This window comes from Actinoplanes cyaneus, from assembly GCF_016862095.1.
GTDB lineage: Bacteria > Actinomycetota > Actinomycetes > Mycobacteriales > Micromonosporaceae > Actinoplanes > Actinoplanes cyaneus.
Genome location: NZ_BOMH01000006.1, coordinates 1 through 57,671 on the forward strand (window position 1 = coordinate 1; position 57,671 = coordinate 57,671).

The 57,671-nt window shown below is 71.3% G+C and carries 43 protein-coding genes (1 of these 43 running past the window's edge); 21 read left to right on the forward strand and 22 right to left on the reverse strand.

Annotated elements, in window-relative coordinates:
* Positions 1-73: 73 nt before the first annotated feature.
* Positions 74-1,525 (reverse strand): FUSC family protein, encoded by a 1,452-nt coding sequence (locus Acy02nite_RS03965; RefSeq protein WP_239174174.1) that lies wholly within the window; start codon positions 1,523-1,525, stop codon positions 74-76.
* 268 nt (positions 1,526-1,793) lie between these two features.
* Positions 1,794-5,198, reverse strand: a complete 3,405-nt coding sequence (gene galT, locus Acy02nite_RS47465; RefSeq protein WP_307872271.1) for a galactose-1-phosphate uridylyltransferase — start codon at positions 5,196-5,198, stop codon at positions 1,794-1,796.
* A gap of 173 nt (positions 5,199-5,371) precedes the next feature.
* On the opposite strand from galT, the gene Acy02nite_RS03975 reads away from it, so the two are divergent.
* The 6 genes from Acy02nite_RS03975 to Acy02nite_RS04000 all read left to right on the forward strand — a co-directional run bounded on the left by Acy02nite_RS03975 (position 5,372) and on the right by Acy02nite_RS04000 (position 11,882).
* Positions 5,372-6,685 carry an ABC transporter substrate-binding protein gene (locus Acy02nite_RS03975; RefSeq protein WP_203738407.1) on the forward strand — a complete coding sequence of 438 codons (1,314 nt, stop codon included), beginning with the start codon at positions 5,372-5,374 and terminating at the stop codon, positions 6,683-6,685.
* 61 nt (positions 6,686-6,746) lie between these two features.
* Positions 6,747-7,718, forward strand: coding sequence for a carbohydrate ABC transporter permease (locus Acy02nite_RS03980; protein ID WP_203738408.1), 972 nt, complete (start codon positions 6,747-6,749; stop codon positions 7,716-7,718).
* Positions 7,715-8,542 (forward strand): carbohydrate ABC transporter permease, encoded by an 828-nt coding sequence (locus tag Acy02nite_RS03985; RefSeq protein ID WP_203738409.1) that lies wholly within the window; start codon positions 7,715-7,717, stop codon positions 8,540-8,542. The genes Acy02nite_RS03980 and Acy02nite_RS03985 overlap by 4 nt, the downstream gene beginning before the upstream one ends.
* 17 nt (positions 8,543-8,559) lie before the next feature.
* Positions 8,560-9,576 carry a LacI family DNA-binding transcriptional regulator gene (locus Acy02nite_RS03990; protein WP_239174176.1) on the forward strand — a complete coding sequence of 339 codons (1,017 nt, stop codon included), beginning with the start codon at positions 8,560-8,562 and terminating at the stop codon, positions 9,574-9,576.
* A 100-nt stretch (positions 9,577-9,676) separates the two neighbouring features.
* Complete coding sequence (locus tag Acy02nite_RS03995; protein WP_203738410.1) at positions 9,677-10,750, forward strand: glycoside hydrolase family 53 protein; 1,074 nt, start codon at positions 9,677-9,679, stop codon at positions 10,748-10,750.
* Between the two features lie 34 nt (positions 10,751-10,784).
* Entirely contained in the window at positions 10,785-11,882 is a 1,098-nt protein-coding gene (locus tag Acy02nite_RS04000; RefSeq protein ID WP_203738411.1) for a glycoside hydrolase family 53 protein, read from the forward strand.
* Positions 11,883-12,458: 576 nt separating this feature from the next.
* On the opposite strand, the gene Acy02nite_RS04005 is transcribed toward Acy02nite_RS04000, so the two are convergent.
* Positions 12,459-14,645, reverse strand: coding sequence for an MMPL family transporter (locus Acy02nite_RS04005; protein ID WP_203738412.1), 2,187 nt, complete (start codon positions 14,643-14,645; stop codon positions 12,459-12,461).
* 16 nt (positions 14,646-14,661) lie between these two features.
* Positions 14,662-15,255, reverse strand: a complete 594-nt coding sequence (locus tag Acy02nite_RS04010) for a TetR/AcrR family transcriptional regulator (protein WP_203738413.1) — start codon at positions 15,253-15,255, stop codon at positions 14,662-14,664.
* A gap of 168 nt (positions 15,256-15,423) precedes the next feature.
* On the opposite strand from Acy02nite_RS04010, the gene Acy02nite_RS04015 reads away from it, so the two are divergent.
* Entirely contained in the window at positions 15,424-16,569 is a 1,146-nt protein-coding gene (locus Acy02nite_RS04015; RefSeq protein WP_203738414.1) for a hypothetical protein, read from the forward strand.
* A gap of 52 nt (positions 16,570-16,621) precedes the next feature.
* Positions 16,622-18,250: an amidohydrolase gene (locus Acy02nite_RS04020; protein ID WP_203738415.1), complete on the forward strand. Its 1,629-nt coding sequence runs from the start codon at positions 16,622-16,624 to the stop codon at positions 18,248-18,250.
* 24 nt (positions 18,251-18,274) lie between these two features.
* On the opposite strand, the gene Acy02nite_RS04025 is transcribed toward Acy02nite_RS04020, so the two are convergent.
* Together Acy02nite_RS04025 and Acy02nite_RS04030 are read right to left on the reverse strand one after the other, a co-directional pair.
* Positions 18,275-19,075 (reverse strand): alpha/beta hydrolase, encoded by an 801-nt coding sequence (locus Acy02nite_RS04025; RefSeq protein WP_203738416.1) that lies wholly within the window; start codon positions 19,073-19,075, stop codon positions 18,275-18,277.
* A complete protein-coding gene (locus Acy02nite_RS04030; RefSeq protein WP_203738417.1) occupies positions 19,072-20,334 on the reverse strand; it encodes an amidohydrolase family protein in 1,263 nt (420 codons plus the stop codon). Before Acy02nite_RS04030 ends, Acy02nite_RS04025 begins: the two co-directional genes overlap by 4 nt.
* A 215-nt stretch (positions 20,335-20,549) precedes the next feature.
* Between Acy02nite_RS04030 and Acy02nite_RS04035 the strand changes: the two genes are divergently transcribed.
* The gene (locus tag Acy02nite_RS04035; protein ID WP_239174203.1) at positions 20,550-21,809 is read left to right on the forward strand and encodes an MFS transporter; all 1,260 of its coding nucleotides are present in this window, start codon (positions 20,550-20,552) and stop codon (positions 21,807-21,809) included.
* Between the two features lie 356 nt (positions 21,810-22,165).
* Here Acy02nite_RS04035 and Acy02nite_RS04040 read toward each other — a convergent pair whose 3' ends face one another.
* Positions 22,166-22,951 carry an SDR family NAD(P)-dependent oxidoreductase gene (locus Acy02nite_RS04040; RefSeq protein WP_239174178.1) on the reverse strand — a complete coding sequence of 262 codons (786 nt, stop codon included), beginning with the start codon at positions 22,949-22,951 and terminating at the stop codon, positions 22,166-22,168.
* An 11-nt stretch (positions 22,952-22,962) separates the two neighbouring features.
* On the reverse strand, positions 22,963-23,727 hold the full coding sequence (locus tag Acy02nite_RS04045; protein WP_239174180.1) for an SDR family NAD(P)-dependent oxidoreductase: 765 nt from the start codon (positions 23,725-23,727) through the stop codon (positions 22,963-22,965).
* Positions 23,728-23,851: 124 nt separating this feature from the next.
* On the opposite strand from Acy02nite_RS04045, the gene Acy02nite_RS04050 reads away from it, so the two are divergent.
* From Acy02nite_RS04050 to Acy02nite_RS04065, 4 genes are all read left to right on the forward strand, one after another.
* Positions 23,852-24,643, forward strand: a complete 792-nt coding sequence (locus tag Acy02nite_RS04050) for an IclR family transcriptional regulator (protein ID WP_203738419.1) — start codon at positions 23,852-23,854, stop codon at positions 24,641-24,643.
* Entirely contained in the window at positions 24,640-25,242 is a 603-nt protein-coding gene (locus Acy02nite_RS04055; protein WP_239174183.1) for a carboxymuconolactone decarboxylase family protein, read from the forward strand. Before Acy02nite_RS04050 ends, Acy02nite_RS04055 begins: the two co-directional genes overlap by 4 nt.
* A 61-nt stretch (positions 25,243-25,303) precedes the next feature.
* Entirely contained in the window at positions 25,304-26,179 is an 876-nt protein-coding gene (locus Acy02nite_RS04060; RefSeq protein WP_203738420.1) for a fumarylacetoacetate hydrolase family protein, read from the forward strand.
* 3 nt (positions 26,180-26,182) lie between these two features.
* Positions 26,183-27,016 carry a fumarylacetoacetate hydrolase family protein gene (locus tag Acy02nite_RS04065; protein ID WP_203738421.1) on the forward strand — a complete coding sequence of 278 codons (834 nt, stop codon included), beginning with the start codon at positions 26,183-26,185 and terminating at the stop codon, positions 27,014-27,016.
* Positions 27,017-27,113: 97 nt separating this feature from the next.
* On the opposite strand, the gene Acy02nite_RS04070 is transcribed toward Acy02nite_RS04065, so the two are convergent.
* Complete coding sequence (locus tag Acy02nite_RS04070) at positions 27,114-27,818, reverse strand: hypothetical protein (protein ID WP_203738422.1); 705 nt, start codon at positions 27,816-27,818, stop codon at positions 27,114-27,116.
* Between the two features lie 216 nt (positions 27,819-28,034).
* Here Acy02nite_RS04070 and Acy02nite_RS04075 point away from each other — a divergent pair, with 216 nt between their 5' ends.
* Both Acy02nite_RS04075 and Acy02nite_RS04080 read left to right on the forward strand, forming a co-directional pair.
* Positions 28,035-28,733: a laminin G domain-containing protein gene (locus tag Acy02nite_RS04075; protein WP_203738423.1), complete on the forward strand. Its 699-nt coding sequence runs from the start codon at positions 28,035-28,037 to the stop codon at positions 28,731-28,733.
* Positions 28,734-28,849: 116 nt separating this feature from the next.
* A complete protein-coding gene (locus Acy02nite_RS04080; protein WP_239174186.1) occupies positions 28,850-30,007 on the forward strand; it encodes an LCP family protein in 1,158 nt (385 codons plus the stop codon).
* Between the two features lie 124 nt (positions 30,008-30,131).
* Here Acy02nite_RS04080 and araA read toward each other — a convergent pair whose 3' ends face one another.
* The 5 genes from araA to Acy02nite_RS04105 all read right to left on the reverse strand — a co-directional run bounded on the left by araA (position 30,132) and on the right by Acy02nite_RS04105 (position 36,252).
* Positions 30,132-31,616, reverse strand: coding sequence for an L-arabinose isomerase (gene araA / locus Acy02nite_RS04085; protein WP_203738424.1), 1,485 nt, complete (start codon positions 31,614-31,616; stop codon positions 30,132-30,134).
* Complete coding sequence (gene yjfF, locus Acy02nite_RS04090) at positions 31,613-32,635, reverse strand: galactofuranose ABC transporter, permease protein YjfF (RefSeq protein WP_203738425.1); 1,023 nt, start codon at positions 32,633-32,635, stop codon at positions 31,613-31,615. Before yjfF ends, araA begins: the two co-directional genes overlap by 4 nt.
* Positions 32,632-33,651 (reverse strand): ABC transporter permease, encoded by a 1,020-nt coding sequence (locus Acy02nite_RS04095; protein ID WP_203738426.1) that lies wholly within the window; start codon positions 33,649-33,651, stop codon positions 32,632-32,634. The genes yjfF and Acy02nite_RS04095 overlap by 4 nt, the downstream gene beginning before the upstream one ends.
* Positions 33,648-35,195, reverse strand: a complete 1,548-nt coding sequence (locus tag Acy02nite_RS04100) for a sugar ABC transporter ATP-binding protein (protein WP_203738427.1) — start codon at positions 35,193-35,195, stop codon at positions 33,648-33,650. Before Acy02nite_RS04100 ends, Acy02nite_RS04095 begins: the two co-directional genes overlap by 4 nt.
* A gap of 67 nt (positions 35,196-35,262) precedes the next feature.
* Complete coding sequence (locus tag Acy02nite_RS04105) at positions 35,263-36,252, reverse strand: ABC transporter substrate-binding protein (RefSeq protein WP_203738428.1); 990 nt, start codon at positions 36,250-36,252, stop codon at positions 35,263-35,265.
* Positions 36,253-36,575: 323 nt separating this feature from the next.
* Here Acy02nite_RS04105 and Acy02nite_RS04110 point away from each other — a divergent pair, with 323 nt between their 5' ends.
* Together Acy02nite_RS04110 and Acy02nite_RS04115 are read left to right on the forward strand one after the other, a co-directional pair.
* Positions 36,576-37,571: a LacI family DNA-binding transcriptional regulator gene (locus Acy02nite_RS04110; protein ID WP_203738429.1), complete on the forward strand. Its 996-nt coding sequence runs from the start codon at positions 36,576-36,578 to the stop codon at positions 37,569-37,571.
* Between the two features lie 248 nt (positions 37,572-37,819).
* On the forward strand, positions 37,820-38,515 hold the full coding sequence (locus tag Acy02nite_RS04115) for a hypothetical protein (protein WP_203738430.1): 696 nt from the start codon (positions 37,820-37,822) through the stop codon (positions 38,513-38,515).
* 10 nt (positions 38,516-38,525) lie between these two features.
* Here the strand turns inward: Acy02nite_RS04115 and Acy02nite_RS04120 are convergent, their stop codons facing one another.
* Positions 38,526-39,485 (reverse strand): hypothetical protein, encoded by a 960-nt coding sequence (locus Acy02nite_RS04120; protein WP_203738431.1) that lies wholly within the window; start codon positions 39,483-39,485, stop codon positions 38,526-38,528.
* A gap of 62 nt (positions 39,486-39,547) precedes the next feature.
* Between Acy02nite_RS04120 and Acy02nite_RS04125 the strand changes: the two genes are divergently transcribed.
* Entirely contained in the window at positions 39,548-40,171 is a 624-nt protein-coding gene (locus Acy02nite_RS04125; protein WP_203738432.1) for a TetR family transcriptional regulator, read from the forward strand.
* Positions 40,172-40,483: 312 nt separating this feature from the next.
* On the opposite strand, the gene araD is transcribed toward Acy02nite_RS04125, so the two are convergent.
* The 7 genes from araD to Acy02nite_RS04160 all read right to left on the reverse strand — a co-directional run bounded on the left by araD (position 40,484) and on the right by Acy02nite_RS04160 (position 55,276).
* Positions 40,484-41,200: an L-ribulose-5-phosphate 4-epimerase AraD gene (araD, locus tag Acy02nite_RS04130; RefSeq protein ID WP_203738433.1), complete on the reverse strand. Its 717-nt coding sequence runs from the start codon at positions 41,198-41,200 to the stop codon at positions 40,484-40,486.
* Positions 41,201-41,323: 123 nt separating this feature from the next.
* Positions 41,324-42,373: a phosphate ABC transporter substrate-binding protein PstS gene (gene pstS, locus Acy02nite_RS04135; protein WP_203738434.1), complete on the reverse strand. Its 1,050-nt coding sequence runs from the start codon at positions 42,371-42,373 to the stop codon at positions 41,324-41,326.
* Positions 42,374-42,383: 10 nt separating this feature from the next.
* The gene (locus Acy02nite_RS04140) at positions 42,384-43,829 is read right to left on the reverse strand and encodes a GlnX family signal transduction membrane protein (RefSeq protein ID WP_203738435.1); all 1,446 of its coding nucleotides are present in this window, start codon (positions 43,827-43,829) and stop codon (positions 42,384-42,386) included.
* A gap of 154 nt (positions 43,830-43,983) precedes the next feature.
* Positions 43,984-44,766 carry an MBL fold metallo-hydrolase gene (locus Acy02nite_RS04145; protein ID WP_203738436.1) on the reverse strand — a complete coding sequence of 261 codons (783 nt, stop codon included), beginning with the start codon at positions 44,764-44,766 and terminating at the stop codon, positions 43,984-43,986.
* A 171-nt stretch (positions 44,767-44,937) separates the two neighbouring features.
* Entirely contained in the window at positions 44,938-51,663 is a 6,726-nt protein-coding gene (locus tag Acy02nite_RS04150; protein WP_239174189.1) for a PDDEXK-like endonuclease domain-containing protein, read from the reverse strand.
* A gap of 411 nt (positions 51,664-52,074) precedes the next feature.
* Entirely contained in the window at positions 52,075-54,126 is a 2,052-nt protein-coding gene (locus Acy02nite_RS04155) for a hypothetical protein (RefSeq protein ID WP_203738438.1), read from the reverse strand.
* 148 nt (positions 54,127-54,274) lie between these two features.
* Positions 54,275-55,276: an NADP-dependent oxidoreductase gene (locus Acy02nite_RS04160; RefSeq protein WP_203738439.1), complete on the reverse strand. Its 1,002-nt coding sequence runs from the start codon at positions 55,274-55,276 to the stop codon at positions 54,275-54,277.
* 101 nt (positions 55,277-55,377) lie between these two features.
* Between Acy02nite_RS04160 and Acy02nite_RS04165 the strand changes: the two genes are divergently transcribed.
* The 3 genes from Acy02nite_RS04165 to Acy02nite_RS04175 all read left to right on the forward strand — a co-directional run.
* Positions 55,378-55,986: a TetR/AcrR family transcriptional regulator gene (locus Acy02nite_RS04165; RefSeq protein ID WP_203738440.1), complete on the forward strand. Its 609-nt coding sequence runs from the start codon at positions 55,378-55,380 to the stop codon at positions 55,984-55,986.
* A gap of 21 nt (positions 55,987-56,007) precedes the next feature.
* On the forward strand, positions 56,008-56,895 hold the full coding sequence (locus tag Acy02nite_RS46310) for an NADPH-dependent F420 reductase (RefSeq protein WP_239174191.1): 888 nt from the start codon (positions 56,008-56,010) through the stop codon (positions 56,893-56,895).
* 622 nt (positions 56,896-57,517) lie between these two features.
* On the forward strand, positions 57,518-57,671 hold the 5' portion of the coding sequence (locus Acy02nite_RS04175) for a molybdenum cofactor biosysynthesis protein (protein WP_203738441.1). 347 nt of this gene lie beyond the right edge of the window; 154 of the gene's 501 nt are visible here — the first part of the coding sequence; the start codon lies at positions 57,518-57,520; the stop codon falls past the right edge of the window.

A 57,671-nucleotide genomic window follows, 5' to 3' on the forward strand; every position in this document is an offset into this window, starting at 1 on the left:
GCTGGGCCCGGCCAGTCAGCGGCGCGGGGGCGGCCCGGCGTGGTGAGCCGGGACGGCGGCTGGGCCCGGCTGGTCAGCGGCGCGGGGCGCGGCCCGGCGTGGTGAGCCGGGGGCGGCGGCGGTGCTCGGCCCGCAGCCGGGTCTTGACCCGGCGGCGTTCCCAGATCTCGCGGACCACCGGCAGGACCTCGGACACCGCCGGGATGACCGGCTCCGGCTTGGGCACCGTCGCCACGCCGATGGCCAGGGCCGGCGCGGAGCGTTCCAGTGAGCCGGCCATCCGGTCGACGTCGGTGATGATCGAGCCGGTCAGCACGAGCACGCCGGTGTCGTCGACCTCGCTGCGCACCGTGCGCATGGTCCGCCGGCGTGTCTCGCGCAGGCGCTCGACGAGGTGGTCGAGGTGGCCGGCGTCGGCTGCGGCGTCCGCGCCGGGGTCGGCGACCAGGGCGGCGTGCGCCGCGAACGCCTCGGCGGCGACGTCCAGGACCTGCCCGATCTGCTCGGGCACGGCTGCCGCGTCCGGCCGGGCGGCGGCGTCGAACATGGACCGGGCCACCGAGTTGACCTGGTGCACCCCGTGTTCCAGGGCGTGCAGGGTCTCTCGCAGCGGGGCCACCTGGCTCACCGAGGTGGTCAGCGACCAGCGGGCCTGCTGGACCAGGTCGCGCACGGCCTCGACCGCGTCGTCGAGGTCCTCGCTGAGCTCCCGGGACCGGGCGAGCCACTGCTCGGCCTGCGCCCTGTCGTAGCCGTCACGGGCGCCGGCGCCGAGGACGGCCAGCAACCCGGCGATCTCGTGGGACAGGTGCTCCAGCACGTGTCGTGCGCGTTCCTGCAGGGTCATCCCGCCGACCAGCGGGGACAGGATCACGCCGACGACGATGCCGAGTCCGGTCGCCTCGACGCGCTGGCCCACGAACGTCTCGGTGACCGTGCCGCCGACGACCAGGATGCCGAGCGAGGTGGCCGGCACCGCGACAGCGCCGTCACCGAGCCGCAGGAGCCGGCCGACGGCCAGCCCGCATCCGGCGATCACCGCGATCGACACGAGACTGAGGCCGAACAACCGCCACACCACCACGGTCAGGGCGATCCCGGCGAGCATGCCGATCAGGCGCTGGGCGCCCTCACGCAGCGAGGCGTGCGAGCTGAGCTGCACCGACAGCACCGCCGAGATCGCGGCGGTGACCGGTGCGGTCAGGCCCAGTGTGCCGGCCGCGGCCCAGCCGATCCCGGCGGCCACCGCGGTCACCAGGGCGGAGCGGGCCGCGCCGGCGTCCAGGCGGTTCGCGGACTGCCGGGCCCGGCGTCGCAGCCAGGGCGGCAGGTGCGGGCCGAGGCGGTCCCGCACGGCCCGGCCGGCCGACCGGGCGATCGGGCGCACCGTGCGCCGCAGCAGGGCGGCGGCCACGGCGCACAGAGCGAGACCGGCGACGACGACGGCGCGCGGGTCGGCGCCCTCGATCGGGGCCATGGCGGTGGCGGCGAGCGACTGCGGCACGATGACGGCTCTCCCCTCCACAGGCGGTCTTCGGGACGTGGCGGGCCCGGGCCGGTCCGGTCCGGGCCGCGCCAGTTGCCGAAGTTAGCCGCGGGCGAGGGCCGATGCGCAGCGTTTCGGGGAACTGTGACAGCAGTCGCCACCGCGACCGGTCACGCGACCTCGCACGGTGACAGCCTCGCCACCAGGACCTCGCACGGTGACAGCGGGCGCCACCACGACCTCGCACGGTGACAGCCGTCGCCACCACGACCTCGCACGGTGACAGCGGGCGCCGACCGTCGCCGCGTCAGGCGACCTCGCGCAGTCGGGCGGCGATCCGCTCCGGGGTGGTGTCGCTGATCCAGGCGGCCATCGCGGATTCGACGCCGGCCAGGTACTTCAGCTTGCCCGGCGCGCGCAGCACGCTGAACACCTGCAGGTGCAGCCGGAACTCGTCGCGGCCCGCGTGCACCGGCGCCTGGTGGACGCCGGCGATGTAGGGCAGCGGTTCCGGCCCCGGGAAGTAGCGGTCGAGACGTCCGAGCACGTCCAGGTAGATCCGGGCCAGGTCGTCACGTTCGGCGCCGGTCACCGCGGGCAGGTCCGGCACGTCGCGGTGCGGGGCCAGGTGCACCTCGACCGGCCAGCGGGCGGCGGCCGGGACGTAGGCGGTCCAGTGCCGCGACGAGGCGACGATCCGCGTCCCGGCGCGGTGCTCGGCGTCGAGGATGTCGCGGAACAGGTTGCCGCCGGTCCGCTCGCGGTGGGCGCGGGCCATCTGAAGCATCCGGGCGGCCTTCGGCGGGACGAACGGGAACGCGTAGATCTGCCCGTGCGGGTGGGGCAGGGTCACCCCGATCTCCTTGCCGCGGTTCTCGAACACGAACACGTGCTCGACGCCGGGCTGCCTGCCCAACTCGGCGGTGCGGTCGGCCCACGCCTCGATCACGGTCCGCGCACGGTGGGCGCCCAGGCTGCCGAACGACCCCTGCGGGGCCGAGGAGAAACACACCACCTCGGTACGGCCGTCGGCGGGCCGCGCCGGCCACAGCGGATCGCCGTCCACGTACGCGGCGGAACCCCCGTTGCGCGGCGAGAACGACGGGAAGCGGTTCTCGAACACCACCACGTCGTACTCGGCCTCGGCGATCTCGGTCGGGAAGCCGCCGGGCACGGTCGGGGCGAGCGGGTCCTGGTCGGCGGGTGGCAGGAACGTCCGGTCGTTGCGGTGCGACGCCATCGCGACCCATTCGCCGGTCAGCGGGTCGTAGCGCACCTGTGCCCCGCCCTTGAGCACCTCCTCGGCGCTGGGCAGCGGCCGGGTGTCCACCGCCTGCCGGGTAGCGGCGCCCGACACGTACGGCTCGGTGTCGTCGAAGTAGATGATCTCCCGCCCGTCCGCCATCCGCCGGGACGTCCTGCGCACCCGGTGCTCGTGCTCCGGCTCGGCGGTGGTGCCGCGCGCGACGACCCGGATCGCGTCGATCGCCAGCAGCTGGGAGCCGGCCGCGACGAGCCGGTCGCGCGCGTCCTCGGGAACCGACACGCGGGAGACCGTGGCCAGTGGCAGCAGGTGCAGGGTCACCTCGGCGCCCGGACGGTACCCGGCGTCGATCAGGCTGACCTGCCAGCGGGAGCCGTCCCAGAACCGGTCGGTGGCGGGGACGCCGTCGACGCGCAGCTCACCGGCGTCCCCGGCCCAGTCGATCAGCAGCAGCGCGTCGTGGCCGGGGTCGGCGGCCCACGCGGGCAGCTCCAGGCGCCACACCGCGGCGTGCTCGTCGAACGCGTCCCGGCCCGGCGCCGACGGCCGGCCGTCGTGCTTGCCGTACTCGGCCGGGACCGCGGTGGCGGCGCGCAGCTCGACGGCGGGCACGTCGGCGGCCGGCGGGAAGGACGCCGGCTCGACCGGCAGGTCGGTGAAGTCACGGGCGGCCGGGTCGTAGACCCGTACGGCAGCAATCGAAGCGGCCTTGACCAGGATGCGACCGGAAGCGTCCCATTGCAGCTCGTCGTCGCTGAGGAGAAGCCGGCGGCCGGCCTCCTCGCAGACCCAGACCGAGGCCGCGGTCTCGGCGGGGAGCACGAGCACGTCGAGCTTGCCGTCGCCGGTTTCCAGGCGGATCGGCTGGAAGCCGGGCACGATCTCCCGGGGCGTCTGATCGGAATCGGCCAGCATCAGCGACGGCGAGACGCCCGCCTCGGCGAGCAGCACCAGCGTGGGGACCGCGCCGGGCAGCAGCGTGAGCGCGGAGGCGGTGGCCCAGGCGAGGCGCACGCCGCCGGCGGTCAGGTTGACCGGCCAGCGGGCGAGGGTGCCGGCCGGGATGTCCACCGGCCGGGCCGGGAACTCCAGCGTCCGGCCGTCGAGCTCCAGCCGGAACCGGGCGCCGCGGTAGGTGTCGAGCGGGAAGTGCGGCTGGTGCCAGGCGACGAAGACGAACCCGCTGGCGCCGTCGCTGCGCAGTGCCCAGCGCAACGTCTCGCTGTCCTCGACGCCGTTCGGCCGTACGTCGGGAAGGCTCGACGGCATCGCGGCGAGCTGGTGACCGAAAGCGGACAGGAACGCGTGCTGGCGGCGCAGCTCGGCGTGACTGGGGGCGAGCGCGCCGGCCTCGCCGATCGGCGCGTGGAAGTCGTAGCCGAGGCGGGGCAGGTCGTTCGGGTACCCGGTGGCGTGCGACTCCTGCAGGTCGCCGGGCGGATTGGTGCCGCCGGTGTACATGTAGTAGCCCTGCCAGGCCGACCCGTTGCCGATCTTGCAGTGCGCGATGGTGGCCACGTCGAGCGCGGACGGGCGCGGACGCCGGTGGTACGCGGTCGCCATCCCCCCGGCGAGCTCGCAGGTCGCGGCGGGGAACTCGTCGGACGGGGTGCGCGGGCCGCCCTTGGCCGCCTCGATGTTCTGCGCGCGCCGCACGTCGGCCCCGATGCCCGGGTCGTCCCAGACGTGCGAGAAGAAGTAGTGGTCGCGGAAGTTCGGCGCCCACGGCGCGTCGGAGTCGACCCAGAAGCCGTCGCCGTACCCGCCGTACAGCGGAAGGACCTCCTGCTCGGGCAGCTCGGCGCTGTCCCACGCGGTGGCGGTCCAGATCGGCGCGTGCATGCCGGCCTCGCGCGCCATCCGCTTGAGGGTGCGCAGGTGCTCCGGCTGGGTGTAGAGCTCGTTCTCGATCTGGATGCCCAGCACCCGGTCGAACCGGTCACCGACCGCGGCGCCGACCGCGGTGAAGAACTCCTCGACCATCGCCAGGTAGCCGGGGTCGTCGGTGCGGTGCCGCACGGGGGCGTGCTGCACCCAGTCGGGGAACCCGCCGTTGCGGCTCTCGGCGTGCACCCAGGGGCCGATCCGCAGCACGATGTCCAGCCCGGTCCCGACCACGAGGTCGACGAAAGCGCCGACGTCGAGGTTGCCGTCGAAGCGGTATTCGCCCTGCTCAGGCGAGTGGTGCAGCCAGAAGACGTAGCTGGCCACGACGGTGACGCCGCCGGCCTTCATCTGGCGCAGGCGCTCGGCCCAGCGGTGCCGCGGGACCCGGCTGTAGTGCATCTCGCCGGAGACCGGGATGACCGGTGTCCCGTTCCTGGTCAGGTACCGGTTCGTCAGGGACAGGCCGGGCCGGGCGTCCTCGTCGTTGCTCATCCGCGGCCGTCGCAGGGGTGTCGCCCAGGGCTGGTGGCGCGCGGAGAGCGGCTCCGTCTGATGGGGCACGAGAACCCTCTTTCCGTTAGGACTGTAACCGGTCACAGCCCGGCACGTCCGAACGATACACAGGATCAAGTGCTGGAAGGCAAGGTCTTGACACATGCTCGTAACAGCAGCACTGTAACCGGTCACAGGCATCGACCGCGGCCCTCACCCGGTGTGCCTATCAAGGAGGATCAATGTCTAAAAAGATCGCCCCTGTGCTGGCGTCCCTTACCGCGGCGGCTCTGTTCCTGACCACCGCGTGCAGCAGCTCCGACGACTCGTCCGACAGCGGCACCACCGGCACCGAGAAGGTCGCGCTGACCTACTGGAGCTGGGCGCCGAACATGGACAAAGTGGTCGAGGGCTGGAACTCGACCCACCCGAACATCCAGGTCACGGTCAACAAGCAGGACGGCGGCGACCCGGCCGTCACCAAGCTGCTCACCGCGATCAAGGCCGGCAGCGGCGCGCCCGACGTGATGCAGGCCGAGTACCAGAAGATCCCCACTCTGGTCTCCGCCGACGCGCTCGCCGACATCTCCAAGCAGGCCGGCTCGCTGAAGGACAAGTTCCCGGCCGCCGTCTGGAACAGCGTCACCCTCGGCGGCGACGCACTCTACGGCGTCCCGCAGGACTCCGGCCCGCTGATGTTCTTCTACCGCTCCGACGTCTTCGAGAAGAACGGGTTGCAGGCGCCGAAGACCTGGGACGACTACGCCGCGGCGGCCGAGAAGATCCACAAGGCGAACCCGAAGCAGTACCTCGGCACGTTCTCGGCCACCGACGCCGGTCTGTTCACCGGGCTCGCGCAGCAGGCCGGCGCGTCCTGGTGGGGCGTGAACGGCGACTCCTGGACCGTGAACGTGAACGACGCGGCGACGCAGAAGGTGGCCGCGTACTGGGGCGGCCTGGTCGAGAAGGGCACCGTCGACAACAAGCCGATGTACACCCCGGAGTGGAACGCCGCGCTCAACGACGGCTCGCAGGTCGGCTGGGTCTCCGCCGTCTGGGCGCCGGGCGTGCTCGAGGGCAGCGCCAAGGACACCAAGGGCAAGTGGAAGGCCGCGCCCATGCCGCAGTGGGACACCGCGGCCCCGGCAACCGGCAACTGGGGCGGCTCGGCGACCAGCGTGACGAGCCAGAGCAAGCACCCGAAAGAGGCCGCCGAGTTCATCACCTGGCTCAACAGCGACCCCGCGGCGCTCAAGCTGCTCGCCGGCACGGCCAACGTCTACCCCGCCGCGAACGACGCGAGCAGCGCGCTGACCACGCCGCCGGCGTTCTTCTCCGACCAGGCCGATTTCTACACGATCGCCGCCGAGGCCGGGAAGCAGGCCAAGTCCTTCACGTACGGGCCGAACGTCAACGTCGCGTACAGCGCGTTCAACGACGCGTTCGGCAAGGCCGCCGAGGCGAAGAAGGCGGCCGCCTTCACCGAGTCGCTCGCGACGATCCAGAAGGCCACCGTCGACGACATGAAGAACAGCGGATTCACCGTCGCCGGATGACGTGCGCCGGGCGGAACACCCCAGAGCGTTCCGCCCGGGCCCTCCCAGGAAGGTTTCGGCGATGTCGCTGACCACCACGCTCCCCCGTTCCACCACCGCGCCGGTCGCCGCCAGGCCCGCCCGCCGGACCCGGCGCGCCGGCGTCCCGTACGCCTTCCTCGCCCCCGGCCTGCTGCTGTTCACGCTCCTGCTGGCCGCCCCGATCGTCTACGCCGGCTATCTGAGCCTGCGCAAGGTGAAGGTCAGCGGCCTCGGCCTGGGCTCGAAGTCCCGCACCGAGGTGTGGGCCGGGCTGAGCAACTACGCCCGTTCGATGACCGACCCGGAGTGGCTGCCCAGCGTCTACCGGATCCTCGGCTACGGCCTGATCGTCGTTCCCGCCATGCTCGGGCTGGCGCTGCTGATGGCCCTGCTGCTCGACGCGAACCGCACCCGGCCGGCGCTGAGCAGCTTCGCCCGGATCTCGATCTTCCTGCCGTACGCGGTGCCGGCCGTGGTCGCCTCGCTGCTCTGGGGCTTCCTCTACCTGCCCCGGGTCAGCCCGTTCGCCTACGCCCTGGAGAAGTTCGGGATCACCGCCCCCGAGCTGCTCTCCTCGTCGTGGGTGCTCTACGCGGTCGCGAACGTCGCGGTCTGGGGCGGCACCGGGTTCAACATGATCGTCATCTACACGGCGCTGAAGGCCGTGCCGACCAGCCTGTACGAGTCGGCCCGCATCGACGGCGCGTCCGAGTTCGCGATCGCCTGGCGCATCAAGATCCCGATCGTGCTGCCGTCGCTGATCATGACGTTCGTCTTCTCGCTGATCGCCACGCTGCAGGTGTTCGCCGAGCCGATGACGCTCAAGCCGCTCAGCAACACGATCTCGTTCACCTGGACCCCGTTGATGAAGGTCTACCGGGACGCGTTCGTGCGCAACGACATCTACGCCGCGGCCGCCACCTCGGTGGTCATCGCGGTGGCGACGTTCCTCCTGTCCTTCGGCTTCCTCAAGCTGGTCGGCCGTCGCGCGTTCAACCAGGAAGACTCATGAAGAACTCCAAGATCGCTACCACGTTGCTGCTGCTGGGGGCGGCGTACTGCCTGCTCCCGGTGATCTGGGTGCTGATCGCGTCGAGCAAGAGCGCCGGCGAGCTGTTCTCCACGTTCACGCTCGCGCCGAGCACCCACCTGTTCGACAACCTGGCCGACCTGAGCGGTTACCGGGACGGTCTGTACTGGCGGTGGATGCTCAACACCGCGCTCTACGCCGGGGTGGGAGCTGCCGTCTCCACGTTCATCTCGGCGATGAGCGGGTACGCCCTGGCCAAGTTCGACTTCCCGGGCAAGGGCTTCGTCTTCAACGTGATCCTGGCCGGCGTGCTGGTGCCGGGCGTCATCCTGGCCATCCCGCAGTACCTGCTGCTGGCCAAGGTCGGGCTGACCAACACCTATTGGGCGGTGCTGCTGCCGAGCTTCATCAGCCCGTACGGCATCTATCTGGCCCGGATCTTCGCGGCCGCCTCGGTGCCGTCGGAGATCCTGGAGGCCTCCCGGATCGACGGCGCCGGCGACTGGCGCACCTTCGTCCGGGTGGTCATGCCGATGATGCGCACCGGCCTCGTGACCGTCTTCCTGTTCCAGTTCGTGGCGATCTGGAACAACTTCATGCTGCCGTACATCATGCTCGGCAACGACAAGCTCTATCCGCTGACCGTGGGGCTGAACGGCCTGCTGAACCAGGGCGCCAGCCAGCCCTCGATGTACACCGCCGTGGTGACCGGCGCGCTGGTGTCGATCGTCCCGCTGATCGCGCTGTTCCTGACGCTCCAGCGGTACTGGCAGGTCGACCTGGCCGCCGGTGGCGTGAAGGCGTGACGACTATGATCCCGAACGTGTCGCGTAAACGCCCAACGATCCGCGATGTCGCTCGCGAGGCCGGGGTGTCCTACGCGACCGTCTCGCGGGTCCTGAACGGGCGGGACTGGGTCAGCCCGGAAGCCGTGCGCGCGGTCCGCGACGCGATCTCCCGGACCGGGTACACGACGAACCAGCACGCCCGGTCCCTGGCGACCGGGCGCTCCGGGTCGATCGCGTTCCTGCTGACCGAGCCGCAGCACCTGCTCTTCGAGGACCCGAACTTCTCGGTGCTGCTGCGCGGCGTGGCGCAGGCCCTCTCCGACCGGCAGCTGACCCTGATCCTGATGATCGCGTCGACGCCCGAGGAGCGCAGCCGGACGATCGCGTTCCTCAACGGCGGCCACGTCGACGGCGTGCTGCTGGTCTCCCCGCACTCCGGCGACCCGCTGCTGGAGCAACTGGTGAAGGCCGAGATGCCGATCGTGGCGTGCGGCCAGGTGCTCGGATTCGAGGACAGCATCAGCTCGGTCTCCGCCGACGACTGGGGCGGCGGGCGGACCGCCGTCGAGCATCTGCTCGCCGCGGGCTGCCGGCGGATCGCCACGATCACCGGGCCGCAGGACACGTTCGGCGGGGTGTTCAGGTTGCGCGGCTACACCGACGCGCTGAACGCGCACGGCCTCGCCGTCGACCCGGCCTGCGTCGTGCACGGCGACTGGAGCCGGGAGAGCGGCGCGGCCGGCATGCGCACGCTGCTCGAACGGGTCCCGGACGTGGACGCGGTCTTCGCCGCCTCGGACGCGATGGCCGCCGCCACCCTGCCGGTCCTGCGGGAGGCCGGCCGGGACGTGCCGGGCGACGTGCGGGTCGTCGGCTTCGACGACTCGGGGCTGGCGGCGACCACCGATCCGCCCCTGACCACCGTGCGGCATCCGCTGGAACGGATCAGCGAGGAGATGGTCCGGCTCCTCGTGGACGTGATCAACGGCCGTACGCCACTCTCCATCACCGTGCCGACCAGCCTCGTCCTGCGCAGCTCCTCCCCCGCCTGATCCTTGCCGGGCCCCCACGGGGGTCGATCTTGATGTCCCCCTTTCATCGAGATCGGCCCTCACCACCAAGTGCGTCCCTTTTGTCCACAAAGGAGCGTCAATGAAGTTAGCCGCAGCCATCGCCGCCGGGCTCCTCCTGGTCCCGGCCGCGCCCGCTCAGGCCCATTCCGGGCTCACCATGCGCGGCGCCGATGTGTCCACCCTCCCCCGCGCGCTCGACCTGGGCGCCACGTTCCGCGACGCCCGCGGCCACCGTGCCGACCCCTACGAGATCCTGAAGAAGGCCGGCGTCAACTACGTCCGGCTGCGCATCTGGAACAACCCCACCAGCGGCTACAACAACAAGGCCGAGGTCGTCGCGCAGGCCCGGGAGGCGCGCAAGCACGGCCTCAAGGTCCTGATCGACTTCCACTACTCGGACACCTGGGCCGACCCGGGCAAGCAGTTCATCCCCGCCGCCTGGGCCGGTCACGACCTCGCACAACTGCAGAAGGACGTCTACGACTGGACGTACGACGTCTGCACGGCGACCCGTCCGGACAGTGTGCAGATCGGCAACGAGATCAACACCGGCATGCTGTGGCCGGTGGGTCAGGTGACCGACAGCGACTTCGGCCCGCTCGCCGCGCTGCTGAAGTCCGGACACGACGCGGCGAAGGCCTGCTCGCCGCGTACCCAGGTCATGATCCACACCGCGGACGCCGGGAGCATCGGCGCGGCGCGCTGGTTCTACGACGGGATCGCCGCGCAGGGCGTGAAGTGGGACGTCACGGCGCTCTCCTACTACTGCATGTGGCACGGCGACCTGACGAACCTGGCGTCCGTCCTCACCGACGTCCAGGACCGTTACGGCAAGCCCGCGGTGATCGCGGAGACCGCGTACCCGTACACCACCGAGAACTACGACCACCTGGAGAACATCATCACCTCGGCCGCGCCGTGCGACGGGATCCCCGCGTCGCCGCGAGGCCAGGCGACCGAGTTCTCGCAGGTGCAGGATGTCGCCCGGGCATCCGGGGCGCTCGGCGTCTTCTACTGGGAGCCGACCTGGACCGCGATCGACGGGAACGGGTGGGACACCGAGGACATCGAGAACTCCGGCAACGCCTGGGAGAACATGGCGACGTTCGACGACCGCGGGCGGATCAACCCGTACATCGTCTGGCGTCGCTGAATTTCCGGCACGTTCCTGTCCCCGAAGGAGCGAAATGCGTAAACCCGTCCTGGCCGTCATCGGAGCCGTCCTTCTGATGCTGGCCCTCACCCCTGCCCCCGCACAGGCCGCCTCCCTCACCATGCTCGGCGCCGATGTCTCATCGCTGCAGCGCACGCTCGATCTGGGCGGCAAGTACTACACCGCGGCCGGTGCCCAGGCCGACCCCTACGACATTCTCAAGGGCGCCGGCGCGAACTACCTGCGGCTGCGCGTGTGGAACAACCCGGCCAGCGGTTACAACAACAAGGCGAAGGTGCTCCAGCAGGCGAAGTCGGTCAAGGCCAAAGGGCTGAAACTGCTCGTCGACTTCCACTACTCGGACACCTGGGCCGACCCCGGTAAGCAGTACCCGCCGGCGGCCTGGAGCTCGCATTCCCTCAGCCAGCTGCAGACCGACGTCTACAACTACACCTACGACGTGTGCACCGCCCTGAAAGCACAGGGCACCACGCCGGACAGCGTGCAGATCGGCAACGAGATCAACGTCGGCATGCTGTGGCCGAAAGGTCAGGTCACCAACAACGATTTCACTCCGCTGGCGTCGCTGCTCAAACAGGGCTACAACGCGACCAAGGCCTGCAACAGCGGCACCCAGGTCATGATCCACACGGCGGACGCGGACAGTGACGCGAACGCGCGCTGGTTCTACGACGGCATCAAGGCGCAGGGCGTCACCTGGGACATCACCGCGCTCTCCTACTACTGCATGTGGCACGGGACGCTCGCGAACCTGTACAACGTGATCGCAGACGTTCGCAGCAGATATGCCAAGCCGGTCGTGGTGGTGGAAACGGCGTACATGTACACCACCGCCAATGCCGACAGCCAGTCGAACTCGATTCCCGGCACCACCACCTGCGACGGGCAACCCGCCACCAAAGCCGGGCAGGGCACCGAGTTCACCTGGATCCAGAACACCGCCCGCAATGCCGGGGCGATCGGCGTCTTCTACTGGGAACCGACCTGGTACGCCATTTCCGGCAACGGCTGGGACCCGGCGAACATCAACGGCACCGGCGACGGCTGGGACAACATGGCCACGTTCGACGCCACCGGCAAGTTCAACTCGTATGTGAAATGGACCGCCTGATCCGTCCCCGGTAACACCCGGCCCGGCGTTTCCCCGAACGCCGGGCCGGTTCCTTTTACCTTCAAGAGATTCATTGCCTATGTCCGCTGTGGTCCTTCTGCGCTGCTCCCGCGGGGACCCTTGCGGGCTTCGCAGGGCCGTGGCCGGCCCAGAACGCGAAACCCTCCAGGGCGATCTCCGTGGATGGGCACGGTCAGAGCAGCAAACAGTCGTCGGGCCGACGCACTCTCGAGCAGTCTCGCGGCTGGCGGACCCGCGAGGTGATCCCGGCCCGAGGCCCAGCCGCGCTCCCGGTTCCGGCTGGTGTTCATGGGCGTTATTCGTTCCTCATAACGCCCATGAACACCAGCCGGAACCTTGCGCCGCGCCACCGGCCCGGTGCGGGCTGGGGGTCGCGGACGTTTCGCGGGGCGGGCGGCGGGGCGGCGTACCGGCGCGAGCACGCGGACTCCCGGCGGGACGACGTAGCGCCGCGAGCACACGAGCCTGCGGCTGGGCGGGCGGCGGGGCGGCGTACCGGCGCAAGCTTGAAGAGGGAGGGCGGAGCCGCCGGAAGCGGCACCGCCCTCGGTGACGTCAGACGGACGCCGGCGCCGTTTCCTGCCCGGTGCGCGCGGTGGTGGCCTTGTGCTCCAGGGCAGCGCCCTCCACGTCGAGCTCCGGCAGCCAGCGCAGCCAGCGCGGCAGCCACCAGGCGGAGCGGCCGAGCAGGGCGAGCGCCGCCGGGACGGCGATCATGCGGATCACGAAGGCATCGAAGGCGATACCGACGGCCAGGGCGAACGCGATCGGCTTGACCGTGTCGTTGCCCTCCGGGACGAACGCGGCGAAGACCGCGAACATGATCGCCGCGGCGGCCAGGACGACCGGGGCCGCCTGGCGGAAACCGGTGACGATCGCGTCGCGCGGCGAGGCGCCGTGGGCGTGAGCCTCGTGCATGCGGGACACCAGGAACACCTGGTAGTCCATGGCGAGGCCGAACAGGATGCCGACGATGATGACCGGCGCGAGGCTGATGATCGGCCCGGTCGAGCCGGCGTTGACCGCGTCGGAGGCCCAACCCCACTGGAACACCGCGACCGTGGCGCCGAACGACGCGCCGATCGTCAGCAGGAAGCCGAGCACGCCGACGACCGGCACCAGCAGCGACCGGAACACGAGCACGAGCAGCACGAACGCCAGCCCGACGACAAGCGCCAGGTAGATCGGCAGCGCGTCGTTCAGTTTCTGCGACACGTCGATGCTGATCGCGGTCTGACCGGTGACGTAGACCTTCGCGCCGTCGGTGTCGGCGACCTGGTCGCGGATGTTGTGGACCAGGTCGACGGTCTTCTGGTCCTCGGCACCGGAGGCCGGGATGACGGTGATCAGCGCGGCGGTCTGCTTCTGGTCGGGCTGCGCCGGGGTGGCCAGGGCGACGTCCGGGAGGGTGGCGATCTGCTTCTGGACCGTCGCCGCGTAGGCGACCGCGTCCGGCCCGTCGACCAGGATCAGCAGCGGGCCGCTGACGCCGGGACCGAACCGGGAGTCGATGATCGCGTCGGCCCTGGCCTGGGTGCTGCCCTCGGGCGAGCGCTGGGCGAGCGTGGTCTGCATCTTGAAGAACGGCAGCGCGATCACGGCGAGCGCGAGGACCGCGAGGAGCAGGCTCACCACGCGCTTCTGGGTGACCGTGTTCGCCCAGCCCTTGATGAAACCACGGCCGTCGGGCAGCGTCTGCAGATCGTCCGGCGGGACGTTGCGCAGCTTGCGGGGCAGCGCGCGCAGACCGATGAAGCCGAGGATCGCCGGCACCAGGGTGATCGCGACGAGCACGGCGACGACGATGGTGGCGGAGGCGGCCAGGCCCATCTCGGTGAGGAACGGGATCCCGACCACGGACAGGCCGGCGAGCGCGATGACGACGGTCAGACCGGCCGTGACGACCGCGGAGCCGGCGGTGCCCACCGCGTACGCCGCGGCGGACTCGACGTCCTTGCCGCTGCGCAGCTCGTGCCGGAAGCGGGTGATGATGAACAGCGCGTAGTCGATGCCGACCGCCAGGCCCAGCATCACCGCCAGGATCGGGGTGGTCGACTGCAGCTGCACGAAGCCGGAGAGCGTGGTGATGCCGGCGACGCCGATGCCGACGCCGGCGATCGCGGTCAGCAGGTTCATGCCGGCCGCGACCAGCGAACCGTAGCTGAGCGCGAGCACGATCAGCGCGACCACGACACCGATGAGCTCGGACGCGCCGCCGATGTCGGCCGCGTTGCTGAGCGCCTCACCACGCGCCTCGACGGTCAGCGGGCCGCTGTGCGCCTGGGTGACCGCGGTGTTGACGGCCGCACGCTGGTCCTCGGTGAGCTCGGAGGCCTGCACGCCGTACGTGATCGTGGTCAGGGCCGTGCTCAGATCGCGCGAGACCGACGGGTTCTGCTTGTCGAACGGGTTGCTGACCTTCACGACGCCGGGCAGCTTGCCGAACGTGGCGACGGACTGCGCGACCTGCCCCGCGAGCGCCTGGTCGGTGATCTTCTGACCGGCCGGAGCCTCGAACACCACCTGCACCGTCGCGCCGGCCGACGCGTCACCGAACCGCTCCTTGAGCAGGTCGAGCGCGATCGTCGACTCCTGCCCGGGGATCCGGAACGTGTTGACGGTCTCGCCGGAGAGCTTGACCGCGCCGAAGGCCACGGCCAGCAGGGCGAGCAACCAGACGACGGTGACGATGATGCGATGCCGGACGGCCCCGAGGCCGAGGCGGTGCAACAGCGTTGCCATGGGAGATTTCCCTTGTTCAGTGAATGGGTGGATGCCCGAGCGCGTCGTAGGCGACATCGACGAGCGTGGTGAGTGCGTCCGGGGTGAAGCAGTCCCGCAGGGCGACGCTGGCGACCGCGAGCGCCCCGAGCGCGCCGACGACCCGCACCGACCGGACCGAGTCGCTCAGCGAGCCCGGGGTGCCGAGGGCCGCGCCGGTGAACGGCTGGTCGCCGAACGCCGCGGCGACCTCCTCACCGATCATCTCCAGCGCCGCGCCGAACTCGCTCTCCCGGTCGGCGAGCAGGCAGGACAGCAGCAACGCGACAGCGCCGGGCTGACCCAGCGCGAGCTGGGCGACCCCGCTGATCACCGTGCGGTCACGCTCCGGCCCGGGCGGCAGCGGCGCGGCGAGCGCCGCCACCTCCCGGATCTGCCGCACGCAGCGCTCGATGACCGATTCCTGCAGCGCTTCCTTGGTCGGGAAGCGGTGCAGCAGCCCGGTCTTCGAGTAACCCACCGCGTCCGCGATCCGCTGGACCGACGTTTCCTTGAAACCGTGCCGGGCAAACAGACCGGCGGCGGCGTCCAGGATCTCGTCGTCGATCTGCTGCTTGGTGGGGCGGGGCATAGGACCACCGTAGACCTTTCTGGACCAGACCGGTCCGTCGGGGACCGTGGCGGTCCCCACATCGCGCGAGGGTTTGATGCCGCATTCTTCCCAAGAGCCCGCCGCGGCGCGCCGGTGTGCACCCGAGCGGCACCTCATCATCGGGCGCGGCTGCCGAACTAACCGGATGTGGACCAGAAACTTCCGCGCTGGGTGGAGCCGGCACTGCGCCTGCGCTGGATCGCCGGGGCCCTCGGCGCCGCCCTGCTCGCGCTGATCGTCACGGACCAGCCGGTCGACCTCGGCGAGTTCGCCGCGTACGGGCAGCGGATCCTCGACGGGCACCTCAGCGGGATCTACGAGGACGGGTGGAACCAGGCCGGCCCGATCCAGCTCCTGATCAGTCGGCTGCTGATGCTCGGCGGGTCGGCCGGGATGCCCGCCGCCGCGGTGCGCGTCGCCGTGAACGCCGGGCTGACGCTGGGCGCGATGGCGTTGTGCCGGCGGTCCGGGACCGGGCGCGGGACGGGCGCGGCGCTGCGGGAGACCGCGACGGGACTGCTGGTGCTGCTGTGGCTCGCCGTTCCGCTCCCCTGGTTCGGGCACCCTGCCGAGCTCGCGATTCCGCTGCTGTGGGCGTACGCGAGTCTGGTCCTGCGCCGGGGGCGGACGGTGACCGCCGCCGCCCTCCTCGGGGTGTCGGTGGCGATCGCCCCCTGGGCGGTCCTGGGTTTTCCCTGTCTGCTGGCAGTGACCGGACTTCGCCGGGCGATCCGCGTGTGGGTGCTCGCCGGGGCCGCCGGCTCCGCGTTCTACCTGCCGTTCGTGCTGGCCGGGAACTTCAACATGCTCGGCCACGTGTGGGCCGTCGAGCGGGGCACGCTGGTGCGGCAACTGTTCCCGGAACTGACCGCGGTGACCTGGGAGCTGCGGCTGGTCCAGGCGGTGCTGGTGGCCGGCGCCTGCGCGGTGGTCGCCCGGGTCTTCCGGCGGCAGCGGATCGTCTGCGCCGCGGCGCCGGCGGCGGCGAGCCTGACGCGGCTGCTCACCGACCCGGTCGCCCTGCGCTACTACTGGACGCCGGTCGCGGTCGCGACGATTCTCGGGTTCGCGCTGCTCGGCGACGGGGAACGGCCGCGGCGGCAGGTGCTCGCGCTGCTGCTGGGATACCTCGCGCTCGTCGCCTGCGTGGCCGCGCATCAGGTGCCCGGGTCCGTCGCGTGCCTGGTGGCGCTGGTCGCGCTGCTGGTCGCCGGCGCGGTCCGGCGGCCCGCCGAGGTGGCGGCGGCCGGCACCGCGGGCGTGAGTCGCCGGCGAGATTCGGCGGTCCGCTGAGGTGGCGGCGGCTGACACCGCGGTGACACCCCGGGCGTGATCAGATGGGCGCATGCCTGCCGATCTGGTTCTCACGAACGGTTCCGTCTTCACCGCCGACCCGCTGCGCGGGCCGGCCACCACCGTGGCCGTCGCGGCGGGGCGGGTCCTCGCCGTGGGCGCCGACGACGTCCGCGAGCTGGCCGGCCCGCGGACCGAGGTGATCGACCTGGCCGGGCGGCTGCTGCTGCCCGGGTTCCAGGACGCGCACGTCCATGCCGTGCTCGGCGGCACCGAGCTGAACCAGTGCGATCTGACCGGCACCACCGATCTCGAGGAGTATCTGCGCCGCGTCCGGGACTACGCCGACGCCCACCCCGGCCTGGAGTGGATCAGCGGCGGCGGCTGGGCGATGGAGGTCTTCCCCGGCGGCGTCCCCGGCCGTGAGCTGCTCGACCGGGTCGTGCCCGACCGCCCGGTCTACCTGATCAACCGCGACCACCACGGCGCCTGGGTGAACAGCCGCGCCCTTCAGCTCGCCGGGATCGACGCCGGGACCCCCGACCCGGCCGACGGGCGGATCGACCGGCGGCTCGACGGCACGCCCGCCGGCGGGCTGCAGGAGGGCGCGATGCAGCTCGTCGCGAGACTGCTGCCCGGCACGACCCCGGCCGAGCGCCTGGCCGGGCTGCTCCGGGCCCAGACGCTGCTGCACTCGCTGGGCGTCACCGCCTGGCAGGACGCGATGCTCTGCGCGGCCAACGGCTATCCCGACGTCGCCGACGCCTACCTGGAGGCGGCCACCACCGGGCAGCTGACCGCGACGGTCGTCGGCGCGCTCTGGTGGGACCGGGACCGTGGCGCCGAGCAGATCCCCGAGCTGCTCGCCAAGCGGGAGCGGCACACCGTCGGGCGGCTGCGCGCCGACAGCGTGAAACTGATGCTCGACGGCGTCGCGGAGAACTTCACGGCCGCGATGACCCAGACCTATCGGGACTCGTGCGGGTGCGCCACGGCGAATGCGGGTCTGTCGTTCATCGACCCGGACGCGCTGCGCGGGTTCGTGACCTCGCTCGACGCGCACGGGTTCCAGGTGCACTTCCACGCGCTCGGGGACCGGGCGGTGCGGGAGGCGCTCGACGCGGTGGCGGCGGCCCGGGCGGCCAACGGCTTCCGGGACACCCGGCCGCACCTGGCTCACCTGCAGGTCGTGCACCCCGACGACATCCCGCGGTTCCGGGCGCTCGGGGCGACGGCGAACCTGCAGGCGTTCTGGGCCTCGCACGAGCCGCAGATGGACGAGCTGACCATTCCGTTCCTGACGCCGGAGCTGGCCGCGCGGCAGTATCCGTTCGGCGACCTGTGGCGGGCCGGGGTGCACCTGGCCGCCGGCAGTGACTGGCCGGTGACCACGCCGGACCCGTTGCAGGCAATCCACGTGGCGGTGAACCGGGCGCATCACGGAAGTGGGTATGACGCGTTCCTGCCGGGGCAGGAGCTGGATCTGGCCACCGCGTTGACGGCGTACACGGCCGGGTCGGCGTTCGTGAACCGGCTGGACGACACCGGCAGCATCCGGCCCGGGTTCCGCGCCGATCTGGTGGTGCTGGATCGGGACCTGTTCGCGGCCCCGGCCGCCGCGATCGGCGACGCGTCGGTCGCCATGACCTTCGTCGACGGGAGGCGTGTCTATACGGCGTGATCCCGCCGTCGACGGGAGGTGTGTCTATGCGGCGTGATCCCGCAGGAAACGCACCGACCTGTCGGTGACCGCCCGGGTCGCGGGCTCGTCCAGCTCGGGGAACATGTGGCCGGCCCCCGGGACCAGCTCGACCGTCGCCTCGCCGCCGGCCGCGCGCAAGGCCTCGGCCAGGCGCTCGGATTGCCGGGGTGGCACCGCGACATCCGCGTCGCCGTGCAGGAACAGGAACGGGGGTGCGCCCGGGCCGACCTGGTTGACCGGGCTGGCGGCGGCGACCAGGCCGGGCACGTCGTCGAGGGCGGCGCCGAGCAGGGCGCCCTCCCGTGAGTCGGCGCCGCGGGCGGGGCGGCCACCGGCCTCCGCGACGTCCTCGGCGAGAGCGTCCAGGTCGGTGACCGGGTACCAGCAGACCGCGGCGGCGATCCGGTGCCGCGGCTCCAGCGCGGCGAGGGCGGCCAGATGGCCACCGGCGGAGACACCCCAGATCACGGTGCGGTCCGTCGTGATGCCGAGACGGGCCCGGTGCTCGGCGAGGAAGCCGATCGCGGCCGCCACGTCGTCGGACTGGGCCGGGAAGGTCGCCTCGGCGGAGAGACGGTAGTCGACGGAGGCGATGGCCAGGCCGGTGCTCGCGACGTACGGGAAGAATCCGGGTTGCCAGGTCTTGACGTTACCGGGGCCCTCGGTGCGGGTGCCGGCGCGCCAGCCGCCGCCGTGCAGGTAGACGCAGAGCGCTCGCGGGCTCTCGGGAACGTGGAGGTCCAGGGCCAGCGGCCGGAAGCCCGGCCGGGTCGCGAAGACGACCTCCCGATGATGCGTGATCACGCCGCGACCGGTGCCTTGTGGAACGTGCCGCTCTGCATGATCGCCAGCAGGTTGTCGCGCTCCTGCAGCAGGCGCAGGTCCTCGGCGGGGTTGCCGCGCACGACCAGGACGTCGGCGATCCAGCCCTCCCGGAGCATGCCCAGATTCCCGAAGTCGACAAGCTCGCCGCCGAGCTTCGTGGCCGCCACCAGCATCTCCAGCGGGGTGTAACCCAGCATGTCGACGAAGAGCTGCAGGTCACGGGCGTTGCGGCCGATCGGGTTGTTCGGGAAGCCGTAATCCCCGCCGGGCAGCGCACGGATACCGCGCTTGCGGATCTCCGGGTAGACCCGGGCCATGCCCTCGAGCGCGTCGACCGAGCCCATCCTCTCGGCGACCTCGCGGGTGATGCCGAACTCCTCGCCCTCGTGCACGTTGGCGTAGATGATGCCCGGCGCGGGCGAGACGAAGACCGTGTCCTTCACCGATTCGAGCAGGTCCAGGGCTTCCTCGTCGGCGTACGTGCAGTGGTAGATCGACCGGAAGCCGGCCCGCACGGCGATCTTGACGGACTCCGCGGACTGCGCGTGGCAGTTGAGCCAGACCCCGGACTCGCGGGCCTGCTCACCGGCGGCCCGCGCCTCCTCCTCGGTGTACTGCGTGAGCTGGGAGCCGCCCGGCACGAACACGTCGTCGTTGCTCAGCAGGAACTTGACACTGTCGTAGCCCTGCGCGGCCATGTCCCGCACCCAGCGCCGGCACGCGTCCGGGCCCTGCCAGTCGGGCTCGACGTGCCCGTCCGGCCGGATCGGGTGGTTGTCGCGCTCCATGCTGGCCGCGCGCATCCGCGGGCCGGGCACGACGCCCGCCTTGATCTTGTCGCGCAGGATCACCTCGACCGGCATGGGCAGGATCGACCCGGCCGAGTACGCCGAGGTGAAACCGTGGTCGAGCAGGATCTTCGCGTTGCGCTCGGCGCGGGCCAGCTCGGACTCCAGGCCCTCGATGTGGTGGAAGAAGCTGACGTCGAGCGGCGGGTTGAAGCTCGGGTCGAGGTGCCCGACCGCCGACGGGAACGTCAGGTGGCAGTGCGACTCCACCATGCCGGGCATCACCGTGGCGCCGGTCGCGTCGACGATCACGTCGCCGGCCTCGTGCGTCTCCCGCCAGCCGGTGCGCACCTCGGTCACCCTGTCCCCCTCGACGACGACCTCACCGGGGGCAGGAGCCGCGCCCGAGCCGTCGAAGACCAGTCCGTTGGTGAAAACCGTGCGCGCCATCGTTCCGCCACTTTCACTAGGTGAGAACTACTTTCCAGTGCGTGTTACCCGAGTGTTTCTCGGTGCGCGCGGATGTGTCAACAGCCACAAGATCTTCGGGTTGCCGACTCGCGATCTGTGGACATGGCCCGCCTCGAGGCTTAATGTCGCGGCAATCGATATGAAACCAGCTTTCATCCAGTGAAAGTAGAGCCGGGGAGGCCCTCGTGTCCGACATGCCCGCAGCGGTCGTCCCGCCCGACGACGACGTTCGGCCGCCCGCACCGCGCCTCCTCGTCCCCGCGCTCGCGCTGGCCGCCTTCGGCCTCTACTTCGCCGGGCTGACCCCGCAGATCGTCACCCTCGCCGTCCGGATCACCGAGATCGACCCGGCCGGCAAGACAGTCGCGCTCTCCACCGTCATCGGCGCCGGCGCGGTCATGTCGATCCTGTCGCTGCCGCTGTTCGGCGCGCTCAGTGATCGAACCCGGTCAGGTTTCGGCCGTCGCCGCCCCTGGCTCGTCGGCGGCGCACTCACCGCCCTGCTCGGCCTGATCATCGCCGGCAGCGTCCCCACGGTCGGCGGTGTCGCCGCGGGCTGGGCGATCGGGTCGCTCGGCACCAGCGCCGCGTTCGCCGGCTTCCTCCCGCTGATCCCCGAGCTCGTCCCGGACCGGCTGCGGGCCCGTCTCTCCGGCCTGATCGGTTTCGTCGTCGCGCTGTCAGTGCTCAGCGGCGTCTTCCTCGGCAGCAGACTCGTCCACCGGCAGCTGCTCATGCTGGCCGTGCCCGGCGTCGTCGCGGTGGCCGCCGTGCTGCTCCTGGCTCAGGTGATCCGCCACGCCGACCGTTCCGCCTCGGGCGATTTCCCCGCTTTCGGCGTACGGCAATTCGCCGCCAGCTACTGGATCCGCACCGACGGTGACCGCGACTTCGCGTGGAACTGGGTGAGCCGGTTCCTGATCGGCCTGGCCTACGTGGGCGTGCAGACCTACGCGACGTACTACCTGACCGACACGGTGGGCATGTCGATCGACGACGCCACCGCGAAGTACGCGACGTTCACCGCCGTCTCGACGCCCGTCTCGGTGGTGTGTTTCCTGCTCTCCGGTTACCTGTCCGACCGGCTGGGCCGCCGCAAGGCGTTCGTCACGGTCGGCGCGATCATCCTGGCCGCCGGCCTGGTCGTCGCCTCGGTGACCCAGTCCCTCGACGGCTTCCTGACCGCGTGGCTGATCCTCTCCGTCGGCCAGGCCATCTACCTGACGGTCGACATCGCCATCGCCGCGGAGGTGGTGCCGGACCAGGCCCACGCCGGCAAGGCCATGAGCGTCTACCAGGTCGCCACGCTCCTCCCGAACGTGGGCGCCCCCGTCGTCGCCGTCGCCGTCCTGGGCGTCAGCGGGTCCAGCAACTACCCGGCGTTCTTCGCGGTCCTGGCCGTGCTGGGGTTGCTGTCCGCGGTCACGATCCTGTTCGTCCGCCGCATCCGCTGACCCGCCGCCCCTCGCTCCGCGCACGCAGCGTTGCGCGTCCCAGGAGACGGGCTGCTGCCCCACCGCGAGGGCCGCGACGAAGCCGGCCCTCGATGCCCAGCCGCGGTCGCGGTGTCCGGCTGGTGCTCATGGGCGTTATCCGGGTCGGATAACGCCCATGAGCACCAGCCGGAAGGGCGAGGCGCGCGGACGCCGGGACCACGGCGCGACATCGCGCGGCACGGAAACGGGCCGGCCCCCACCAGGGCCGGCCCGCACTGGAACCACCCACACAGGGCCGGGCCACGCTGCGCCGGGCCACGCTGCGCCGGGCCACGCTGCGCCGGGCCACGGTGGGCGGGCGGTCTCGGGGTGGGTCAGGCGCCGACCATGTTGTAGCCGCCGTCGGCCAGCAGGAACGAGCCCGTCATGTGCGCCGCGTCGTCGGTGGCCAGGAACAGGGCGGCGCCGGCCAGCTCCGCCGGGCCGGGGATGCGGCCCATCGGGGTCATCGAGCGCAGCTTGTCGCCCCGGCCGGACTTCCAGTCGTCGCGCTTCAGCGTCGCCTCGGTCTCGATGAAGCCGGGGGCGAAGACGTTCACGCGGACCGTGGGGGCGAAGGCGGCAGCGTAGGACTTCGTCAGGCCGATGATGCCGTACTTCGCGGCGGCGTACTGCGGGGCGCGGGCGCTGCCGCGGACCACGACCGTGGAGCCGATGTTGACGATGTTGCCGTGGCCCTGGTCGAGCATGCGGGCGCCGAACTCGTGGACGCAGAGCAGCGTGCCCTTGATGTCGACGTCGAGGACGTGGTCGATCGACTCCTCGGTGATGTCGCGCCAGGACATCTGGTCGCGGGCCACGTCACCGACGTTGTTGATCAGGACGTCGAGGCCGCCGAACGCCGCGAACGACTCGTCGGCCAGGCGCTTGATGTCGTCCCAGCTGGTGATGTCGGCCTGGAACAGCTCGGCCTCGCCGCCGATCGCGCGGATCCGCTCGGCCGTCCGGAGAGCGCCGTCCTTGGAGCTGCGGTAGTGCACGCCGACCCGGGCGCCCTCCTGGGCGGCGCGGAACGCGATCTCCGCGCCGAAGCCGGTGCCGGCGCCGGTGACCAGCACGGACCGGCCCGGGAAGCGCTGGGTGATGACAGGGTTGGACACGAGCGGACTCCTTAGACGAGGGTGCGGCCACCGTCGATGTAGAGGACCTGGCCGGTGACGAACGCGGCCCGGTCGGAGGCGAGGAACGTGATGGCGTCGGCGACCTCGGCGGGACGACCGAGCCGGCCGGCGGGGACGAGCGACTGCAACTTCTCCCGGTTGCCGTCGCGGTCGAGGTATTCCCTGGTCAGGCCGGTTTCGATGTAGCCGGGCGCGACCCCGTTCACGGTCACGCCGTGCGGCGCCCACTCCCGGGCCATCACGCGCAGCAGCTGGTTGAGCCCGCCCTTGGTGGCCGCGTACGGCGCGTGGTTCGGGTGGGCGAGCAGCCCGGAGACCGACGAGCAGAAGACCATCCGCCCGTAGCCCCGGGCGACCATGGTCCTGCCGACGGCCTGACCGGTCCAGTACGCCGTCGACAGGTTCAGGTTCACGACCGACTCCCAGTCGTCGTCGTCCAGCTCGACGACGGGTTTGCGCACGTTGCGACCGACGGCGTGCAGGAACACGTCGAGGCCGCCGAGCAGGGAGACGGCTTCCCCGACGAGGGATCGGCACGCCGGCGCCGTACGCAAATCGGCCTGAACGGTGTTGATCTCCGCTCCGGACTCCTTCGTGCGGAGCCGGACCGTCTCCAGAGCCTCCGGGTCGACGTCGGCCAGGAGCACGCGCGCGCCGGCGAGGGCGAGTGCCTGCGCCGCGGCGCCGCCGAGACCGCCCGCCCCGACCACCAGGGTGGGACGCTCACGTAGTTGCAACCAGTCGGTCATGGTCATCGGCACTCACCGTTCCGGGAAGCTCTTGCCAACTTTCACTAGATGAAAGTAGGTTTCTCGTGACAACGCTAGACCGCGGCACGGACGTCTGTCCAGCCGCGCGAGACGGAGGACGAGGACGCCGATGCCGGAGAAGAAGGACGGGGAGAAACCCGAGTACCGGGTGGAGGCCCTGGCCAAAGGCCTGCGGATCCTCTCGCTCTTCAGCGAGCAGCGGCCTGCCTGGCGGATCAGCGACATCGCGCCGGCGGTCGGCATGCCGCTGCCCACGGTCTACCGGGTGGTGATGACCTTGACGGCCGAGGGCTATCTGGACCACCTGCCGAACGGCGACTACCGCCCGGGGGTCCGCGTGCTGACGCTCGGCACCGCCGCCCTGCGCAGCCTGGACCTGGTCGAGCTGGCCACGCCCCGGCTCCAGCGGCTCGCCACGGCCACCGGCGAGACGGTCAACCTGGCGGTGCTCACCGCCGATCAGGTGCTCTACCTGGTCCGGCTGCGCAACTCGGACCTGGTCACGGCGAACATCCAGGTCGGCTCGACGCTGCCGGCCGTGCACACGTCGATCGGCAAGCTGCTGCTCGCGCACCTCCCCGAGGACGATCTGACGTCGCGCGTGACGGAGAGCTCCTTCGCCCGGCTGCACGGGCCGAACGCGAAGGTAAGCCTGGACGAGCTGCGCGACGAGCTGGCCAAGATCCGCAGCGACGGCTGGGCCATGCAGGACGAGGAGCTGGCCTACGGGCTGCGTTCGGTCGCGGCGCCGGTCCGCGATGCGAAGGGGACGGTCGTGGCCGGCGCGAACCTGGCCGTGCAGTCGCGCGACTGGTCCACGCAGCGCATCGTCCGTGAGCTGAAACCACTGGTCAGCGAGGCCTGTCAGGACATCTCGGCGCTGCTGGGCCACGCGGCGTGAGGCTGCGCAAGCTCCTCCCCGGCGAGCTGGACGACGAGCAGCGCGCGGTCTACGACGCGATCGCCGGTGGTCCCCGGGCGAACGGCTCGGCGTTCCGGCTCGTTGACGACGAGGGCGGCCTGGAGGGGCCGTTCAACGCGATGTTGCTGCAGCCCGGGCTGGGCGCCGCGCTCCAGGAGCTGGGCAGCGCGGTGCGCTACCGCACCGCGCTGAGCACCCGGGCCAGGGAGATCGCGATTCTCACCGTCGCCCGGGTCCGGCGTTCCGATTTCGAGAGGTACGCCCACGAGGCCGTGGCCGCCGCGGCCGGCTTCACCACGCCGGAGTTGCACGCGCTGCGCACCGGCGACGCCACCGTCTTCACCGACCCGGCGGATCGGCTGATCGCGGATCTGTCGGCCGCGCTGGCCGAGCGCGGCGACCTGACCGACGACGAGTTCGCGAGCGCCCGCGACGTGCTCGGCCTGCCGGTGTTGTTCGAGCTCACGACGCTGATCGGCTACTACTCGACGCTCGCCCTGCAGCTACGCGTCTTCCGGGTCGCGGCACCCGGGTCCCTTGACACCGAGGGTTCCGCGACGCAGGATTTTCCTGATTGAAACAGACTTTCACACAGTGAAAACGAGCCAGTGAAAACGGGTCAGTGAAAACGAGGCGAGCATGCGACTGGTGACATTCGACGAGGGACGGGTCGGCCGGATCGAGGGCGACGAGGTCGTCGAGCTGGCGGTCGGCTCGACCCGGGAGTTCTTCGAGCGCGGCGGCGGCGTCGACGAGACGGGCACGGTGCTGCCCCTGGCGAGCGTGCGGCTGCGGGCGCCGATCCAGCCGAAGAAGTTCTTCCACACCGCCGGCAACTTCGCGGTGCACCACCAGGAGCTGCAGAAGGTGAACTGGTCGCACCCCGTGCACAAGGGGATCGTGTTCTTCCAGAACGTCGACGCGATCATCGGCCCGGAGGACGACATCGTCTACCCGGAGGGGCTCACCAAGGAGCTGGACTACGAGCTGGAGCTGGCCGTGATCATCGGGAAGTCCGGCCGCTGGTTCGGCCCGGAGGAGGCCGGCGACTACATCGCGGGGTACACGGTGTTCAACGACATCACCGCGCGCGACATCCAGCGGCGCGAGATGCAGTCCGGGGTCTTCTCGTTCTCCAAGGGCATCGACACGTTCTGCCCGATCGGCCCGTGGATCGTCACCGCCGACGAGATCGCCGACCCACACGACCTCGGCATGGAGCTGCGGGTCAACGGCCAGGTCCGGCAGTCCGGGAACACCTCGGACATGGTGCTCGGGCTGCGGGACCTGGTCGCGTTCCACTCGCCGCAGGGTTACTCGGCCGGTGACATCATCACCACCGGCACGATCTCCGGGGTGGCCGCCGTGCAGCCGAATCCGTTCGACTTCTACCTCAAGCCGGGCGACGTGGTGGAGGCCGAGATCCAGGGGGTCGGGCTGCTGCGCAACACGGTGGTGCCGTGGAAGTCGGCCCACGACACCGAGCCGTACTCCAGCTCGATCTACACGGACTGAGCCGTGCGATTCGGGACCCTGTCCGGGCGGCTGGTCGTGATCGACGGCGACCGGGCGCTCGACGTCGAGAAGCACAGCGGCGGCCGGTTCTCCGCGGACGTGAACACGACCCTGGCCCGCTTCGCCGAGTTCTCCGCGTGGGCCGCCACCGCGGACTTCGCCGGGTCCGTGCCCTTCACCGAGCGGGAGCTGGGCGCGCCGTCGCCGCGGCCGCGGCAGGTCTTCGCGGTCGCGCTGAACTACCGGCCGCACGCCGCGGAGGCCGGCTTCCAGGCGCCGGAGGAGCCGCTGCTGTTCACCAAGTTCCCGTCCTGCATCACCGGGCCGATCACCGAGGTGACGCTGCCGCCCGGGAAACCGGACTGGGAGATCGAGGTCGTCGCCGTGATCGGGGCCGGCGGCCACCGGATCGAGCGGGCGCACGCGTGGGACTCCGTGGCCGGGCTGACCGTGGGGCAGGACCTGTCCGAGCGGACGGTGCAGCTCCAGGGCAGGCCGGCGCAGTTCTCGCTCGGCAAGTCGTTCCCCGGGTTCGGGCCGACCGGGCCGGTGGCGGTCACCGCCGACGAGTTCGGCGACCGGGACGACCTCGGGTTCGCATGCTTCCTCGGTGACGAGCGCGTCCAGTCGGGGCGCACCAGCGAGATGATCTTCGGAATCGACGAGCTGGTCGCCAGGATCTCGGCGGTGTGCCCGCTGCTGCCCGGCGACCTGATCTTCACGGGGACGCCGGCGGGCGTGGGGAATCGGCGGGAGCCGCCACGGTACCTGCAACCGGGCGAGGTGCTGGTCAGCCGGGTGGACGGGATCGGGGAGATCCGCCAGCGTTTCGTGTGAGCGGGCGGCCCACGGCGTACCGAGGCAAGCGAAACGGCCAGGACCACGCAGGTCCTGGCCGTTTCGCAGTGCCCGAGCTCAGTGCTCCTCGGACTGCTCAGTGCTCCTCGGGCTGCTCGGTCTCCTCGGTGACCGAGTGGTGACCGCGGCGCGGGCCGGCCTCGATCTCCTCGGCGACCGGCTCCTCGTCGATCACCTCGGCGGTGACCTGCGGGGCGTCGGCCCAGAGGGCGCGCAGCTGCCCCTGCATGAACTGGGTCAGGCGGCCCCGGTACTCACGGTCGAAGTTCTCCAGGGCCTCGATCTGCTGCTGCAGCGCCTCGCGCTTGGCGCCCAGGCTGCCGACCACGTCGTCATAGCGCTGCTGGGCCTGCAGCTTGAGCTGCTCGGCGCCGTGCATCGCGTCGGCACCGATGGACTCGGCACGCTGGCGGGCGTCCGCGACGATCTTGTCGGCGGCGCGGCGGGCCTCCTCGGCGCGCGACTGCGCCTCGCGGGCCATCTGCTCCGTCGCGGCCCGCGCCTCGGCGAGCACCCGGTCGGCCTCCTGGCGCACGTTGCTGGCGTGGGCCTGGGCGTCGCGGGCGATCTGCTCGGCGGCCGCGAGCGCGTCGGTGCGGATCTTGTCCGCGTGGTGCTGGGCGCTGGCGACGTGCTCCTCGGCGGTGCGCTGCGCGAGGGCGAGCACCTGAAGAGCCTGGTTCGGCAGGCCCGGGCTGGGCAGGCCGGGGGCGGGCATCCCGGAGTTGGGCGCGATCACCTTGTGCTCCGAGGTCTCACCGTCAGTCCCGTTCAGCAGCACGTCGCCACGATCCTTATCTGAAATGTCAGTTCCTGGAGCGCCATGACCAGCGAGGGGTGTCAGTCATGATCGGCGGGATGCTACCAAGCTGAACCGGCACTCAGCCAGGGTCGGCAAGCACCCTGTGGATGGGGTTTTGGCCGGTTGAATACGTTCATGGGGATAAGCACGATTAGTCTCGTAAGGATTCTGCTCCGACATCCCTCGAGGACCCCGATGCGACGATGGCTCCCGCTGCTGGCCACGACGATCCTGCTGGCCGGTACGCCGATGGCGGCGCACGCCTCGGCGGTCGTCCCGATCGCCTACTGGGCCATGGACGAGCCGTCCGGCGCCACCCGGATGTCCGACAGCAGCGGGAACCGACTTGACGGACAGATCGGCCGGGAGGTCGGGACCGGGACCGTCGTCCGGGGCGCGATCGGGTACCGGTTCGACCGGCTGGAGCCGGACACCCCGCCGGCCCGCCCGGGCCATCTGGTCGTCGTTCCGAACGATCCGGCGATGAATCCCGGCGTCCGGGACTTCGCGGTGACGCTGCGGCTGCGCACCACCGGCCACTTCGGCAACATCGTCCAGAAAGGCCAGTCCGCGACCGAGGGCGGCAACTTCAAGCTGCAGATCCCGAACGGGAAGGTGCAGTGCTCGTTCCGGGGCGACCGGGGGGTGCTGGAGGCCGACGCGCCCTATCCGATCAACGACGGCGAGTGGCACGTCGTGACCTGTGTGCGGGTCAGCACCGGCGTCGCGCTGGCGATCGACGGCGAGCGGGTGGCCGGGCGGGCCGGGTGGACGGGCGCCATCCGCAACAACTGGCCCCTGACGATCGGCGGGAAGCTGGACTGTGATCAGCGGACCGTGGGGTGCGACTACTACGCCGGCGATCTCGACTATGTCAGCCTGGAAACCGTATGAAGTTCATCTTCCGTTAACCCAGAAATCATCCAACGTACATCAATTCTCGGACAGCATTTTGCCGGGCCGACCCCGTCTTTGAAGGTGGGACCACCACCTGACCACGGGGAGATGTTTTGGCGACCACCGGCAAACGACGACGAACCCCGCGCTGGGCGATCTGGACCATGATCCTCGGCGTGTTGTTGCTGGTGGTGGGTGGCGGTGGCGTGATCAGCCTGCAGGCCACGGTGGCCGCGGCAACGTCCTCGATCGACAAGGTGTCGCTGATCGGCTCGGCCGCACCGACGAGCACGGCGAAGGCCGACGACGGCCTCACCGGGGCGAAGAACATCCTGCTCGTCGGCATCGATCAGCGGCCCGACCAGACCAACGGCGAGCCGCTGCGCTCCGACTCGATCATCCTGCTGCACATCAACAAGGACCACAGCAGCGGCTACATGATCTCGCTGCCGCGCGACAGCTACGTCACCATCCCGGCCTACGACAACGGGAAGCAGAGCCGGAACTCCGGCAAGGCGAAGATCAACGCCGCGTTCGCGTACGGGACCTGGGGCCTCAAGGGTGACGACGCGCTGAAGCACGGCTTCGAGCTGCTCACCCTGACCATCAAGGAGCTGACCGGGATCACCCCGGACGCCGGCGCGATCATCGACTTCCAGGGCTTCCGGGACGTGGTGAACGTGCTGGGCCGCGTCTGCATGTACGTGGACACCACCACCACCTCGATCCACCTCGGCAAGGACAAGAACGGCCAGACCGCCAAGCCGTACGTGATCAACAAGACCGGCACTGTCAACCGCTCGATCGCCGGGGTGAAGCCGAACGTCTACAAGAAGGGCGACCAGTGCTTCAACCCGAGCCAGGCCCTCGACTTCGTGCGCCAGCGTGACCTGCTGGAGGACAAGTCGCTGGACTACGGGCGGCAGCGGCACCAGCAGCAGTTCTTCAAGGCGATCATCAACCAGGCGATCAAGGACGGGCTCGACTCGCCGACCAAGCTGCCGAAGATCCTCGGCGCGTTCGGCAAGGCCATGACGGTGGACACCGGCGGCGTCGACCTGGCCGACTGGGCGCTGTCGATGCGCAGCCTCAAGCCGGAGAAGCTGATCACCATCAAGACGAACGAGGGCCGGCTGAACTCGGCCGACGTCCCCGGGGTCGGCAGTGTGGAGAAGCTGAGCGCCGACACGATGGCCCTGCTGAAGGCGATCAAGAAGGACCAGATCGACAGCTTCCTCCTGAGCCACCCGAAGTTCGTCTCGACGAACTGACCCGGCGCACATCGCGGGGCCGGCACGGCGGGCGTGGGCTCACGGCGTACGCGCGAATGGGTGTGACGAAGCGAGGCCGGCCCGCGGGTGCGGGCCGGCCTCGATCAGGGAATGCCCGGCGTTCCTAGCGGGCGAGGCCGCGGGCCAGGCGGTGGTAGGCCTGGTTCCAGCGGACCTCCTTGGCGAACTGCCTGGTGGTGGTGTTCTCGTCGATGAGCAGCAGCTCGGTGCCGAGCATGTCGGCCAGGTCGGCCAGTTCCTCGGCGCCGACCGCCGACGAGAGGACCGTGTGGTGCGGGCCGCCCGCGGTCAGCCAGCACTCGGCGGAGGTGGACAGGGACGGGGCCGGCTTCCAGACCGCCCGCGCGACCGGGAGTTTCGGCAGCGGGGCGGTCGGGGGCACGACCTCGATCTCGTTGGCGACCAGGCGGAAGCGCTCCCCCAGGTCGGCCAGGCCGAGCACGATCGCCCTGCCGGGGGCGGCGTCGAAGACCAGGCGGACCGGGTCCTCGCGGCCGCCGATGCCGAGCGGGTGGATCTCCAGCTTGGGGGTGGACGCGGCGATCGACGGGCAGACCTCGAGCATGTGGGCGCCGAGGATGACCTCGTTGCCCGGGGTGAGGTCGTAGGTGTAGTCCTCCATGAAGGACGTCCCGCCGCCCGGCGCCATCGCCTTCAGCGTGTGGACCAGGACCGACGTCTTCCAGTCGCCCTCGCCGCCGAAGCCGTAACCGTCGGCCATGAGTCGCTGCACGGCCAGGCCGGGCAGTTGACGCAGGCCGCCGAGGTCCTCGAAGTTCGACGTGAACGCCCGGAAGCCGCCCTCGGTCAGGAACTGCCGCAGTCCGATCTCGATCCGGGCGCCGTAACGCAGCGATTCCTTGCGGTCGTCCAGGAGCTCCGCCGCGATCTCGTAGACGTCCTGGTACTCGCCGACCAGCTTGTCGATCTCCGCGTCGGTCACCTGGTCCACCACGGCGACCAGGTCGTTCACGCCGTACGTGTTGACCGAGACGCCGAAACGCAGCTGCGCCTCGACCTTGTCCCCCTCGGTCACCGCGACGTCGCGCATGTTGTCGCCGAAGCGGGCCAGCTTCAGCGACCGCATCGCCGAGTAACCGCGGGCCGCCCGCACCCAGGTCGCGATCCGCGCGACCACGGCCGGGTTGCTGACGTGCCCGGCCACGGTCTTGCGCGGCACCCCGAGCCGGGTCTCGATGAACCCGAACTCACGGTCGCCGTGCGCGGCCTGGTTGAGGTTCATGAAGTCCATGTCGATCTCGGACCAGGGCAGCGCCACGTTGTGCTGCGTGTGCAGGTGCAGCAGCGGGGCACGCAGCGCGTCCAGGCCGGCGATCCACATCTTGGCCGGCGAGAACGTGTGCATCCAGGTGATCACGCCGAGCACGCCGGGGGTCGACGACGCCCGGCGGCACACGTCCAGGATCTGTTCCGGGCTGGTCAGCACCGGCTGCCAGACCACGTCGGCGTCGAGCTGGGAGTCCAGGAGGGCGGCGATCTCCCGGGACTGGGAGGCGACCTGTTCCAGCGTCTCCGGGCCGTAGAGCCCCTGACTGCCGGTCAGGAACCAGATTTCCCCGTTGCTCATCGTGCCCTCCGCGTGACCAGTCGCTGCAGAAGGATGAATCCGAACAGCAGGATCCCGACGACGATCCGGGTCCACGCCGAGTTCAGATCACCCTGGAAGTTGATGATCGTGCCGATCATGCCGTAGACCAGCACGCCGAGCAGACTTCCGAAGACGTAACCGGCGCCGCCGGTGAGCAGGACGCCACCGATGACGCAGGAGGCGATCGCGTCCAGCTCGGTGCCGCTGCCCTGCAGCGCGTGCCCCGAGGTGGAGTTGATCGTGTAGAGCACCCCGCCGAGCGCGGCGCAGAACCCGCTGACCGTGTAGACGGCGATCCGGGTCCGGGCCACCGGCAGGCCCATGAGCAGCGCGGAGTCGGCGCTGCCACCGATCGCGTAGACGTTGCGGCCGAACCGGGTCCAGGCCAGGACAGCGGCCGCGATCAGCACCGCCGACAGGGCCACCACCGCGGTCGGGGTCGTCCTGGTGTGCTCGCCGAGCGGGATGCGCATGTCGGAGAGCGTGGTCCAGAGCTTGTCCCGGATCGGGATCGACTCCTGGTTGATGAACAGCGCCAGGCCGCGGGCCAGGAACAGCCCGGCCAGGGTGGCGATGAACGGCTCCACCTTGAAGTAGTGGATCACCGCACCCATCCCGGCGCCGAGCAGCGCGCCGAGGAGCAGCACCAGCGGCAGCACCAGCAGCGGCGGCCAGCCGCCCTGCAGCAGGGTCGCGGTCAGCGTGGTGGTGAGTGAGATGACCGCGCCGACCGACAGGTCGATGCCGCCCGTGAGGATCACGAACGTCATGCCGACCGTGACGACCAGCAGCACCGCGTTGTCCCGGAACAGGTTGACCACGACGCTGGGCTGGTCGAAGTTGCGGTAGTTGGCGATGCCGCTGACGTACATCACGATCAGCAGCGCCAGGGTGGCCAGGATCGGGATGTACTTGGTGTTCGGCCGGTAGACGCGGCGGCGCGGGTTGACGGCCGCCTTCTGGTTCGTCGACGGCGGCGTGGCATCGATGGTGGTCATGCGGGAACCTCGGCTCGCACGGCGGGGCGTGACTTGAAGCGCCCGAACACCTTCTCGCGGAAGGTCACGGACTGGGACAGGCAGAGCACCACGACGACGACCGCCTTGAAGAGCAGCGTCGCCTTGGACGGCACCCCGATACCGACCACGGTGACCTGCAGCGTCTGGATCAGGACGGCGCCGAGCACGGTGCCCAGGATCGAGAACCGGCCGCCGATCAGCGCGGTGCCGCCGATCACGACCGCCAGGATGGCGTCGAGCTCGATCAGGTTGCCGGCGTAGATGCTGTCCGCGCTCTTGATGTTGGCGCTGTAGATCAAGCCGGCGAGACCGGCGAGGGCGCCGGAGACCACGTACACCATGACCGTGATCCGTTTGGCCTGGATGCCGGCCAGCCGGCTGGCGCTCGGGCTCCCGCCGACCGACTCGAGCAGCAGGCCGAGTGCGGTCCGCCGGGTCAGCACGGCGATCAGTCCGATCGCGGCCAGGGCGATCAGGAACGCGACCGGCAGGGTGAGGAAGAAACCGGTGGCGATCGTGGCGTACGGGCTGGACTGCACGTTGATGATCTGCCCGGCGGTGATCAGCTGGGCCAGGCCGCGCCCGGCCACCATCAGGATCAGCGTCGCGATGATCGGCTGGATGCCGACGATCGCGACCAGCGAGCCGTTCCACAGCCCGAGCGCCGCCGAGACGGCGATCGCGACCGCCATGATCAGCAGCACCGAGCCGACCGCGTTCTGGTTGCCCAGGTCCTTGATCAGCAGACAGGCCACCGCGCCGGAGATCGCCATCACCGAGCCGACCGACAGGTCGATGCCGCCGGTCGAGATCACCAGGGTCATCCCGAGCGAGACCAGGATCAGCGGCGCGCTGCCCCGGAGGATGTCGATCAGCGTGCCGAACAGGTGCCCGTCCTGCAGGGTGATGAACTGGTTGGACGTGAACACGTTGACGATCAGCAGCGCCAACAGGATGGCGGCCGGCCAGAAAAGCCGGTTCTTGAGGATGGTCATGAGGTTGCTCCGCTGGCGGTCTGGCCACTGGCGATGGTTTGCATGATGCGCTCGGCGTCGACCCCGGCGCCGTTGTCCAGCTCCTCGATGAGGCGACGGTCCCGCAGGACCGCGATCTTGTGGCTGAGCCGCAGGACCTCCTCCAGCTCGGCGCTGACGAACAGCACCGCCATGCCGCCGTCGGAGAGCTCGGCGACCAGCTTCTGGATCTCCGCCTTGGCGCCGACGTCGATGCCCCGGGTCGGCTCGTCGATGATGAGCAGCCGCGGCTCGGTGATGAGCCAGCGGGCGAGCAGGACCTTCTGCTGGTTGCCGCCGGACAGGTTGCGCACCGGGCGCTCCGGGTCGGCCGGCCGGATCTGCAGCGCCTTGATGTACTTCTCGACGATCTCGTCCTGCTTGCGGCGCGGGATCGGGCGGGTCCAGCCGCGGGCGGCCTGCAGTGCCAGGATGATGTTCTCCCGGACGCTGAGGTCGCCGATGATGCCCTCGGTGCGGCGGTTCTCCGAGGAGAAGGCGATCCCCCGCCTCATCGCCACCTGCGGGTCGCGCAGCGTGACCGGCTTGCCGTCGATGCTCAGCTCACCCGTGTCGGCCTTGTCCGCGCCGAAGAGCAGCCGGGCCAGCTCCGTACGGCCGGAGCCGAGCAGCCCGGCCAGGCCGACGACCTCGCCCCGGTGGATGGTCAGGTCGAACGGGGCGATCGCTCCCGTCCGGCCGACCCCCTTGGCCTGCAGGATCGGCTCGGCGGCGGCCGACTTCGTCCGGGACCGCAACGCCTTGTCCTCGAGCCCCTCCAGCGTGGCCAGCTCCTTGCCGATCATCTTCTCGACGAGCTGGACCTGAGGCAGCTCGGCGGTCCGGTACTCGCCGATCAGCTGGCCGTTGCGCAGCACGGTGAGCCGGTCGGAGATCTCGTAGATCTGGTCGAGGAAGTGCGACACGAACAGGATCGCCACCCCGTCGGCCTTGAGCCGGCGCATCACCCGGAACAGCTGCTCCACCTCGGAGGCGTCCAGGCTGGACGTCGGCTCGTCGAGGATCACCACCCGGGCCGAGATGTCGACCGCGCGGGCGATCGCCACCATCTGCTGGATGGCGAGCGAGTACGTGCTCAGCGGCGCCGACACGTCGATGTTCAGGTCGAGCCGTTCCAGCAGCTCGGCGGCGCGCTTGCGGATGACGCCCCAGCGGATCTTGCCGAAGGTCCGCGGTTCCCGGCCGATGAAGATGTTCTCCGCGACCGTGAGGTTGGTGCAGAGGTTGACCTCCTGGTAGACGGTGCTGATCCCGGCCTTCTGCGCGGCGAGCGGGCCGGCGATGTGCACTTCGTCGCCACCGAGCAGAATGTCACCACCGTCGATATCGTAGACGCCGGTGAGTACCTTGATCAGGGTGGACTTGCCGGCGCCGTTCTCGCCCATCAGGGCGTGCACCTCGCCGGGGAACAGACGGAAGTCGACGCCGTCCAGGGCGACGACGCCGGGGAAGACCTTGCGGATGCCGGTCATCTCGAGGACCGGTTTTGTGGTGGGCTCGCCCATGATGAACTCCGTTCCGCGGCCGTGCGGGCCACCCCGGCTTCCCGGAGTGGCCCGCACCTGCCTCAACTCAGTACTTGCGGTCCGGCAGAGCGGCCTTGGCCTGCTCCTGGGTGAACGTGGTCTCCACGGTCAGGATCCGCTGGTCCACCGTGTCGCCGGCCTTGACCTTCTTGGCCAGGTCCATCAGCTGCGGGCCGAGGAGCGGGCTGCACTCCACGATGAAGTTGATCTTGCCCTCGGACAGGGCGGTCATGCCGTCCTTGACCGCGTCGACCGTGATGATCTTGATGTCGGTGCCGGGCTTCTTGCCGGCCGCCTCGATCGCCTCGATCGCACCGAGACCCATGTCGTCGTTGTGGGCGTAGAGCACGTCGATCTTCGGCGTGGACTGGAGGATGCCCTCCATCACCGTCTTGCCCTCGGCCCGGGTGAAGTTACCGGACTGCGACTTGACGATCTTGATGTTCGGGTTCGTGGCGATCGCCTCGGCGAAGCCCTTCTGCCGGTCGATCGCCGGCGCCGCGCCGACCGTGCCCTGCAGCTCGACGACGTTGACCGGGTCGGTCTTGCCCTCGTACTGCTTGACCAGCCAGTTGCCGGCCTCCTTGCCCTCCTTGACGAAGTCGGAGCCCAGGAACGTCTTGTAGAGCGTCTTGTCCTGCGAGTCCACCGCGCGGTCGGTCAGGATCACCGGGATGTCGGCGTCCTTGGCCTCCTTGAGCACGGCGTCCCACCCCGAGGTGACCACCGGCGAGAACGCGATGACGTCGACCTTCTGGGTGATGAAGCTGCGGATCGCCTCGATCTGCTTCTCCTGCTTGCCCTGGGCGTCGGAGAACTTCAGCTCGTAGCCGGCCGCCGTCGCCGCGTCCTGAATCGACTTGGTGTTCGCGGTACGCCAGCCGCTCTCCGCACCGACCTGGGAGAAGCCGAGGACGAGCTTGCCGTCCCCACCGCCACCCGAGCCGGTGTCGTCGCCCTTGTCGCCGCAACCGGCGAGTGCCGACACGGCCAGCAGGCCCGTCAGCGCCGCCGCCATCATCTTCACGCGCACCATAACCTCCAGAAACTTGTTACCGTTAACAAACAGACCAGCGGCAGACGTGTACACACCTGCACCGGGGAGATCGCTAAGCCGCTGCGACCGGCGTCACAGCTTGCGTTTCGTGAGTGTTACCGTTCTCAACGTGCTCGTCAAGAGATCAGGATCGTTGTTTCCGGAAGATTGCAAGAACTCCGATGTCACGCCCGGCCACCACTCGGTTACCTGGTAAACATCCTCCAATGCCGACCTCAGACCCCGCGCCGGACACCGAACCGGCTGCCCAGATGCCTTTTGCCGCTCCCCGGCCGCGGTCCGGCAAGGTGCGGGGCAGCGTCATGCGCGACGTCGCCAAACTGGCCGGGGTCAGCCACCAGACGGTCTCGCGAGTCATCAACGACCATCCCAACGTGCGGGCCGAGACCCGGGAACGGGTGCTCGCCGCGATGCGGTCGCTCAACTACCGGCGCAACCTCGCGGCCCGCACCCTGGCCACCCGCGAGTCCCGCACCCTCGGCATCATCGGCTTCGAGACCACCCTCTTCGGTCCGGAATCGATGCTGTACGGCATCGAGAGCGCGGCCCGCGCCGCCGGCTACCTCGTCAGCGTCGCGACCGTCCGCGAGCTCGCCCACCAGCCCGTCCTGGAAGCCGTCGACCGGCTCGCGCAGCACGACGTGGACGGCATCATCGCGATCTCCCCCAAACCGGCGGTGACCAACGCGCTCACCCACGCCCCGACCGGCCTGCCGTGTGTCGCGGTGGGTGGCGCCGGTTCCGGCGCGGATCCCTTCCCGACGGTACGGGTCGACAACGCCACCGGAGCACGCCTGGCCACCCAGCACCTGCTCGACCTCGGGCACGCCACCGTGCACCACGCGGCCGGGCCGCCGGACTGGCCGGAAGCCCAGGCGCGGGTCGACGGATGGCGGGACACGCTCTACGCCGCAGGGGCGGTCGTGCCGCCCGTCACGCCCGGCTGGTGGGACGCGGCCGCCGGTTACGAGCAGGGCCGCAGGCTCGCCGCGGACCCGGCCGTCACCGCGATCTTCTGCGCCAACGACCGGATCGCACTGGGAGTGTTGCGGGCGCTGCACGAGGCCGGGCGGCGGGTCCCGCAGGACGTCAGCGTGGTCGGCTTCGACGACATGCCCGACTCGGGGTACTTCCATCCGCCGCTGACCACCATGCACCAGGACTTCGGGGAGCTGGGGCGGCGGGCGTTGTCGCTGCTCCTCAACCACATGTCGCAGGTGGACGGGAACACGCCACCCTCGCACGTCCTCGTGGTGCCGGAGGTGATCCTGCGGTCGAGCACCGCGCCGACCCGTTGACAGGGCGGGCACGGCGCTCCGGCTCACCCGCTCCGGCCCATTCGCCCCAGCGATCCGCTCGGGCTCACTCGCTCCGGCCCGCTCCCTCCGACTCACTGGCTCCGGCTCACCCGCAGCGCCTCGCTCATTCCGGCTCACTCGCAGCGCCTCGCTGGCTCCGGCTCCCCGCAGCGGCTCACTCGCTCCGGCTCACCCGCAGCGGTGAATGAACCCGCACGCGTGGGCTCATGCCCGTTACAGTCCGAGGGGTGTTCGAGACAGGTCTCCCCGGCCGGCTGCGCCGCCGGAACCCCCGGCTCTCCGGAACCCTGCGCATCCGCGACGCCCTCGGCCACGACGTCACGTTGCCGCTGCGCGGCCGCGCTTCCGTGTTCACCAGCGGCGGCACCGGCCTGACCGGCCACGGCGAGGTCTGGGCGGTCCACACCGACCCGGACGCCACCGTGACCAGTTTGATGATCAGTTACGGTCACACTCCCGCTGCGGAGGACCGCGAATCCGGGCTCTGCGCGGCCGGCGACACCGTCACCCTGGGCGGCGCCTCGTTCACCTGGCACTGCCCCTCCGTCGCGCCGCGGCCAGCGCCCTCCACTGTCGACGTCCCGCGTCCCCGTTCCGGCGGGACCAGTCCTGAAGAGATCAAGCCCGCAGAGGCCCGGCCCGGAGAGATCAGGCCCGGCTGGACCGAGAACGGCGGGACCAAGTCCGGCGGGACCAAGCATGGCACGACCGAGGCCGACGAGACCGGGACCGTGGCTGGGGCCGGCTCGGCCGGGACGCGCGCGCCGGGCAACAGCGGCCCTTCGGCGAGCCGCGATCCCGGGCCGATCCGGAACGCGCGCATGCCGCAGCCCCGCTCGGCCAACGCCCGGCCGGCAACGCCCAATCTGCGTCAGCGGGTTCAGGCCATCGTCCGCGACCTCACCCATCCCCCGCGCCACTGAACCGGCCGGCTCATCGCGGGCCGCCCAGGGTGCTGATCAGCCGGCGGTACGTCTCGAAGGCCGGCTTCGGCGTGTAGTCCGAGCGCAGCAGTCCGAGCTGGAAGACCGGGTCCGGGTTGGCGGAGTCGGCGTCACGGAGGGCGAAATGTTCGTACGCGCGAATGTTGAGATCTGCTGATCTCTCGGCGACGATGCCGACGACCAGCTCGAGCACCTCGGCCTGCCGCTCGCCGGAACGATCGGGGCCGGTTCCCCAGCCGTGTTCGGTGATGTGCAGCGGCACCTCGGCGGGGATGCCCGCGGCGGCAAGGCTCCGCTCGCGGAAGGTGGCCAGCGCGCCGGCGACGGCGACGGGCAGCCGATCGGCCGGGATCGGGTGGAAGACGTCCGGGAAGAAGTCCAGCCCGGCGTAGTCCAGCGCCTCCCGGAACTCGTCACCGCCACGCTTGCCCAGGTCTGTCCAGAACTCCTGCTCCGGCGAGAAGTCCAGGGTCGAGTTGCAGCCGATCAGCACGTCGAGGCCAAGTCGCCGGGCCTCCCGTTCGGCCTCGATCACGCCGGTGACCAGCGCGTCCCGGACCGCCGGGGAACGTCCGTCGCCGCCGGGGCCGGCGTGGTTGGCCTCCTCGGTGACCTGCAACGACGCCAGGAGCGGGCCGTGGGTGCGCAGTTGATCGCGGAGGAAGCCGAGCCAGCCGGTCAGGTCGAGGCCCGGCTCGCGGAAGCAGGCGACGAGGTCGAGACGGCGGCCGTCGGTGGCGTATCGGTGCGGCGCGGGCGGCGCCTCCGTCCTCGGCGCCGCGGCGCGGACGGTGGCGTCGTCGTAGTGGACGTAGCCCCGCACGAGCGAGGGTTTCAGGAGGTCCAGCGCCGCCGTGATCTTCCCGGAGTCCTCCGGCGGGCCCTGGGTGACGTGGTTGTCGTCGGTGACGCCGAGGCCACCGGGGTAGATGCCGAACATGAGAGTCATGCCGCGAGCATAGGCATGTTTTTGGTGTCACACCAAGTTTTGGGTCACGCTATGATTCCGTCGTGGGATTGCGCGAGGAGAAGAAGCAGGCCACGCGGGTCGCGATCGCGGACGCGGCGCTCGGGTTGTTCCTGGAGCACGGCTTCGACCGGGTGACCGTCGCCGACGTGGCGCGCCTGGTGCGGGTGTCGGTGAACACGGTTTTCAACTACTTCCCCACCAAGGAGGACCTTTTCTTCGATCGGCAGGACGAGGTGACCCAGCGGCTGCCGGCGGCGATCCGGGCACGGGCCCGGACCGAGTCGGTGGTGGACGCGGTGCGGCGGGCCTTCCTGGCCGAGTTGGAGCGGGGCGAGGCGACACTCGGGCTGCATCCGGGGATCGAGCGGTTCTGGCGGGTCGTCGAGCAGAGCGCGGCACTGCAGGCGCGGCTGCGTCAGCTGCGGGACCGGGCCGAGGAGGCTCTCGCCGAGACGCTGCGGCAGGAGACGGGGGCGGACCCGGACGATCCGATGCCCCGCATCGTGGCCGCCCTGCTCACAGCCGCGGACTCCGCGCTGCACGCGGAGATCAGGCAGAAGATCCTTGCAGGTCACCAGCCCGATGCGGTACGGGAGGAGACGCGCCGGACGGCCGAGGTCGCGTTCGACGCGCTGGCGGGCGGGCTCGCCGCATACGGACGGTGAAGGGTGACCGCTCGCACTTCCGGCGCGGGCGGCTCACGGCGTACACGCGAAGGGATTGGTTTTGCCGGCCCGGGCGATGCTCCCAGCTACGCCCGGGCCGGCGGGCCACCCGTCGCTCCGGCAATTCAGCGAACCGGAGACACAGCGGCCCGAGAGGGCCCGTCCCGAAGGCGCATCGCGTTCTGTTCGGCGCCGGTCGTTCGCTGCCGCGACGACCGGCTACGGATGCGCCCCGGACGGGTCGACTCGATGGCACCGGGTCAGCCGTTCAGGACCCGGTGCATGGCGTCCGAGACGCCGTGGTGGTGCTGGTCAGGACTTGGTGGCGCCCGGATTTCCGTAGTAGGCGCCCGGGCCGTGCTTGCGCTTGAAGTGACGCTCCTGCAGATGCTGCGGGGTGAACGCGTCCGGGTTCAGCGCGAGGGTCTTGATCGCCATCTCGGCGACCGCCTCGACGATGATCGCGTGCTCGACCGACTTCTTCGGACTGACGCCCCAGGTGAACGGGCCGTGGTTGGCGACCAGCGCGCCCGGCATGCCGGCAGCGGCCTCGTCGTCGCCGATCAGCTCGATGATCACCTGGCCGGTGTTGAACTCGTAATCGGTGGCACACTCCTCGGGGGTCAGCCCGCGGGTCACCGGAACCGGACCGTTGAACGTGTCCGCGTGCGTCGTGCCGAGGACCGGGATGTCCCGGTTGGCCTGCGCGAACGCGACCGCGTTGGTGGAGTGCGTGTGGGTGATGCCGCCGATCGAGGGCCAGGCCAGGTAGAACGCGCGGTGCGACTCGGTGTCGACCGAGGGCCGCAGGTCACCGCCGAGCACCTTGCCGGTCTTCAGGTCGACCGGGACGAGCATGTCCGCGGTGAGGTCGTCGTAGGAGACGCCGGACGGCTTGATCAGGAAGTAACCACCGTCACGGTCGACGCCGCTGACGTTGCCCCAGGTGAGCTGCGCGAGCCCGGCCTTCGGGATCACCTGGTTGGCCAGCCAGACATCCTGGCGCAGGGCCTCCGAGCCGATCGTCACGTCGCCATCCTTCACTCACGATGTTAACGCTCACTATACAAGATCCCAAGATCCAGAGTAATGCTGCAGGCAGCGTGTTGTGAGCGCAAACACCTGGACGCCACTGCTCGGCCCATCGGCCGGTCACCGCAGGCCGGCGACCGCCGCGTGGACCTGCTCCCGCAGGGCGGCCGGCAGCGGCGCATACCCCACCGCGCCCGCCGCGGCCTGCCCCTCCGGGCTCGCCGCGTAGGCCAGGAAACCACGCGTCACCGCCGACGCGCCCGCCTTGCAGACCACCTCGTAGGTGACCTGCACGAGCGGGTAGGCACCACCGTACAAGTCGTCGTAATTCAGGTCGAGCCGCAGGTCGTCACCACCGGCCGGGCGCGCCGCCGCGACCGCGTCCGCCGCCGCGGCGTCCGTGGGCGCCACGAAACCGCCGCCCGAGTCCCCCACCAGGGCGGTCGTCAGCTCGTTGACCCGCGCATAGGACGCCTCCACATAGCCGATCGCGCCGTCCGTCCGGGCGATCGCCGCGGCCAGCCGATCGCTGCCGGTCACGGCGACGCCGCCCGGCGCGGGCCAGGAACCGGCCGGCTCGAAGGGCCAGTCCGCCTTCGCCGTCCCGGCCAGGAACCGGGTGAAGTTGGACGTCGTGCCGGAGTTGTCCGCCCGGTGCACGGCCCGGATCGGCGTGGCCGGAAACGCCACGCCCGGATTGTCGGTGGCGATCGCCTTGTCGTTCCAGGCGGTGATCCTGCCGCTGAAGATCTTCGCGATGGTGGCCGGGGCCAGCCGCAGCTCCCCGACGCCGGCCACGTTGACGGCCAGCGCGATCGGGCCGATCACCATCGGCAGGTGGATCGCCGGGCTGCCACCGCAGCGGGAAGCGGCCGCGGACCGGTCGGCGTCGCTGAGCGCGGCGTCCGTGCCCGCGAAGTCGCCCGTGCCGGACAGGAAGGACGTGACGCCGGTGCCGGAACCGACGCTCGCATACGCCACGGCCGCCTGCGCGCAGGCGATCTGATACTGCTTGATCCACTCGTTGATCGCGTTGGCCTGCGCGGACGATCCCTGCCCGGCCGCCGAACCGGAGGCGCAGGCAACCGGATCGGTCTTCTTCTCCGGGTCCGAGCAGGCGGTCAGGGACAGGAGCGCGGCGAGGGCGACGGCCGCCGTGAGCTTCTTCATCGCGGACCTCTCAGCGGTACTCGGCGAGGCGGCGGCGCACGCCGATCGGAACCAGCAGGATCACCAGCACCAGAGCCACGATCGGGATGATCACCCAGCCGCGCAGTGTGCTTTCCGCGCCGCTCAGGGCACGATCGAAACCTTGCTTGCGTACGTCGGTGACGGCGCCCACGGCGGCGTCGAAGTAGGCGAAGTCGAACGCCGCGTCGCCGCGCCGGATGCCGGTCAGCGCCTCCACCGCGCCGTCCGGCCGGCCGCTCTCCGCGAGCGAGATCACCTTCTGGTGATCCTGCTGGTAGGCCCGCCAGCGCTCGAGCGCGTCGGCGCCGGCGAGCTCGGCGATGCCCGGGCCGCACTCGTACACGGCGACCGGGTTCGCCGCGGTCAGGCAGTCGGACTTGGTGGTGAAGCCGTCCTTGTAGAGCGCCAGGTTCGCGCTGACCAGATAACGGCTGGTGTCGGCGGCGGCGTCGTAGCCGATCGCGCGCAGCCGGGACAACGAGAGATAGGGATCCAGGTCGTCGGAGCGGGCGCTCGACAGCCGGCCGGCCTGGCTGCCCAGCACGATCATCGAGGCCAGGACCAGCACCAGGCTCACGGCGGTGGCGGCGAGCAGCGCGGGATTCCACGAGCGACGGAACCGGCGCGTCATCCAGACCTGCAGGAACACCAGGAGAGCCAGGAGCGCGCCGCCGAACAGGACGGCCAGGGTGTAGCCGGTGGCCTCGCTCGCGCGCTTGTCGGCATAGGCCTGGTCGAGCCGGCCGGTGGCGGCGTCACGCAACCGCTGAGCAGCCGGGAGCAGACGCAGGTGCAGGATGTTCGTCGCCTGGGTGTAGTAACCCAGAGCGTCCGGCGGCAGCTTTCCGGCGGTCGCCTGCGCGGTCCCGCCCTGGCCTGCCTGGGCGGTGCTGCCCTGGGCCGCCTGCGCGGGGCCGCTGTTGCCGGCTGTCTGTGCGGCGCCGGCCCGGGCCGCGGCGGGCTGGCTGGATGGTGCTCTGCTCGCGGCGGCCGCGGCGGTGATCGTCTGGCCGACGCGCTGGTGGTAGACGGCGAGACCGTCCAGAAGGTCGAGCGCGACGGACCGCTCCGACTCGCCGGTCGCCGTCGTCAGAGAACGCTGCAGGTCGGCGCCGACCTGGCGGGAGCGCACCTGATACTGCCCCTGGGCGTCGACCCGGATGGCGGCCAGGGCGTCCGAGTCACCGGTCAGCAGCAGGCGGGTGACCTGCGCGTCCATGTCGCTGAGCGCGAAGTAGAGGTCGGCCGCGGTGGCCGCCTGGGGCGCCGCCTCCCGGCCGATGATCCGGACCTGGTCCTGCACGCGGGCCATCACCGAACTCATCGCGAGCAGCAGCGCGGTGGCCGCGAGGACCACCAGCGCCGACCACAGGCGAAGGCGGGCGGGCGTCTCGTCCCGGATCAGGTTGCGGGCGGTGTTTCTGGTCGTTTCCATGACCGCTGGCACGCCGTCACGGTAATCCATTCCCGCCATCGGAATCATGTCGCAGGATCTCATTCCGATCGTTAACCGAGCGTTTCCCTAATTGTCATTTCCGCAGGTGGGTCCACTTTTGACCCTATTCCCCGAATGCTCTCTGAATGGATTGTCAGGCCGGCTCGCTGAGGGCCGCATAGATCACCGGGTCGTGAGCGGAAAGGAGGGTGAGATCGGGCTCGGCCCGCTGGTGCAGGGCCGCCAGCCGGGCATGGTTGGCCCGGACCAGGGCCCGGTCGTGGGCGACGCCGAACTCGGCCAGCCGCAGGCCGAACGGCACGCGGGCGCCGGCCAGCGTGTTGCGGTGGTAGAACGCGTCACCGCAGTGCAGCAGCCAGCGTGAGCCGGAGTCGACCGCCACGCAGGCGTGGCCGCGGGTGTGCCCCGGCAGCGGGACCAGGACGAAGCCCGGGCCGATCTCGGTCAGCTCCCGCGCCGCCGCGAAACCCCGCCAGCTCTCCCCGCCCGGGCCGTGCTCGACCACGTCGGGGCCGTGCGACCACTGCACGCTGCGGAAACGGCGGCGCTCGCGACCGGTCGGGGCGCGCAGGGCGCCGTCGGCCTCGGCGGCGGTCACGTGCACACGGGCGTGCGGGAAGTCGGCCAGACCTCCGATGTGATCGAGGTCGAAGTGCGTCACGACCACGTGCCGCACATCGGACGGCCGGAGACCCAGCCGCTGGATCTGGACCACCGCGGTCTCCTCCCGATCCAGCGCGGGCCGGAGCAGGTGCCGCGGCGCGCCCAGCCGGGACCTGGGATCGGCCACGTCGGCCAGGCCGAAGCCGGTGTCGATCAGCACCAGGCCGGCGTCGCTCTCCACCAGCAGCACGTGGCAGACGAGGTCGGCGCCCGGCGGCCGCATGGTGCCGCAGTTGAGGTGATGGACCCGCATGTCGCACTCCCCGCTTCGTCGATGCCAGCGAAGGTACGCCGGGCCACCGACAGAAAGCGATCCGGGAGAAGCCGGGCTTGACTCTGCCCCTGGGGCAGACCTCAGCGTTGCCTCAGCGACAGGCCGGCCGCCCCGCGGCGAGCAGGGCGGCCGGTCGGCGGGAACGGATCGTCAGCGGTGGGAGGGGTGATGGGCGTGACGGCGAGCGGAGTCGTGCCGCGGCAGCTGGAGGGCTTCCGGCAGACCGTGCGCGGCGGCCAGTCCGTTGGACTGCCGCACCAGGTGGCCCTCGGCGACCAGATCGGCCAGCAGCCCGGTCAGGCGGGCGTCGAGCTCGGTCGAGCGCCGCGCCGACCAGCCGTAAAGCCTGGTCACCGCGGCGAGCAGATCCTCGATCGGCAGGACGCCGCTGTCGATCACCAGGTTCTCGCACGCGACCACGAGCTCAGCGTCGGAGACCTGGTCCGCCTTGCGGGCGACGCCGTCGGCACGGTGCCGCACGAGCGGGATCATCTGGTCCGGGTCGCCGAGGAAGGTGCCGTCCCAGGCCACGCCGGCCTCCTCGATCGCCGCCTCGATCGCGGTGCGCGCGGGGCGGGTGATCCGGGCCAGGCCCCAGTCCTCGCGCATGCGCTGCAGGGCGACACCGATGTGCACCGGGCCCTCGACCTCGGCCAGTCGTCGCACCGCGGCGATCAGCTCGGGCCGCAGCGCCGGGTCGGTGAGCGAGGCGCCCGCCGGCAGCGGGTCCAGGTCCGCCCGCTGGTAGGGGTGGAGCCACTCGTCGGTGTGCGCGATCACCTCGGCGGTCGTCTCGATGGCCGGGGCGGCGGTCGTCTCCGTGGCCGGGGCTGCCGACTGCTCCGGCTCGGCATGGGTCCAGCCGGGCGGCGCGGCCATCGTCTCCTCGAACTCGGCGACTGCGGCGGCCATGTCGGGCTGCCCCTCCATCTCCTCGTACCAGGCGTGCCGGCCGGTCGGCGCGGAGCTGACGGAGCGCTCGGCGACCGCGGCCGCGGCGTCGGCCAGATCGGGGTCGAGGTTGGTGGCGCCGGTCAGCTCGGCGCGGATCTGCGTGATGGCGCCGAGCCGGTCGGCGGGTTCCGCGGTCTCGTCCAGCCCGGCCAGGAACTGCGCGGCTGCCGCTGCCAGTTCCTCGGTGCCGACGCCGAAGCGCGCGGCGACCTCGGCCAGGTCCTCCCGGCTGGCGGTGGTCTCCTCCGCCCGGGCGGCCTCGGGCCACTCGGCGGTCCCGGTGGGAGACCCGGTCTGCCGTCCGGCGGGTTCGTCGCGGGTCGCGGAGGGCCACTCGATCGAGGCGACGTGCCTTTCGGTGAGCTTGCCGGCCTGCCGTTCGCTCGGGGTGGCCAGGCGCTTCGCAAGTTCGGACTGGTCCTCGCGGCCGGCCGAGGGCCACTTCACCGAGGAGACCTGCCGCTCGCCGGGCACCGCGGGCCCGACCGGCTCGGTGCGTTCGGCGGTGGGCCACTCGACGCGCTCGGGGACCTCGGCCCGGCTCGCGAAGGGCCATTCCGCGCGGGTCGGGTGGTCGGTGGCGGTTCCGAGGTCCATTTCGGCCGGTGGGCCGACGGAGTCTCCCTGATCGGTGCCCAGCCCGGTGACGGCGGTCTCGAGGTCCGCCCCGAGGTATGCCTCGGCGGCGGCGAGCTCCTCGGCGCCGGCCTGGGCGAAGGCGAACTGGGCGGCGACCCCGGCCAGGTGACCGTGCTCCCCTGCCGGTCCCGCGTGCCCGGCGATCGGGACGAGTTCCTCCTCGACGATCTCGGCGAAGAGCTCGCCGTGATCGTTATCGGTCACGACCGTGTGGCTGAGGTCGTCGGTCTCGTGGGCGGCGGCCAGGTCTGCCTCGGCGGCGGCCTCGGCTTCGGCCAGTCCGAGGTCGTCGGCGTCCGTCCACGCGAACAGGTGCTGTTCCCCGACGGTCTCCGGGGCCACGAAGGTCGCCGGGATCTCGTCCGCCCGGGTGGCACCCCGCTCGGCGGGCGGGGCGAACGCCGTGGGCGCGGGCACCGTCCGGGTGGACGCCGGGGCGGGGCTGTTCACGACCGCGGCGGCGAGCTCGTCCACGGAGAGCGGCTCCCGTTCGACCTGCTCGGCTTCGGCGGTGCTGACGTCGTACGCCGGACCGGTGTTGATCGTGGTCTCGGTGAACGCCGCGCGATGGCCCGCGGCATAGCCCTCCGCGGCGTCCGCGATCGGGTGCTCGGTGGTGCTCCCGGGCGGCGGCGCGACCGCGAGCTCGGGCGTCTCCTCCTCGGGCAGTCCCGCGAACGCGTCCTCGATCGCGGCGCGCAGGCGGCTCTCCTCCCGCTCCCGGTCCAGGTACCAGGCGGTGCCCCAGACCCGGTGCAGCTTCCAGCCCAGCGCGTCGAGGACCTGCTCGCGGATCCGGTCCCGGTCGCGGGCGGTCGGCGCCGAGTCGTAGGAGGTGCCGTCGCACTCGATGCCGAGCGCGAACGGGGCGTTGCGGCGGGCCGACCGGCGCACCGCCAGGTCGATCCGGAACGCGCCGGCGCCGACCCGGCTCTGCACCCGGTATCCCCAGCCGTGGATGACGTCGCGCACCGAGTCCTCGAACGGGGTCTGGGACTCGGCGTGCTCCGGCTCCTCCAGGTCGAGCGCGGAAATCCCGCGGGCGGCGTAATCGAGGAAGTGCGCGAGGTGCCGCAGGCTCTCGTCGGTCTCCGGCAGGTCCCGGGCACGGACCGCGGAGATCACTTCGAGGCGGCGGCGGGCCCGGGTGGTCGCCACGTTGAGCCGGCGCCAGCCGTCCCGGCCCTCGAGCCCGCCCAGCTCGGTGCCGATCGCGAAGATCACCACGTCGCGCTCGTCGCCCTGGACGGCGTCCAGGCTCTTGATGAAGAAGCCGCGCAGCCGGTCGTCCTCGAGCGGGACGACCATGTCGGCGACCGCCGCCTCGACGTCGTCGGCGTCCTGCGCCGTGCAGACCACCACGCCGAGGCTGAGGTCCGGCCGGGTGACCAGGTGGTGCGCGACCCGGGTGGCGACCAGCCCGGCCATCGACATCTCGCCGCCGGCCGGGTAGAGCTGCACCCCGCCGTCCGGGCCGGGCGGCGCGAAGGCCGGGAACGTGGTGAGCCGCCCTTGGTAGAAGGCGTGGTTGGCGAAAGCGATGAGCGACTCGTCCCGGCTGCGGTAATGCGTGGCCAGGTCGAGGACCCGGAACGCGCCGCAGCTCAGGGCCCGGTCGAGGATCGACGGCGTCTCACCGCCGGGGATCGGGGCGGCGGGCAGTTGCCGATCGTCGCCGCAGATCACCAGGGCGTTGCCCCGGTAGGCGCAGGTGATCGCGTCCGGCAGCGGAACCCGCGAGGCCTCGTCGATGATCACCACGTCGAAGTGCAGGTCGGCGGGGAGCAGCCGGCTCACGTCGGCCGGGGACATCACGAGGCACGGCTTGACCGCCATCGCCGCGTGGGCGGTGCGGGTGAACAGCTCCCGGACCGGCAGGCGGTGGCCGTGCTGGGCGGCGGTGGCGCGGAGCAGGGCGGCCTCCCCCGCGGCGGCCTCGGCCGGCTGCAGCGCGTCGACCGCGTTCATCACCTCGGCCGTGGCGGCGCGCTGCAGGCCGGCGTCCCAGAGGCGGAACTCGGCGACCAGACGGTCCCGGGAGCCGGCGTCGAGCGGGGCGAGCCGGTCGTCCTCGCGGATGATCGCGTCGGCCCAGGACTGGAAGAGGGCCCGGCCGAGCACCGGAAGAATCTGCTCGACCGGCAGGTCCTCGCGGGCGCAGAAGTCGACCACGGGGTCCAGCCCGTGCTCGGCCAGCACCGCGCGGGCGGCCTGGTGATCGAACCACTCCTGCTGGCCACGGTTGTCGTCGAGCAGCTCGCGGAGCAGTTCACGGGCGGTCTCCCGCTCGTCCAGGGCGGCGCTGAGCGCGGGGTGCCGGCTCGGCGCGAAGGCACGCAGGATCCAGTCCCGGGCGGACTGCCACTCGGCGACCCGGGCCGGCAGGGTGTCGGTGGGGCGGGTGCGGCCCAGCAGCTCGGCCTGCTCGGCGGTGAACGCGATGTCCGCCCCGTTGCGGAGGCGGCGGGCCTCGGAGGTCCAGGCCATCGCGGCGGCCAGCGCCTCCACGTCGGTCTGGGTGCCGCGGTAGGCATTGCCCAGGGTGGTGGCGTAATCCCGGGCGTTGGAGGAGAGTGCCGCGGCGGCCTCCGACGCGCTCTCCCGCAACAGGCCGACCGTGGCCGCCTCGGCCAGGGTGAAGTCCCGCCCGGCGGCCGCGCTGTAGGCCTGCACCAGCTCGGCGACGGCGGTGAACGGTTCGACGTGCGCGCGCAGCCAGGTGACCGCGTCGTGGATCGGCCCGTCGGCGAGCGCCGGCCGGGGCGCGGGCTCGGGCGACGGGCGCAGCGCGGCGGTCCAGCGGTCGAACTCCCGGCCGGCCTCGCCGACGATCCGGATGATCGCGCTGTTCGGCGTCGGTGCGCAGATCCGCTCGATCAGCGTGGGCAGCGCCTCCGGCGGGGTGACCTTCAGAGTCTCCTCGGCGGTGTTCAGGGCCCGCTCGATCGCGTCGAAGTCGGTGTCCAGCCGCCGCCAGTGCCGGCCGAGAATGCCGGCGTACTCGCGCTCGGCGTCGTCCAGCTCCTCCAGGGCGCGTTTCCACACCGCGGCCGCGTCCAGGTTGGCGACCGCCTGGGAGCGTTTGACGTCCGGGCGGGCGATCTCCGCTGCCGCCTTCTTGTCCCGGCGGTAGGGTGCCCGCAGCTTGCCGATCCCCCGGTGCTGACGGGCGAACCGCTCGGCGAGCTCGTCGACCGGCTCGGCGAGCGCGTTCTCGCTGAAGTGCTCACGGGCCCGGGCCTCGGCGGCCTTCACCACGCTGACCACCCGCCGGAGGTTGCGCATCGCGGCGTGCGCGGCGTGGGTGCCCATGCTGTCGAACCAGGCCGGCTCCGGCTTGTCCGGGCGGGACAGCAGGTCGACGATGGCGGCCAGCCGGGGCAGGTCGGTGAACGCCACGACGTTGGGCAGGCCGAGCCGGGCGGTGACCCGATCCAGACTGTGCTGGTGCTGCTCCAGCCGGTCGGCCTCGTCGGCGAAGCGCCGGGCCAGGCCGCGGGCCTGCGCCGCGGTGAGCGGCAACAGCTCGACCGCCGGCGGCTTCAGGTGGGCCAGGCTCGGGATGAGCGGCAGTTTGCCGGGGGACGGCAGTGCGCTCCAGGTGACCCCGGCCTTCCCGCGGACCGCGTCCTCGGCCTGGTGCAGGGTCTTCAGGTGGCGCAGCAGGCCCTCGGCGGCCCGGGCCACCGGCTCCAGGCTGGACATGGTGAGCCACTCGTCGGCTGCCTCCGGCGGGCGCCGGACGACGTGCCCGACCAGCGTGGTCAGGGTGATCGCCTCGCCGATCGAGCCGATCAGGAACGCCTCGGCGAGCGGGTCCCGCTCGATCGCCTCGATCAGATGGTCCAGGGCGGTCTGCGCCTGGTGCAGGCGGGCGTCGAGGCGGTTGCGGTCGATCACGTCGCGCCACAGGAAGTCGTCGCCCTCCCGCGCCGGGCGCCACGATCGGCCCAGACGCTCGGCGGCGTCCCGGACCCGCTGCAGCGACTGCGTCGTGAGCGGGATCGGCAACTCGGCCGGGGCCGGCGCCTGCGCCACGTCGGTCATCTGCGCGCACATGCCCAGCACGTCGTGCAGGCGGTGGCCGAGCGGCTCACGGACCTCGTTCATCGCCTCGGCGTAAGCGTTGAGCCGTTGCCGGTGCTCGCGCAGCGCCTCGCGCTCGTCGGTGGAGAGGTCCGGCGGCGGCAGCGGGATGAAGTCGAGAGCGGCGGCCAGGGCGGACGCCACCTGTTCCCGGCCGGTCCGCCCGCTGTGCAGCGGGAGCAGGTAATCGTGCAGGCCGGTGGGCTCCAGCCGGTCCAGGACGGTGTCCAGGGCAGCGGCCTTCTCGGCGACCAGCAGCACCCGGCGGCCCGCGTGCAGGAGGACACCGATCATGTTGGCGATGGTCTGCGACTTCCCGGTGCCGGGCGCACCGCGCATCACGAAGGAGCGCCCGTGCAGGGCCGCGGTGATGCAGGCGCGCTGTGCGGCGTCGGCGTCCAGCACCAGCGGGACGTCGTCCGGGGCGGCCACCTCGTCGATCCGGCGGCCGGCGATCACGTCGAAACGAAACGCGTCCGGCTGGGCCTCCGGTTCGGTGGCCAGGGCACGGATCACCGGGTGGGCGAGGATGCGCCGCTCGTGGTCGAGCAGGTCGGTGTACATGACCTCGCGGTGCACGGCGAAGCGGGTCAGCATCACCGCCTCGTCGGAGTGCCAGTCCGGGTGGTCGCCCAGCGCGGCGTCGAGGCGTGCCCAGAAGACGGTGACGTCCAGGGCGGCCAGGCTGTCCACGGCGGGCAGCTCGATGTTGTGCCGGCGCAGGCAGATGTCCAGCGCCGGGTTGACGATCGGGTCCTCGGCGCGGGCCCGCAGACGGGGATAGTCCTGCGGGTCCGGCGTGACCAGGTCGACCGGGATCAGCAGGATCGGGCTGACGTGCTCGCTCCCGTTGTCCGCCCAGCGGACCGTGCCGACGCCCAGGTACAGCGTGGCGACGCCCTGCTCGAGCAGGTCACGCCGGGCTGTCCGGCGCAGCGCCCGCAGCGTGGCGTCCATGTCGGCGTCGGCCATCGCGGTCTGGAACACGTGCGAGGCTCGTGGCCGCGGGCCCTCCGCCTGCTCCTCGATGCCGAGGAAGCCGCACTCACGGCCCTGCTGGAGCGCCTCGACGATGCTGCGCGGCGACGGGCTGACGATCTCGACCACCCCGGGCGCCGTGGTCCGCACGTCGATCAGCGGATTGGCGCCAGTGAGGTCGAGCAGCCCGTCCCGCCACTCTTCCAGCGTTGCCCGCACACGGGCATCAGGCCGCCCGGTCAACCCGTCCGATTGATCCCACCGCATTTTCCCATTCCAGCAAGGCGACGGGCCGCATGGTGGCGTTTTTTCGGGTTAATCCGACGTTCCGCACGGATCGGACAAGTTTGCTGCCCCACCGGTAACACCAGCCCCACCAGAGACAACGGCGGCTTCGCGATCGGCCCGGGCGGCGAAGCGAGACCCGAGCAGCCGGGCAGCCGGGCCCGCCGGAATGCCGAGTCGCCGGGCGTGAGGCGGGGCCGCCGGGATGCGGGGGCGCCGGGCGTGAGGCGGGCCGCCGGGATGCGGGGTGCCGGGAGAGCCCGATTCGGGTCGGATGGGACGGCGGCGGGCGGGACGACGTGAGCGGGCGCCCGTGGACGGGCGGCCGCTCACGGGAGAACGGGGTCAGTCCCAGGTCGGGACCCACCACTGCCAGCCGGCCGGGGCGAGTGGCCAGCCGGCGTCCGGGCGCCAGCCCTCCGGGGGGTACCAGCCGTCCGGCGGCGTAGGCCAGCCCGGCGGGACGACGAACTTGATCCCGGTGGGCGCCGGGGGGATCGCCGGGTGGCGGTTCGGCTCAGGGGCCGGCGAGACCGGGGCGGAGCCGGCGACGGTGTTCGCGTGCTTGTTCAGCAGCACGGCGGAGAGGGCCGGGAGGACAGTGGTCTCGGCGATCTCGCCGGCACCGCCGAACAGGCCGGGCGGAGATCCTGCGCCGTCGGATCCGCCGGTGGAGGAGCCGACACTGGTGAACGATCCGGACGGTGAGCCGGCACCGGCGAACGAACCCGACGCGGGACCGGCGGCGGCGAACGAGCCGGACGCGGGACCGGCGAACGAACCCGACGCGGGACCGGCACCGGCGAACGAACCCGACGCCGGGCCGGCGGCGTCGAACGGGACGGCCGGGGAACCCGTAGCGCTGAACGAGCCGGGACCGTCGAGCGGATTGGCGGCGAACGAGCCCGTCGACGAGCCCGGGCCGTCGAGTGCCGAGCCGGAGTTCGGCGAGCCGGAGTTGAACGAGCCGGTGGCGAACGAGCCGGTCGACGAGCCCGCGCCCCCGAACGAGTCGGCGCCGGCGAAGGAACCGGCGCTGCCGAACGAGCCGGCCGCGGCCTGGGAACTGTCGAACGTCGGGGTGCCGAAGAAGCCGGGCGGGGCCGAGCCCGCGGTCGGGGCGGGGCTGGCCGGGACGCCGCTGACGCTGCCCGGGAGCGGGGCGGTCGGCACGCCCGGGATCGGGTGCGCCGCAACGCCGGGGACCGGGACACCACTGGTCGGCGCCGATCCGGGGCCGGCCGGAGAGCCTGCGAAAGCACCCGAGGCCGGGCTGGTGGCCGGGTCATCGGGCTGGGGACGGCCGGCGATCGTCGGGACCGGGCCGCTGACCGACGCCGCCCAGCTCGGGACCGGGCCGCTCGGCTGGACCCAGGTCGGGACCAGCTCGCTGCGATCCATCCAGGTGGGCTGGGCGTCGCTGGGCGTGGCGGCCCAGCTGGGGACCGCGTCGCTGCCGCTCATCCAGCTCGGGACGGCCGACGTGCCGGCGGCCGGCAGGTCGGGGCCTGCTCCGGCGGGCACGACCGGGGTGGTCGCGGCCGGAACGACGGGGGGCGTCGCGGCGGGCACGACCGGGGTGGTCGCCGGCGGCGGGGACACGGGCGCGACCCGTCCGCCGGCGGCGCTGCGGGCGGCCGGGCCGGTCCAGCTCTCCGGCAGGTCCTGCACCCGGATGACGTGCAGCAGAACCTCGGTCTTGTTGGCGTTGCTCTTGACGACCGCACGGGCGGCGACGACGAGGCCGCGCTCCGCCTGGTATCGCAGGACGGGCGTGAGCTCGAAGCTGGTCTTCGGGCTCAGGTCACCGACCCGGGCGTCACCGAGACGCACCTCGACGAGGTGGTCGGCCATCTCGTGGAGCGTCACGTACGCCCAGCATTCGCCTTCCGGCCGCTGGAACGGCGCGAGTGCGTCGAGGTGCTCCTCCTGCCCGTTGACCTGCAGCGCCGAGCCGGTCGGCAGCAGCCGGTGCTCGTGCACGGGCGGCTCGTTCGCCGGCACCAGCATGTGCGGCTCGGCCAGGTCGAGGCGGATCGTGCCGACGAAGGCCGGCGGCCGACCGTCGTACTCGCCCCATTCCCGGCCGTGGATCTGCGCGTTGACCTCGGGGATCAGGTTCCGTTTGGTGAGCGCAGTGAGAACCCCGACGTAACGGGCGGCCTCGGGTCGCGGCAGGTGGCCGAGCAGTGCATTGTCGGCCCAGACCCCGACGGCGTTGCGGTCGTGGCGGTTGCTGCGGTCGGGTATCAACTGGACCGGGACGGTTATGTCGGTTCCCTGAGGGTTGAAGTCGTTCCCGAACAGCGCACGTATCGCCTTGGCGTAGTGCGTCTCGCCGACGACCTCGGCGCTTGCCCAGCCCGCTTGTCCCCAGAGTTGGAACCGATTTGCCACACGGGAACGTTAGTGTCTGCTTTCCGTCAGTCACGTCGTCCGTACGGATGAGTACCGGTGGCCGGACGGTCCGTATCCGAAAGATCAACACTAAGCAGCGTTCAGGAAAAGCCCCGGCAACGTTCCGGGGCTTTTGCCCTCCGCCGGTCTATTCGCCGAGCTTGATCACCATCTTGCCGGTGTTCTCGCCGCGCATCAGGCCGAGGAACGCCTCCGGCGCGTTGGCGAGCCCCTCGACGATCGTCTCCTGCGCCGAGATCTTCCCCTCGCGCAGCCACCCGCCGACCTCGGCCACGAAGTCGGGCATCCGGTCGTTGTGATTGCCGACGATGAAGCCGCGCAGGTTCAACTCCTTGCCGATGGCCAGCGCCAGATTCCGCGGCGCTGCGGGCGCGGACGTCTCGTTGTACTGCGAGATCGCCCCGCAGAGCGCGACCCGGCCGTACTTGTTCAGGAACTTGATCGCCGCTTCGAGGTGATCGCCGCCGACATTGTCGAAGTAGACGTCGATGCCGTCGGGCGCCGCCGCGCGCAACTGATCCCGTACCGAAGAATCCTTGTAGTTGAAGGCCGCGTCGAAGCCCAGATCGTCGATCAGGTGCCGGACCTTCTCCGCCGAGCCGGCGCTGCCGATCACCCGCTTGGCCCCGCGCAGCTTGGCGATCTGCCCCACCACGCTGCCCACGGCGCCCGCCGCGCCGGAGACGAACACCACGTCACCCTCGCGGAACTGGGCGATGTCGAGCAGCCCCACGTACGCGGTGAGGCCGGTCATGCCGAGCAGCCCGAGGTAGGCCGACGGGGTGGGCGCGGCGGACGGGTCCACGACCCGCACGCGCTTGGCGTCGAGCACGGCGTAGTCCCGCCAGCCGAGCCCGTGCACCACCGTCGCGCCGACCGGCACGCTCTCCGCGTTCGACGCGACGACCTCGCCGATCGCCGCACCGTCGAGCGCCTTGCCGACCTCGAACGGGGCGACGTAGGACTCCACGTCGTTCATCCGCCCCCGCATGTACGGATCGACGGACATGAACTGGTTGCGCACCAGCACCTGACCGGGACCCAGCTCGGGCGTGGGCAGCTCGACGAGCTCGAAGTTGTCGGCGGTCGGCCACCCGCTGGGTCGGCTGGCGAGACGGATCTCCTGCATAGCGACGCTCCTGCAACGTTGGGGAACAGTTACTCGACAGTACGTCGAAAAACTCGACAGCGCGTCGACTACTTGCTGTTAACCGCGTTACCGTGAAGGCCATGAGCCAGAGGCGACGCGGTCCGAGCAAGGGTGACCTGCGCGAACGGGCCATCCTCGACACCGCCCGCGAGCTGCTCGGCCGCAAGCCCCTCGCCGAGATCACCATCGACGAGCTGGCCGCCGGCGCCCAGATCTCCCGGAGCAGCTTCTACTTCTACTTCGACTCGAAGCTCGCCGTCGTCGTCGCGCTCCTGCACGGGCTCGCCGGCGAGCTCGGCCGCGACTCCGAGGCGTGGCTGGACGGCTCCGGCCCGGACGTGCCGGCGCTGCGCCAGTCCCTCGCCGCGCTCGCCACTCTATGGCGTGACCAGGGCAGACTGCTGGCCGGGGCACTCGCGGCCGCGCCCGGCTGCCCGCCCCTCGCCCGCTGGCGGGCCGCCCTGCGCGAGACCCACGTCGAGCGCCTCGCCGCCCGGATCACCCGCGACCGGGCAGCCGGCCTCGCGCCGGACGGGCCCGCGCCGCACGTGCTCGCGGCCCTGATCGACGACCTGCGCACCGCCGCGTTCGCCGGCGCCGCCGACCCGGAAGGCCTGGTCGACGACCTGGTCACGGTCGAGCTGCGGATGCTCTACGGCGATTTCGCGGTTCCCCACTCGCACGGGTGATCGGCCAGGCACCCTGAGGTCATGCGTATCGGTGTCATTGGAGCAGGGCAGCTCGGCGGCACTCTCGCGACGTGGTGCGCCGAAAGTGGACACGAGGTCGCGGTCACCTCCCGGCACCCGGACCGGCTGACCGACCTGGTCGCGCACGGCGACGGGCACATCCGGGCGCTGACCGTCCCGGAGGCCGCGGCCTTCGGCGAGGTGCTGTTCTTCGCGCCGAACTGGGAGTCGGCCCGCGAGGCAATCGACCTCGCACACGACGCGATGGCGGGCAAGGTCGTCATCGACGCCACCAACCCGGCCCGGATCGACGCGCCGGTCGAGGGCACGATCCCGGGCGCTCCGGGTCCCGGCGGCCTCGGCCTCGGCGGCCCCGGCACCGGCGGCCCCGGCCCCAGCGGCCCCGGCCCGAGCGGACCGGGCTCCGGCGGCCTGAACGCGGGCGGAGCAGATGCCGGCAGCCTCAGCGCAGGCGGGATGGGCGCCGTCGGACTGGGCTCGTTCGCGCCGGGCTTTCCGTCCGCGTTGGACGTGCCGTCGTTCGTGCGCGTGCCGGCCGCCCCCGGGACGAGCCCCGAGCTGGGCATCCCCACCAGGAGCGGCTTCGAGCAACTGATCAGCTGGGCGCCCGAGGCGCACTGGGTGAAGGCCTTCAACACGATCACCACCGACGTCCTCGACCGCCGCCGCGGGCACGATCCGCTGCTCGCCGAGTGGGTCTGCACCGACCAGCGCGACGCCCGCGAGGCCGCCTGCCGCATCATCCAGGAGCTCGGCTTCGCGCCGTTCTTCGCCGGCGGTCCGGAGGCGGCGCGCCTCACCGAGACCGGCGGGCCGCTGCAGCGCCTCGAGGTCGACGTGCAGGACGCCAAGGACGTGCTTGCCGAGGCGCTCGCCACCATCCACTGAGAAGATCAACTTCAAGATCTTCAGGTCCCAGGTCCGCTGTGGTCCCTGGCCGCCGCTCCCGCGGGGACCCTTCCGGGCCGAGCAGGGCGCTGGCGCGCCCAGAACGCTCAGCCCGAAAGGGCGATCTCCGCGGGTGGGCACGGTCAGAGCAGCAGACCCGGGGCGGGGACAGCCCGCAGGACCCGCCCGTCCATGAACCGCCGCGAGCGATTGCCCGGCAAGCTCCCCGCGCGGCTGCGGCTTTCGGCTGGTGCTCATGGTCGTTATGCGGCCCGCATAACGACCATGAGCACCAGCCGGGACCGGGAGCGCGCCGCGGCCCGGTGCGGGCAATCGGTCGCGCGCGTTGCACGGCGGGGCGCTCGCCGGGCGGCCGAGCGCGGACGGAGCGCCGTGCGGGGTGCGCGCTCCCCCACGGGGGCAAGGCGCCGTGCGCGTGCGCTCCCGCCAAGGGCGGGCAAGGCGCCGTGCGCTCCCGCCACGGCCGGACGAGACGCCGTGCGCGTGCGCTCCCGCCACGGGTGGGCAAGGCGCCGTGTGGCGTTACGGAGACGGGTGGGCACGGTGGGGGTTTCAGAGGGGTGGGAGCGTCATGTGGGGTGGGGGTCTTTAGGGTTCGGGCGTGGAGATCGTGGAATTGCTGGCGTCGCCGGTGCATCGGTTCGAGGGGCGGCCCGGTGACGGTCCCGCGCCGGCGCCGGACGGCGAGCTGGTCCGGGAGATCAGGATCAGGGCCGGGATGGGGATCGTCGGGGATCGGTACTTCAACCATCCGG

What these genes read in the sequence shown, in the direction of transcription:
- Acy02nite_RS03975 (WP_203738407.1), top strand. Translation starts at nt 5,372, where the DNA reads ATGTCTAAAAAGATCGCCCCTGTGCTGGCGTCCCTTACCGCGGCGGCT.
- Acy02nite_RS03980 (WP_203738408.1), top strand. Translation starts at nt 6,747, where the DNA reads ATGTCGCTGACCACCACGCTCCCCCGTTCCACCACCGCGCCGGTCGCC.
- Acy02nite_RS03985 (WP_203738409.1), top strand. Translation starts at nt 7,715, where the DNA reads ATGAAGAACTCCAAGATCGCTACCACGTTGCTGCTGCTGGGGGCGGCG.
- Acy02nite_RS03995 (WP_203738410.1), top strand. Translation starts at nt 9,677, where the DNA reads ATGAAGTTAGCCGCAGCCATCGCCGCCGGGCTCCTCCTGGTCCCGGCC.
- Acy02nite_RS04000 (WP_203738411.1), top strand. Translation starts at nt 10,785, where the DNA reads ATGCGTAAACCCGTCCTGGCCGTCATCGGAGCCGTCCTTCTGATGCTG.
- Acy02nite_RS04005 (WP_203738412.1), bottom strand. Translation starts at nt 14,645, where the DNA reads ATGGCAACGCTGTTGCACCGCCTCGGCCTCGGGGCCGTCCGGCATCGC.
- Acy02nite_RS04010 (WP_203738413.1), bottom strand. Translation starts at nt 15,255, where the DNA reads ATGCCCCGCCCCACCAAGCAGCAGATCGACGACGAGATCCTGGACGCC.
- Acy02nite_RS04020 (WP_203738415.1), top strand. Translation starts at nt 16,622, where the DNA reads ATGCCTGCCGATCTGGTTCTCACGAACGGTTCCGTCTTCACCGCCGAC.
- Acy02nite_RS04030 (WP_203738417.1), bottom strand. Translation starts at nt 20,334, where the DNA reads ATGGCGCGCACGGTTTTCACCAACGGACTGGTCTTCGACGGCTCGGGC.
- Acy02nite_RS04035 (WP_239174203.1), top strand. Translation starts at nt 20,550, where the DNA reads ATGCCCGCAGCGGTCGTCCCGCCCGACGACGACGTTCGGCCGCCCGCA.
- Acy02nite_RS04045 (WP_239174180.1), bottom strand. Translation starts at nt 23,727, where the DNA reads ATGACCATGACCGACTGGTTGCAACTACGTGAGCGTCCCACCCTGGTG.
- Acy02nite_RS04050 (WP_203738419.1), top strand. Translation starts at nt 23,852, where the DNA reads ATGCCGGAGAAGAAGGACGGGGAGAAACCCGAGTACCGGGTGGAGGCC.
- Acy02nite_RS04060 (WP_203738420.1), top strand. Translation starts at nt 25,304, where the DNA reads ATGCGACTGGTGACATTCGACGAGGGACGGGTCGGCCGGATCGAGGGC.
- Acy02nite_RS04075 (WP_203738423.1), top strand. Translation starts at nt 28,035, where the DNA reads ATGCGACGATGGCTCCCGCTGCTGGCCACGACGATCCTGCTGGCCGGT.
- araA (WP_203738424.1), bottom strand. Translation starts at nt 31,616, where the DNA reads ATGAGCAACGGGGAAATCTGGTTCCTGACCGGCAGTCAGGGGCTCTAC.
- yjfF (WP_203738425.1), bottom strand. Translation starts at nt 32,635, where the DNA reads ATGACCACCATCGATGCCACGCCGCCGTCGACGAACCAGAAGGCGGCC.
- Acy02nite_RS04095 (WP_203738426.1), bottom strand. Translation starts at nt 33,651, where the DNA reads ATGACCATCCTCAAGAACCGGCTTTTCTGGCCGGCCGCCATCCTGTTG.
- Acy02nite_RS04100 (WP_203738427.1), bottom strand. Translation starts at nt 35,195, where the DNA reads ATGGGCGAGCCCACCACAAAACCGGTCCTCGAGATGACCGGCATCCGC.
- Acy02nite_RS04105 (WP_203738428.1), bottom strand. Translation starts at nt 36,252, where the DNA reads ATGGTGCGCGTGAAGATGATGGCGGCGGCGCTGACGGGCCTGCTGGCC.
- Acy02nite_RS04110 (WP_203738429.1), top strand. Translation starts at nt 36,576, where the DNA reads ATGCGCGACGTCGCCAAACTGGCCGGGGTCAGCCACCAGACGGTCTCG.
- Acy02nite_RS04120 (WP_203738431.1), bottom strand. Translation starts at nt 39,485, where the DNA reads ATGACTCTCATGTTCGGCATCTACCCCGGTGGCCTCGGCGTCACCGAC.
- pstS (WP_203738434.1), bottom strand. Translation starts at nt 42,373, where the DNA reads ATGAAGAAGCTCACGGCGGCCGTCGCCCTCGCCGCGCTCCTGTCCCTG.
- Acy02nite_RS04140 (WP_203738435.1), bottom strand. Translation starts at nt 43,829, where the DNA reads ATGGAAACGACCAGAAACACCGCCCGCAACCTGATCCGGGACGAGACG.
- Acy02nite_RS04145 (WP_203738436.1), bottom strand. Translation starts at nt 44,766, where the DNA reads ATGCGGGTCCATCACCTCAACTGCGGCACCATGCGGCCGCCGGGCGCC.
- Acy02nite_RS04160 (WP_203738439.1), bottom strand. Translation starts at nt 55,276, where the DNA reads ATGCAGGAGATCCGTCTCGCCAGCCGACCCAGCGGGTGGCCGACCGCC.
- Acy02nite_RS04165 (WP_203738440.1), top strand. Translation starts at nt 55,378, where the DNA reads ATGAGCCAGAGGCGACGCGGTCCGAGCAAGGGTGACCTGCGCGAACGG.
- Acy02nite_RS46310 (WP_239174191.1), top strand. Translation starts at nt 56,008, where the DNA reads ATGCGTATCGGTGTCATTGGAGCAGGGCAGCTCGGCGGCACTCTCGCG.